This is a genomic window from Arenibacter sp. F26102, assembly GCF_023015865.1.
GTDB lineage: Bacteria > Bacteroidota > Bacteroidia > Flavobacteriales > Flavobacteriaceae > Arenibacter.
Window position 1 is genome coordinate 115,343 of the sequence record NZ_JALKBC010000006.1, and the last position, 57,671, is coordinate 173,013.

General features: G+C 40.1%; 47 protein-coding genes, 2 tRNA genes and 1 pseudogene. 18 read left to right on the plus strand and 32 right to left on the minus strand.

The genetic code is table 11. The features are described from left to right. The first annotated feature begins 40 nt into the window (after positions 1–40). From MWU78_RS10340 to MWU78_RS10355, 4 genes are all read left to right on the plus strand, one after another. Positions 41–2,443, plus strand: coding sequence for an MMPL family transporter (locus MWU78_RS10340; protein WP_246997617.1), 2,403 nt, complete (start codon positions 41–43; stop codon positions 2,441–2,443). A 101-nt stretch (positions 2,444–2,544) separates the two neighbouring features. Beyond that, positions 2,545–3,978 (plus strand): asparagine--tRNA ligase, encoded by a 1,434-nt coding sequence (asnS, locus tag MWU78_RS10345; protein ID WP_246997619.1) that lies wholly within the window; start codon positions 2,545–2,547, stop codon positions 3,976–3,978. Positions 3,979–4,018: 40 nt separating this feature from the next. Beyond that, the gene (gene rpoN, locus MWU78_RS10350; RefSeq protein WP_246997622.1) at positions 4,019–5,476 is read left to right on the plus strand and encodes an RNA polymerase factor sigma-54; all 1,458 of its coding nucleotides are present in this window, start codon (positions 4,019–4,021) and stop codon (positions 5,474–5,476) included. Next, positions 5,476–6,081 (plus strand): hypothetical protein, encoded by a 606-nt coding sequence (locus MWU78_RS10355; protein ID WP_246997623.1) that lies wholly within the window; start codon positions 5,476–5,478, stop codon positions 6,079–6,081. Before rpoN ends, MWU78_RS10355 begins: the two co-directional genes overlap by 1 nt. On the opposite strand, the gene MWU78_RS10360 is transcribed toward MWU78_RS10355, so the two are convergent. The 8 genes from MWU78_RS10360 to MWU78_RS10395 all read right to left on the minus strand — a co-directional run bounded on the left by MWU78_RS10360 (position 6,076) and on the right by MWU78_RS10395 (position 11,358). After that, positions 6,076–6,768, minus strand: a complete 693-nt coding sequence (locus MWU78_RS10360; protein ID WP_246997625.1) for a porin family protein — start codon at positions 6,766–6,768, stop codon at positions 6,076–6,078. The two genes, MWU78_RS10355 and MWU78_RS10360, sit on opposite strands and share 6 nt — an antisense overlap. Positions 6,769–6,856: 88 nt before the next feature. Then, entirely contained in the window at positions 6,857–7,339 is a 483-nt protein-coding gene (locus MWU78_RS10365) for a biopolymer transporter ExbD (protein ID WP_246997628.1), read from the minus strand. Between the two features lie 25 nt (positions 7,340–7,364). Continuing rightward, positions 7,365–7,985 carry a biopolymer transporter ExbD gene (locus tag MWU78_RS10370; RefSeq protein ID WP_246997630.1) on the minus strand — a complete coding sequence of 207 codons (621 nt, stop codon included), beginning with the start codon at positions 7,983–7,985 and terminating at the stop codon, positions 7,365–7,367. 14 nt (positions 7,986–7,999) lie between these two features. Beyond that, the gene (locus MWU78_RS10375) at positions 8,000–8,443 is read right to left on the minus strand and encodes a hypothetical protein (protein WP_246997632.1); all 444 of its coding nucleotides are present in this window, start codon (positions 8,441–8,443) and stop codon (positions 8,000–8,002) included. 26 nt (positions 8,444–8,469) lie between these two features. Further along, entirely contained in the window at positions 8,470–9,219 is a 750-nt protein-coding gene (locus tag MWU78_RS10380) for a MotA/TolQ/ExbB proton channel family protein (protein ID WP_103441715.1), read from the minus strand. A gap of 79 nt (positions 9,220–9,298) precedes the next feature. Continuing rightward, positions 9,299–9,386 (minus strand) — tRNA-Ser (locus tag MWU78_RS10385). Between the two features lie 66 nt (positions 9,387–9,452). Continuing rightward, a complete protein-coding gene (locus MWU78_RS10390; RefSeq protein WP_281503823.1) occupies positions 9,453–10,499 on the minus strand; it encodes an asparaginase in 1,047 nt (348 codons plus the stop codon). 91 nt (positions 10,500–10,590) lie between these two features. Next, positions 10,591–11,358: a TatD family hydrolase gene (locus MWU78_RS10395; RefSeq protein ID WP_246997634.1), complete on the minus strand. Its 768-nt coding sequence runs from the start codon at positions 11,356–11,358 to the stop codon at positions 10,591–10,593. Between the two features lie 38 nt (positions 11,359–11,396). Between MWU78_RS10395 and MWU78_RS10400 the strand changes: the two genes are divergently transcribed. Further along, the gene (locus MWU78_RS10400; protein ID WP_192877679.1) at positions 11,397–11,837 is read left to right on the plus strand and encodes a retropepsin-like aspartic protease; all 441 of its coding nucleotides are present in this window, start codon (positions 11,397–11,399) and stop codon (positions 11,835–11,837) included. Between the two features lie 108 nt (positions 11,838–11,945). On the opposite strand, the gene odhB is transcribed toward MWU78_RS10400, so the two are convergent. Both odhB and MWU78_RS10410 read right to left on the minus strand, forming a co-directional pair. Further along, complete coding sequence (gene odhB, locus MWU78_RS10405; RefSeq protein WP_246997637.1) at positions 11,946–13,166, minus strand: 2-oxoglutarate dehydrogenase complex dihydrolipoyllysine-residue succinyltransferase; 1,221 nt, start codon at positions 13,164–13,166, stop codon at positions 11,946–11,948. Between the two features lie 115 nt (positions 13,167–13,281). Then, positions 13,282–16,095, minus strand: coding sequence for a 2-oxoglutarate dehydrogenase E1 component (locus tag MWU78_RS10410; RefSeq protein WP_246997639.1), 2,814 nt, complete (start codon positions 16,093–16,095; stop codon positions 13,282–13,284). 104 nt (positions 16,096–16,199) lie between these two features. Between MWU78_RS10410 and MWU78_RS10415 the strand changes: the two genes are divergently transcribed. Continuing rightward, complete coding sequence (locus tag MWU78_RS10415; RefSeq protein ID WP_246997641.1) at positions 16,200–16,730, plus strand: alpha-ketoglutarate decarboxylase; 531 nt, start codon at positions 16,200–16,202, stop codon at positions 16,728–16,730. A gap of 1 nt (position 16,731) precedes the next feature. Here MWU78_RS10415 and MWU78_RS10420 read toward each other — a convergent pair whose 3' ends face one another. From MWU78_RS10420 to MWU78_RS10435, 4 genes are all read right to left on the minus strand, one after another. Then, positions 16,732–17,088 (minus strand): hypothetical protein, encoded by a 357-nt coding sequence (locus MWU78_RS10420; protein ID WP_246997643.1) that lies wholly within the window; start codon positions 17,086–17,088, stop codon positions 16,732–16,734. A 184-nt stretch (positions 17,089–17,272) separates the two neighbouring features. Next, positions 17,273–17,701, minus strand: a complete 429-nt coding sequence (locus MWU78_RS10425) for a hypothetical protein (protein WP_246997646.1) — start codon at positions 17,699–17,701, stop codon at positions 17,273–17,275. 165 nt (positions 17,702–17,866) lie between these two features. Next, complete coding sequence (galE, locus tag MWU78_RS10430) at positions 17,867–18,883, minus strand: UDP-glucose 4-epimerase GalE (protein ID WP_246997648.1); 1,017 nt, start codon at positions 18,881–18,883, stop codon at positions 17,867–17,869. A 71-nt stretch (positions 18,884–18,954) separates the two neighbouring features. Continuing rightward, positions 18,955–20,109 (minus strand): DegT/DnrJ/EryC1/StrS family aminotransferase, encoded by a 1,155-nt coding sequence (locus MWU78_RS10435; RefSeq protein ID WP_246997650.1) that lies wholly within the window; start codon positions 20,107–20,109, stop codon positions 18,955–18,957. 115 nt (positions 20,110–20,224) lie between these two features. On the opposite strand from MWU78_RS10435, the gene MWU78_RS10440 reads away from it, so the two are divergent. The 4 genes from MWU78_RS10440 (at position 20,225) to MWU78_RS22405 (ending at position 23,371) form a co-directional block, all read left to right on the plus strand. Further along, a complete protein-coding gene (locus MWU78_RS10440) occupies positions 20,225–21,460 on the plus strand; it encodes a glycosyltransferase N-terminal domain-containing protein (protein WP_246997652.1) in 1,236 nt (411 codons plus the stop codon). Positions 21,461–21,476: 16 nt separating this feature from the next. Further along, positions 21,477–21,713, plus strand: a complete 237-nt coding sequence (locus tag MWU78_RS10445; RefSeq protein WP_246997654.1) for a hypothetical protein — start codon at positions 21,477–21,479, stop codon at positions 21,711–21,713. Between the two features lie 27 nt (positions 21,714–21,740). Beyond that, positions 21,741–23,108: a sugar porter family MFS transporter gene (locus MWU78_RS10450; RefSeq protein WP_281503824.1), complete on the plus strand. Its 1,368-nt coding sequence runs from the start codon at positions 21,741–21,743 to the stop codon at positions 23,106–23,108. A 134-nt stretch (positions 23,109–23,242) separates the two neighbouring features. Continuing rightward, complete coding sequence (locus tag MWU78_RS22405) at positions 23,243–23,371, plus strand: hypothetical protein (protein ID WP_262509684.1); 129 nt, start codon at positions 23,243–23,245, stop codon at positions 23,369–23,371. Positions 23,372–23,510: 139 nt separating this feature from the next. On the opposite strand, the gene MWU78_RS10455 is transcribed toward MWU78_RS22405, so the two are convergent. From MWU78_RS10455 to MWU78_RS10465, 3 genes are all read right to left on the minus strand, one after another. Continuing rightward, the gene (locus MWU78_RS10455) at positions 23,511–24,962 is read right to left on the minus strand and encodes a DUF1501 domain-containing protein (RefSeq protein ID WP_246997658.1); all 1,452 of its coding nucleotides are present in this window, start codon (positions 24,960–24,962) and stop codon (positions 23,511–23,513) included. 6 nt (positions 24,963–24,968) lie between these two features. After that, positions 24,969–27,812 (minus strand): DUF1549 domain-containing protein, encoded by a 2,844-nt coding sequence (locus MWU78_RS10460; protein ID WP_246997659.1) that lies wholly within the window; start codon positions 27,810–27,812, stop codon positions 24,969–24,971. Between the two features lie 280 nt (positions 27,813–28,092). Then, positions 28,093–28,377, minus strand: a complete 285-nt coding sequence (locus MWU78_RS10465; RefSeq protein ID WP_246997662.1) for a hypothetical protein — start codon at positions 28,375–28,377, stop codon at positions 28,093–28,095. Between the two features lie 905 nt (positions 28,378–29,282). Here MWU78_RS10465 and MWU78_RS10470 point away from each other — a divergent pair. Continuing rightward, the gene (locus MWU78_RS10470; protein ID WP_246997664.1) at positions 29,283–31,334 is read left to right on the plus strand and encodes a hypothetical protein; all 2,052 of its coding nucleotides are present in this window, start codon (positions 29,283–29,285) and stop codon (positions 31,332–31,334) included. 170 nt (positions 31,335–31,504) lie between these two features. On the opposite strand, the gene MWU78_RS10475 is transcribed toward MWU78_RS10470, so the two are convergent. Beyond that, positions 31,505–33,094 carry an FMN-binding glutamate synthase family protein gene (locus tag MWU78_RS10475; RefSeq protein ID WP_246997666.1) on the minus strand — a complete coding sequence of 530 codons (1,590 nt, stop codon included), beginning with the start codon at positions 33,092–33,094 and terminating at the stop codon, positions 31,505–31,507. Between the two features lie 716 nt (positions 33,095–33,810). On the opposite strand from MWU78_RS10475, the gene MWU78_RS10480 reads away from it, so the two are divergent. The 3 genes from MWU78_RS10480 (at position 33,811) to MWU78_RS10490 (ending at position 39,395) form a co-directional block, all read left to right on the plus strand. Then, the gene (locus MWU78_RS10480) at positions 33,811–36,798 is read left to right on the plus strand and encodes a chemotaxis protein CheB (protein ID WP_246997668.1); all 2,988 of its coding nucleotides are present in this window, start codon (positions 33,811–33,813) and stop codon (positions 36,796–36,798) included. Further along, a complete protein-coding gene (locus MWU78_RS10485; protein ID WP_246997670.1) occupies positions 36,791–38,494 on the plus strand; it encodes a PAS domain-containing sensor histidine kinase in 1,704 nt (567 codons plus the stop codon). The genes MWU78_RS10480 and MWU78_RS10485 overlap by 8 nt, the downstream gene beginning before the upstream one ends. 448 nt (positions 38,495–38,942) lie before the next feature. Next, positions 38,943–39,395 carry a hypothetical protein gene (locus MWU78_RS10490; RefSeq protein ID WP_246997672.1) on the plus strand — a complete coding sequence of 151 codons (453 nt, stop codon included), beginning with the start codon at positions 38,943–38,945 and terminating at the stop codon, positions 39,393–39,395. Positions 39,396–39,640: 245 nt separating this feature from the next. Here the strand turns inward: MWU78_RS10490 and MWU78_RS10495 are convergent. Continuing rightward, positions 39,641–39,722, minus strand: a tRNA-Leu gene (locus MWU78_RS10495). Between the two features lie 189 nt (positions 39,723–39,911). Here MWU78_RS10495 and MWU78_RS10500 point away from each other — a divergent pair. The 3 genes from MWU78_RS10500 to MWU78_RS10510 all read left to right on the plus strand — a co-directional run bounded on the left by MWU78_RS10500 (position 39,912) and on the right by MWU78_RS10510 (position 45,684). Next, positions 39,912–41,300, plus strand: a complete 1,389-nt coding sequence (locus MWU78_RS10500) for a dipeptidase (RefSeq protein ID WP_246997674.1) — start codon at positions 39,912–39,914, stop codon at positions 41,298–41,300. Between the two features lie 1,814 nt (positions 41,301–43,114). After that, complete coding sequence (locus tag MWU78_RS10505) at positions 43,115–43,480, plus strand: BlaI/MecI/CopY family transcriptional regulator (RefSeq protein ID WP_246997676.1); 366 nt, start codon at positions 43,115–43,117, stop codon at positions 43,478–43,480. 2 nt (positions 43,481–43,482) lie between these two features. Continuing rightward, the gene (locus MWU78_RS10510; protein ID WP_246997678.1) at positions 43,483–45,684 is read left to right on the plus strand and encodes a M56 family metallopeptidase; all 2,202 of its coding nucleotides are present in this window, start codon (positions 43,483–43,485) and stop codon (positions 45,682–45,684) included. A 574-nt stretch (positions 45,685–46,258) separates the two neighbouring features. On the opposite strand, the gene MWU78_RS10515 is transcribed toward MWU78_RS10510, so the two are convergent. Next, positions 46,259–46,678, minus strand: a complete 420-nt coding sequence (locus MWU78_RS10515; RefSeq protein WP_246997680.1) for a CBS domain-containing protein — start codon at positions 46,676–46,678, stop codon at positions 46,259–46,261. 347 nt (positions 46,679–47,025) lie between these two features. Here MWU78_RS10515 and MWU78_RS10520 point away from each other — a divergent pair. Beyond that, positions 47,026–47,399 (plus strand): annotated as a pseudogene (locus tag MWU78_RS10520) (DUF4407 domain-containing protein); the annotation flags it as partial. A 192-nt stretch (positions 47,400–47,591) separates the two neighbouring features. Here the strand turns inward: MWU78_RS10520 and MWU78_RS10525 are convergent. The 12 genes from MWU78_RS10525 to MWU78_RS10580 form a co-directional block, all read right to left on the minus strand. After that, positions 47,592–48,593, minus strand: coding sequence for a metal-dependent hydrolase (locus MWU78_RS10525; protein WP_246997682.1), 1,002 nt, complete (start codon positions 48,591–48,593; stop codon positions 47,592–47,594). A gap of 85 nt (positions 48,594–48,678) precedes the next feature. Then, positions 48,679–50,451 (minus strand): DNA mismatch repair protein MutS, encoded by a 1,773-nt coding sequence (locus tag MWU78_RS10530; RefSeq protein WP_246997684.1) that lies wholly within the window; start codon positions 50,449–50,451, stop codon positions 48,679–48,681. Positions 50,452–50,485: 34 nt separating this feature from the next. Next, a complete protein-coding gene (locus MWU78_RS10535) occupies positions 50,486–50,845 on the minus strand; it encodes an MmcQ/YjbR family DNA-binding protein (protein WP_246997686.1) in 360 nt (119 codons plus the stop codon). Between the two features lie 18 nt (positions 50,846–50,863). Beyond that, a complete protein-coding gene (locus MWU78_RS10540; protein WP_246997688.1) occupies positions 50,864–51,391 on the minus strand; it encodes a GNAT family N-acetyltransferase in 528 nt (175 codons plus the stop codon). Between the two features lie 9 nt (positions 51,392–51,400). Next, positions 51,401–51,796 (minus strand): Dabb family protein, encoded by a 396-nt coding sequence (locus tag MWU78_RS10545; protein WP_246997690.1) that lies wholly within the window; start codon positions 51,794–51,796, stop codon positions 51,401–51,403. Positions 51,797–51,905: 109 nt separating this feature from the next. Beyond that, positions 51,906–52,529, minus strand: a complete 624-nt coding sequence (locus MWU78_RS10550; protein ID WP_246997692.1) for a DUF4230 domain-containing protein — start codon at positions 52,527–52,529, stop codon at positions 51,906–51,908. Beyond that, positions 52,522–52,881 (minus strand): DUF4260 domain-containing protein, encoded by a 360-nt coding sequence (locus MWU78_RS10555; RefSeq protein WP_246997852.1) that lies wholly within the window; start codon positions 52,879–52,881, stop codon positions 52,522–52,524. Before MWU78_RS10555 ends, MWU78_RS10550 begins: the two co-directional genes overlap by 8 nt. A gap of 11 nt (positions 52,882–52,892) precedes the next feature. Continuing rightward, a complete protein-coding gene (locus MWU78_RS10560; RefSeq protein WP_246997694.1) occupies positions 52,893–53,642 on the minus strand; it encodes a cyclase family protein in 750 nt (249 codons plus the stop codon). A gap of 24 nt (positions 53,643–53,666) precedes the next feature. Further along, positions 53,667–54,800, minus strand: coding sequence for a radical SAM family heme chaperone HemW (gene hemW, locus MWU78_RS10565; protein ID WP_246997696.1), 1,134 nt, complete (start codon positions 54,798–54,800; stop codon positions 53,667–53,669). Between the two features lie 32 nt (positions 54,801–54,832). Next, entirely contained in the window at positions 54,833–55,198 is a 366-nt protein-coding gene (locus MWU78_RS10570; protein WP_246997698.1) for a four helix bundle protein, read from the minus strand. 186 nt (positions 55,199–55,384) lie between these two features. Next, positions 55,385–55,942 (minus strand): crossover junction endodeoxyribonuclease RuvC, encoded by a 558-nt coding sequence (ruvC, locus tag MWU78_RS10575; protein WP_111623759.1) that lies wholly within the window; start codon positions 55,940–55,942, stop codon positions 55,385–55,387. A gap of 32 nt (positions 55,943–55,974) precedes the next feature. Further along, positions 55,975–56,451, minus strand: a complete 477-nt coding sequence (locus MWU78_RS10580; RefSeq protein WP_246997700.1) for a hypothetical protein — start codon at positions 56,449–56,451, stop codon at positions 55,975–55,977. Between the last annotated feature and the right edge of the window lie 1,220 nt (positions 56,452–57,671).

A 57,671-nucleotide genomic window follows, 5' to 3' on the forward strand; every position in this document is an offset into this window, starting at 1 on the left:
CTTGCCCAAAAAGGCATTTTAAAATAAGACGTTTCACTAGATGGTTGCAAAGTTAACGCGAGGATTTTGGGCAAAAATAGCAAGGATAATACTCAGGAACAGAATTCTAATTCTAGTCCTTTTAGCCATCATGACTATCTTCATGTCCATGCAATGGGACAAAATGAGGTTTTCCAATTCACAGGCCAATCTCTTACCGGACCATCATCCTGTTAATCTGGAATACCTTTCTTTTTTAGAACAATTTGGAGAGGAAGGCAATGTAGTTGTTATAGCGGTTAGGGACAGTTCACTATTTACCCCTGAAAAATTTAATCGCTGGAACAAGCTTAGCAAACAATTGGGGGCATTTCCTGAGGTAGACTTTGTATTGTCCACGGATAACCTGCAAGAGCTCATAAAGGACACTGTAAAGCAAGAATTTGTTATGCGGCCTTTTTTAAAGCAAGCTCCTAAAACCAAAAAGGAGGTAGATAGTTTAACCAATCACCTTTTTAACAACCTACCCTTTTATGACAATCTTATCTACAACAAAAAAACACACACCATACGTAGTGTAATATATTTGGATAAAGATATCGTTAACACCTCTGTACGTAAAGACTTTATTCTGGAAGACCTTTCCACTTTGGTCAAAAATTTTGAAAAGGAGACCCAACTGGATGTGCATATTTCCGGAATGCCCTACATAAGGACCATGAACTCCCAAAACATCATTGATGAAATAGGGAAATTTATTCTTGCTGCACTTGGGGTTACCTCTTTAATTTTCTTTTTCTTTTTTAGAAGTTTTAGGGCGACGATTATTTCCATGTTCGTGGTGATTATTGGGGTCATGTGGGCGTTTGGAATTTTAGGTCTGTTACAGTATGAAATTACAGTACTAACTGCCCTTATTCCACCATTAATTATTGTTATCGGTATTCCCAACTGTATCTTCCTTATAAACAAATACCAACAAGAAGTAAAGAAACACGGCAACCAGGCATTATCATTACAGCGTGTAATATCAAAAATTGGCAATGCTACCTTAATGACCAATGTTACCACTGCTTCCGGTTTTGCCACATTTATTATAACTGACAGTAAATTACTTAAGGAGTTCGGCATTGTAGCCTCTATAAATATAATTGGAATATTTGTGCTTTCCCTTTTGATAATTCCTATTATCTATAGCTTTATGTCGCTTCCAAAAGACAAACATCTGAAGCACTTAAACACCAAGTGGATAGAAACTTTTGTAAGCTGGATGGAAAGCATTGTTAGGGATAGGAGGATTACGGTTTATATTGTTTCTATTGCCCTTTTGGTAGCCAGCATTATTGGCATTTATCAAATAGATATTTCGGGAAGTCCTATAGAAGATATGCCAAAAAAAGCTGAATTTTTTCAGGACATACGATTTTTTGAACAAGAGTTTGATGGAATAATGCCGGTAGAAATAGTGGTGGATACCAAAAGACCCAAAGGCGTCCTAAAACCGTCCACTCTAAAAAAAATGGATGAATTAGGAACGGTGATTCATGAGATTCCTGAACTATCCAGAGCGGTTTCCGTAGTAGACCTTGTTAAATATTCCAAACAGGCCTTTTACAATGGCATCCCAAAATATTATCAACTCCCTACTTCCCAGGAGAATACTTTTATCATGGATGTGGCAAGAAAATCTGCGGATAACGGCAATCTCCTAAGTAGTTTTGTGGATAGTACAGGACAAGTAGCTCGGATGACCACCTACATGAGGGACGTAAAAACATCCCGAATGGAAATTATCGAGGCAAAACTAAGGGAGAATATTGATAAAATATTTCCCTCGGACAGGTACAAGGTTACCATGACTGGAAGTGCCCTCCTATTTTTAAAGGGGACCAAATATTTGGTGAAAAACCTGATCATGTCCTTGGCTTTGGCCATAGGCCTAATTGCCCTCTTTATGGCCTATTTGTTTAGATCGTTTAGAATGATCGTAATTTCCTTAATACCAAACTTATTACCTCTGGTAGTAACGGCAGGTGTCATGGGGTTCGTGGGTGTACCCATAAAGCCCTCTACCATACTGGTGTTTAGTATCGCGTTTGGAATTTCTGTAGATGACACCATACATTTCTTGGCAAAATACAGGCAGGAACTCATAGCCAACCATTGGAGAATAAAGAAATCGGTCTATGCCGCGTTGAGAGAAACCGGAGTAAGTATGTTTTACACCTCCATTGTCCTGTTCTTTGGATTTTCGGTATTTGTTATTTCAAGTTTTGGAGGAACGGTAGCTCTAGGGGCATTAGTTTCCGCCACCTTATTGTTCGCTATGCTGGCCAACCTTATCCTATTGCCCTCACTACTGCTTTCCCTGGAAAGAAGCATTGCCAACAAACAGGTGCTGAAAAAACCACAAATAGACATTCTCCCCAAGGAGGAATTAAATATCCCGGACAAGGAAGAATAATCTATTTATTAAAATATTTTTACCTGGAATATACAGGTATATACTCAATTTATATTTTTGCAAAAAGGCTATCTTTGCCACTTAATTTAGAAGGAATTCAAATGAATACAATTAGCGTAAAAGAGCTATTATCTGCCGATCATTTAAACCAAGAGGTCAATGTTAATGGTTGGGTAAAAACCTACAGAAGCAATAGATTTATTGCCTTGAACGATGGGTCTACCATAAACAATATACAGTGTGTAGTAAATTTTGAGGAATTTGATGAAAATATACTTAAACAAATAAATACAGGAGCAGCACTTGGAATAACTGGTACATTGGTGGAGAGTCAAGGTAAAGGACAATCCCTGGAGATACAGGTTAAGGAAATAAAGGTACACGGGGGAGCGGATCCAGAAATCTATCCAATTCAACCTAAAAAGCACTCCTTGGAGTTTTTAAGGGAGAAGGCACATCTTCGGGTACGAACAAATACCTTTGCGGCCATTATGAGGGTACGCTCGTCACTCTCTTTTGCAGTACATCAATATTTTCAGAAAAATGGATTCTTTTACGTCCATACCCCAATAATTACAGGTTCGGATGCGGAGGGAGCCGGAGAAATGTTCAGAGTATCTACCTTGGACAACAAAAAACCTCCCTTGACGGAAAAGGGAGAAATAGATTATAAGGAAGATTTCTTTGGAAAAGAAACCAATTTAACGGTATCGGGACAATTGGAAGCAGAAACTTACGCCATGGGATTGGGAAAAGTTTACACCTTTGGCCCTACCTTTAGGGCAGAAAACTCCAATACATCCAGACATTTGGCCGAATTTTGGATGATCGAACCTGAAGTAGCCTTTAATGACCTGGATGCCAACATGGATTTGGCAGAAGATTTTATTAAGGAAGTAATTAAGTACGCCTTGGAAAATTGTTTGGAGGACCTACAATTCTTGGAACAGCGATTATTGGACGAAGAAAAAAGCAAACCACAGGCAGAACGTAGTGAGATGCCTTTGATCGAAAAACTAAAGTTTGTGTCGGACAACACCTTTAAGCGTGTAACCTACACGGAAGCCATAGATATATTAAGAAACTGCAAGCCGAACAAAAAGAAACAATTTAAGTATCTTATCGACGAATGGGGAGCAGATCTCCAAAGCGAACATGAGCGCTATTTAGTGGAGAAACATTTTAAATGTCCTGTAATACTATTTGATTATCCTGCAAAAATAAAGGCCTTTTATATGCGTTTAAATGAGGATGGCAAAACGGTTAGGGCCATGGATATACTTTTCCCTGGAATTGGAGAAATAGTAGGAGGATCGCAACGTGAAGAGCGTTTGGACATCTTATTGGAGAAGATACAGGCACTAGGCATTGACGAAAAGGAACTTTGGTGGTATTTGGACCTTAGGAAATATGGATCAGCCGTACATAGTGGCTTTGGACTTGGTTTTGAAAGGTTGGTATTGTTTGCAACGGGAATGGGGAATATTAGGGATGTAATACCATTCCCAAGAACGCCTCAAAATGCCGAATTCTAATCATTATTCTTTAACTTTATAGGAAAGATTATCAATTTATATGCTGAAACAACACCTACAGTTTAAATTATCGCAGAAATTATCTCCACAACAAATACAGTTGATGAAGTTGATTCAGTTGCCTACGCAAGCGTTTGAACAACGACTAAAACAAGAACTGGAGGAAAACCCTGCCTTGGAAACTGGAAAAGAAGAAGGTGAAACTCAGGAAGATGAATTTGATGATCTTTACGATAACGAAACTGATAGCGAAAACATCAGTGCCGAAGATATCAATATAGATGATTATTTAAGTGATGACGAAGTTCCGGATTACCGCACACAAGCCAATAACTATAGTGCAGATGACGAAGAGAAAAGTGTACCTTATGCCGCCGGAATTTCTTTTAATCAATACCTAATAAATCAATTAAATACTATTTATTTATCCGATGAAGAATGGTCTATTGCCGAATTCTTGGTAGGTAGTGTGGATGAGAGTGGATATATAAGAAGGCCGCTTACGGACATAATGGACGATTTGGCATTTACCCAAAATATATACACAGACGAAAAGACCATTGAAAAAGTGTTGCACATAGTTCAAGATCTTGACCCCGCGGGTGTAGGCGCTAGAACTTTGGAAGAGTGCCTTCTTATTCAATTAAAGAGAAAAGAAGTAACTCCCAGTATTGAATTGGCGATAGTATTATTGGAAAAGTCCTTTGAACAATTCACCAAAAAGCACTATCAAAAACTAATTCAGAAACACAATATAACAGAGGAACAGTTGAAGGGTGCCATTACCGAGATTGAGCGCTTAAACCCCAAACCAGGTGGTTCATATTCCGGAAACAACAGAACTGTGGAGCACGTGGTCCCCGATTTCACCATTCGTATCGTAGATGGGGAATTAGAGCTTACCCTAAATGGAAGAAATGCTCCTGAACTTCATGTTTCAAGGGAGTACAACAACATGCTGGAAGGGTACAAAAATTCCAAGGAAAAATCCAAGGCCCAGAAGGACACCGTAATGTTTATTAAGCAAAAGCTGGATTCGGCCAAATGGTTTATTGATGCCATAAGACAGCGCCAACAAACACTTTACATTACCATGAACGAAATCATGGAATATCAAAAAGAGTATTTCCTTACTGGAGATGAGCGTAAACTGCGACCTATGATCTTAAAGGACATAGCTGATGGAATCCACATGGACGTATCCACAGTATCCAGAGTAGCAAATAGCAAATACGTTGACACTCCCTATGGAACAAAATTGATCAAGGACTATTTTTCAGAATCCATGAAAAATGATCAAGGCGAGGATGTTTCCACAAAAGAAATAAAAAAGATATTGGAGACTGTCATTGGCGAAGAAACCAAGAAAAAACCGCTAACAGATGACAAGTTAGCGGCCATACTAAAAGAAAAAGGTTACCCCATTGCCAGAAGAACCGTAGCAAAATATAGAGAACAATTGGATATCCCTGTAGCTAGGTTGAGAAAACAGATTTAATGCGACTATTCCTAAAGATCACATCTTACCTACTACACCCGCTTTTTGTACCATTTGCAGGCACCATAGCCTATTTTTTGATTACTCCCAAATACAGTCCGCTGGAAGTGCAGAGCGGCAATATATTGCCCATATTTATATTGACCATTATTATTCCAATAATTTTTTATTTCATCTTACGAAACTTGGGAATCGTCAGTTCCATTTTCATGCCAAACCTCCGAGAAAGGAAATACCCACTTTACATTAGCCTAGGACTGCTTTTAATGGTCCTGTTGAAAGTTATTCCCAACAACTTCACCATAGAGTTGCATTACTATTTTTTAGGCCTTATAGCGGCCTTATTTAGCGCCCTTGTACTACTATTTCTAAACTTTAAGTGCAGTATGCACCTTTTAGGCATGGGAAGCCTGTTAATGTTCTTAATAAATCTAAGCATCCACTTTGAGATCAACATCACCATTGCCATTAGTATAGTGACTTTACTTTGCGGCCTAGCAGCCACCTCCAGACTTTATTTGAACGCCCACACCAAAGCAGAAGTCCTAATTGGTTTTGCCATCGGCCTGTTTACCCAATTATTTACCGTTAAATTTTGGCTATAAAATAAAGAAAATAAGCCCCACTTTAAGTGGCTTAAACTCAATAAGATCCCCCGAATTTCCCGTTATCCCATCATTGAACAAGGAACTAAGCGCATAATAGATATGAATATTGAAGGTATTGTACCCTACATTTAAGGTTAATCCGTATTGAAAGTCCCTTATATCCTTATTTACAAAGACTATTTTCTCTGAGCTTGAAACGAATTTGGACCTACCATCAAAAACATAGCCCATCTTAATTCCCGTATATATCCTCCAAAACTTATACTCCTCCGGAGTTGAATTGCGCCACCTAAACTGAAAGGGGACCTCCAAGACATGGGTTGCAATTTTGTTTCTCTTGAAATCGGCATCACTATCCAACACCGAATACACAACATCTGATCCTTGTTGGGTAGCCAACAAATTGGTATAATAGGAATTGATACCATACCCCAAACCAATAGCGATACCCATATTCCTTTGATAACTTAAGGGAACATCCTTAATAAAACCGGCCTGCAGGCCATAAGAAAGGTTTCTTTGGGAAACATCGGCCGGAAGATTGGTGGCAAAATTATAGGTAAGCCCTAAATAAAACTGATCTTCCAAATATTTCCTATCCCCCTCCGTATTGGTTACCAAAGCCTGTCCGAAAACAAAAGCACCGGAAAACAAAAGTATTATGAATATAAAGGGGCGTCTCATAGACTTCTAAAGGTAATTAATTAAACATAAAAAAAACGCTTCAAATATGTGCATTTGAAGCGTTTTGATTCTCTTATCCTTTTATTAACTATTGCAAATTCCTGAAAGCATCACCCTCATAAGTAGTGTAATTAACCTTCAAAGCATTTACCTTTCTAAGTTCTTGTTTAATATCGGAAATAATACCCATATTGGCATTCTTGTCCACCTTAAGTGCAGTTGTCAATACATTTTGTAATTCTTGAGGCTTTTTGGCCCTTTCCATCAAAATATAATCTCCTACGTCTGATGCTGAAGCAAATTTATCATTCAACTGAATCTTGGACTCGGTCCCGAAGACTTTCTCATATTCACGGGTTGGTTTCCCAACATAAATATAAATGACTCGATCCTTTTTCTCCAGTTTTTTAATTTCTGTAGCATTTGGCAGAACGTTCTCCACCTTAAGGGTACTATCTTTCATCACCGTAACCGTCATAAAAAAGAACAAAAGCATAAAAACGATATCTGGCAATGATGCTGTATTCACCGCAGGTAAAGCCGCATCTTTTTTCTTATTAAATTTTGACATAGTATCTAGTTTTTAACTTCTGAATTTAATTTGACGATGTTTCAGCCTCTGAAAGTTTTTGTGGAAACAAATCCTGAACCCTCTTTACCTTTTCCTTCAATTCTTCACGAACATTGTCCGGAGTTTCTGGATTAAGATATTCGGCTTCCATATCCGTAAAGTCCTTCTTGAACAAACGTTGTGCCTCTCTGTTCCTAAGATCATTATAAGCACCAACCAATTCGTTCTGAACGGTTATATAAGTACCGTACTTGGTCTCCCTATCATTCTTAAGTGAAATAATAGCTTTTGCCGGGCTATCGGATGAAGACGCATCCCTTTTCCCTTTACAATAACTACAATAATCTGCAGATCCCGAAGGGGCACCACCATTGTCTAAAAAAGCAATGGCTTTAGCTCTTAAATCCTTGATATTTGTTAATTCCTCATCAGCCAATAATTGTCCGTCACGGTTAATACTGACCTGAAAAATATTCTTTTGCTTAATGATCACATCGGTATCCGGCGGCTCTATTGGTGGCAACATACGATCTAAACCTGCATCTGTCTCAATAGTGGTAGTCACTAGGAAAAAGATAAGCAATAAGAACGCTATGTCTGCCATAGAACCCGCATTTACCTCTGGTGGTGCTCCTCTTTTTGGCATAATATTATATTTTATTATTTACTAATCATTTTCTTAACTCCAGACCACAACATGGCAGCTACTGCTATTATTGTAAGTATGAAAAATACATTCAATCCCATTCCTATGGTCTTAACTGTACTCTCAGTAGTAGGAACTCCTTTTCTGGCCATTTCGTCCAAATTAACGTCAGTTCCATTGGCTAGTGCGTAAGCAATAACAACTACGACCAATAGACCACCTACACCAAACAAGGTTTTCTTTAAGGCCCCTTTGGATGTCAATAAATTCATCAATCCAAAAAGAACCGAGGCCGCTATCGCAATCCCCAACAATAAATAAGTGATAATAAACATAAAGTTCATAGACCCATTATTTATGGCTTCCGTTGCGGGAACGTCTGCACTAGGAAGTTGGAACCAAAGTATGGCCCCGATAACCCCGAGTACAACTAATATTATTTTAACTATTTTATGCATGATACTTTAAGTATTTAGTGTCCGACTTATTTTTTGTGATCTGCCAACATATCAATCAAAGCGATTGATGAATCTTCCATATCATTTACAATACTGTCGATTTTTGCAATGATATAATTGTAGAAGATTTGAAGGATAATCGCAGTAATAAGACCAAATACCGTTGTTAATAACGCCACCTGGATATCACCTGCAATAAGCGAAGCACTTAAGTTACCAACCGCTGCAATTTTCTGGAAGGCCTGAATCATACCGATTACCGTACCCATGAACCCAAGCATCGGAGCTACCGCGATAAACAAAGACAACCAAGAAACGTTTTTCTCCAATTGACCCATTTGCACACCTCCATAGGCTACAACTGCCTTTTCTGCAGACTCGATACTGTCACCAGCTCTTTCCAAACCTTGATAATAGATAGAAGCAACCGGACCTTTTGTATTTCTACAAACTTCCTTAGCAGCTTCAACACCACCTGAAGCCAAAGCATCTTCTACTTGTTGCTTTAGTTTTGTTGTGTTCGTAGTTGCAAGATTTAAATAAATAATTCTTTCGATTGCAACTGCAAGTCCAAGAATCAAACATAAAAGAACAATACCCATAAATCCGGCACCACCCTGTATAAATTGCTCCTTAAGCACTTGGGTAAATCCTTTTTCTGCCGCTGGAGCCGCATCTTGCAAAATAGCTGCTGCTGCAACAACTTTTGCACTTACTGTATTTGTACCTGCCACAAATAACCCAGCCGTTGCCAGGATAGAGAATAATCTTTTCATTTCTTTGAAACTTAAATTTAGTTAGTTAATAGGGTTAAAGATAAAAAAAATTCGCAATATAAAAATTAAAACTTAACAGCAGAGAGGAAGGGATTCGAACCCTCGATACCCTTGTGGGGTATACACACTTTCCAGGCGTGCGCCTTCGACCACTCGGCCACCTCTCTAGTACTCGTTAACGGGCAGCCAAATAACAAAAAAAATATTAGTTAAAGAAATTTAGACTGTTATTTTTATTGCATTTCACCCCTGAGAGATGTTTCATATATGGTTTTGAACAACTTTGGGGAAATATTATTACCAAGTAAATACATTAACTTGGTAATAGCCGCCTCAGTTGTAATATCCTTACCATTAATTACTTGTAGTTTTTGAAGGTGCTTACTGGTTTCATAATGCCCCATAAGAACACTGCCTCCTGAACACTGTGTTACATTAATAATAAAAATTCCTCTTTCCATGGCTTTTTTTAATTCCAAGCCAAACCATTCGTTCGTTGGGGCATTTCCTGAGCCATATGTCTCCAAAACCACTGCCTTTAAGTTAGGGGAATTTAGGACACTGTGCAACACAGATTGGTTAAAACCAGGAAATAATTTAAAAATGAATACATTTTGATCCATTTCTTTATGCACTTTTAGTCTTTTAGCCGAGTTCGGTCTATATAAATACTCCTCATTTACTTTTAAATGTACCCCAGATTCTATTAATGCAGGATAATTTAAGGAGGCAAAAGCCTCAAAATGCTCTGCATTTATCTTGGTAGTCCTATTTGCCCTATATAATTTATATTCAAAATATAGACCAACTTCCTGCACTACGGGCTTGTTGTTTTTCCACAATGCGGCAATCTGAATCGAAGTAATTAGATTCTCCTTGGCGTCTGTCCTTAAATCACCAATAGGCAACTGGGAACCCGTAAAAATCACTGGTTTCTGTAAATTCTCCAACATATAGCTCAAGGCTGAAGAAGTATAGCTCATAGTATCGCTTCCATGGAGCACTACAAAACCATCATGAGTATCATAATGATCCTCAATAATCGCAGCGATATTGACCCAATGCCCCACATCCATATTGGACGAATCTATGGGCTCCTCAAATGAAACACTCTCTATGCTGCAGTCCAATTGATTGAGCTCTGGAATATTTTTAAGCAATTTGTTAAAATTAAAAGCTTTTAAGGCTCCGGACTCATAATCTTTAACCATACCTATGGTCCCTCCCGTATAAATAAGGAGAATCTTCGTTTTTTTGGCTACTGAAGTTCTATTATTCAATTTTAGTCTTTATTTAGGATACACAATGGCAAATGCCAAGCTATTTAATTAGAGATAAATCCCATTTATTGGTCAATAGTTTCGACTATTTTTAAATTCCAAAAACCTCCTTGGAATTGGCAGTGGTTATAGCTGCAATTTCACCCTTATCCACCCCATATATGAGCGACATCTTTTCCAGAACATTTACCAAATAAGCACTCTCATTGCGCTTTCCACGAAAGGGAACCGGGGCCAGATAAGGAGAATCTGTTTCCAATACCACATGTTTCAAGTCAATTTCCCTTAAAAAAGTATCAATTTTGCCATTTTTAAAGGTAGCCACTCCTCCTATACCCAATTTCATATTATAGGAAATAGCCTTAAGCGCCTGTTCAAAAGTGCCGGTAAAACAATGAAAAATACCAAATAGCTCCTCACTTTTTTCTTCCTCCAAAATTTGGAATATTTCATCGAAACCATCCCTACAATGTATTACAATGGGGTAAGCATATTTCTTGGCCCATTGAATTTGTTGTTTAAAGGCAATCTGCTGTTCCTTAAGAAAAGTTTTGTCCCAATACAGATCAATCCCCGTCTCCCCTACAGCATAAAATTTTCTTGAGGCCAACATCTCCTCAACGTGGGCCAGTTCATCCCTGTAATTCTCCTTTACATGTGTTGGATGCAACCCTGTCATAAGAAATATATTATCTGGAAAGGATTTTTCCAAATCCAGCATTGCCTTGGTATAAGATGAATCAATTGCCGGTATAAAAAAGCGTTTTACGCCCAAATCCATGGCCCTTTCTATGACCAAATTGCGATCATCATCAAAAGCTTCACTATATAAATGGGTATGCGTATCTGTTAATATCATAGAACAAAAATAGGATTATCTTTGACAAAAAATTATAAATGTCCAGTCTTAAAGATTTTCTTTACAAAAAAAAATATATAGCCATTCCCTTGGTCCTAACGGCAACAAATCATTTTGAAGTTACCGCAACCATCAATGGAGTTAAAGGCAGATTTATTCTGGACACCGGAGCATCAAACACTTGTATTGGCTTGGACAAAATAGATTTCTTCAAATTAAATTCCAAAGATTCCAAAATAAAGGCAGCGGGTGCCGGGGCTACAGAAATGTTCACAAAACTATCGACTAAAAATAGGATAGAAATGGGGAGTTGGTTCAAGAAAAAACATAAAATTGTCCTGTTCGACCTAGTTCATGTAAACGAAGCCTTGACCTCCCATAAGGCTATGCCAGTAGACGGTATTATTGGGGCTGATATCCTAAAAAAAGGTAGGGCCATTATTGATTACAAAAAAACCCGCCTTTACCTAAAACAATAAGAAGGAATAAGGTGGGTAAAAAATAAGACCTGCCAAGTTTTTAAAACTTGGCAGGTCCGTTCTATTTTCATTCCAATACATGTGGGGCCATGCCCTTTGAGTATTACATTAAAGCTCTAAAGCTTTTTTTACATTATTATCCATCAACAACTCTTCCGGACTCTCCAATGCTTCTTTGATCGCCACAAGGAACCCAACAGACTCCTTACCGTCGATAATTCTGTGGTCATAGGACAGCGCAACATACATTATTGGCGCAATTGCTATGGCCCCATCACGGGCAATAGGTCTTTCCACTATATTGTGCATTCCTAAAATTGCACTTTGAGGTGGATTGATAATTGGAGTGGACAACATGGAACCAAAAACCCCTCCATTGGTAATGGTAAAGGTACCCCCTGTCATTTCATCTACTGTGATCTCACCCTCACGAGCTCTTATCGCCAACCTTTTAACTTCGGATTCCACACCCCTAAAGCTTAAATTTTCTGCATTGCGTATTACTGGCACCATTAGTCCTTTTGGTCCTGAAACCGCAATACTTATATCACAGAAATCAAAGGAAATCATTTCCTTGCCATCTATCATGGAGTTAACCGAAGGATACATTTGCAAGGCCCTAATTACAGCTTTGGTAAAAAAGGACATAAATCCTAAACCTACATTATGCTTGTTCTTAAAGTCTTCTTTGAATTGATTTCTCAATTTAAAAACAGCCGACATATCCACTTCGTTAAAGGTGGTCAACATAGCCGTCTCATTCTTGGCCGACACCAATCGCTCCGCCACTTTACGGCGTAACATAGATAACTTGGTACGACTTTCACCTCTAGGTCCGCCAGTAGGTGTACCCATGGATGGAACCGCTTTTACAGCATCTTCCTTGGTAATCCTACCGTCCTTGCCTGTACCTTTAATATTAGCCGCATCCAAGTCTTTCTCAGCTAGGATTTTCTTGGCAGCAGGAGAAGCTGAACCGGACGCATAAGAAGTTTTTTCCGGTTTTGCCTCAATTTTCTTTTCAGCCACCTCTTTTACCTCAGGTTTTTTATCCGCTGGCTTTTCTTCACTTTTGGCCCCTTCAGGTTTGGAAGCGCTGGTGTCTATTAAACACACAACAGCACCTACGGCAACTGCATCACCTACTTCAGCCTTTAAAGTAATAATTCCACTCTCCTCTGCCGGCAATTCAAGGGTAGCCTTATCGGAATCCACTTCTGCTATTGCCTGATCTTTCTCAACATAATCGCCATCATTTACCAACCATTCCGCTATCTCTACTTCCGTAATGGATTCCCCTGGAGAAGGGACTTTCATTTCTAAAATCATGTTTTATAATTTTAATTTGTGTTTTGTCTGAACTCTTATTGTAATGTGTTTTTCATAAAATACCCTCTACCCGATTTAAAACAGATCCGATCCATTTTAGCCTTTGGACATTTTATTACTTATTATTTGTGGCATCTGGATTTAAACCCATATTGTTCTTGTTTATATCAAAAACATAATCAATTACTTGTTGATGACGGCGTTTGGAGCGCACTGCACTACCTGCCGCTGGAGAGGCATAAAATCTCCTAGAGACCACCCTCAATTTATGGGCCTCGCTAAAATGCATTGTTAAATGTCCCCAAGCCCCCATATTCCTGGGTTCTTCCTGAGCCCAAACCTTATCGTCGGCATTCGTATACTTCTCCATAATCGCCTTCATTTGCTTTGCGGGTACTGGAAACAATTGCTCCACCCTAACCAAGGCAACATCCTCCCTTTTATTTTCTTCCCTAAAAGCCAAGAGGTCATAATAAAATTTACCGGTACAGAATACCAAACTCTTTATTTTGGATACCTCAGCAGTAGCATCGTCTATTACCTCCTGGAATCCACCATTGGCAAATTCCTCAACCGTTGATACAGCTTTGGGATGCCTCAATAAACTTTTAGGCGTAAAAACGATCAATGGCTTCCTATAGTTCACCTTCATTTGCCGTCTTAACAAATGAAACATATTTGCCGGTGTAGATACATCAGCAATAAACATATTATCCCTGGCGCACAACTGCAAATAGCGCTCCATACGGGCCGAGGAATGTTCTGCTCCCTGGCCTTCGTATCCATGTGGCAACAACATTACCAATCCATTCTGCAATTTCCATTTGTCCTCTGCTGCGGATATGTACTGATCGATCATTATTTGGGCACCATTGCTAAAATCACCAAATTGAGCTTCCCAGATGGTAAGGGTATTAGGACTAGCCATGGCATAACCATAATCAAAACCAACCACTCCGTATTCCGACAAAAGGGAATTATATATTTGAAAAATACCTTGTTTATCGGATATATGGTTCAGGAGCATTACTTCCTCCTCGCTTTCTTCAACTTTCATAACTGCATGACGATGCGAAAAAGTACCCCTTTCCACATCTTGCCCGGACATTCGCACTCCATAGCCTTCCTCCAGGAGGGTACCATAAGCCAACAGCTCTCCCATTGCCCAATCCAAAGTGTCATTTTCAAAAAACATGGCCTTACGGTCCTTTACCAATTTCTCAACTTTACGTAAAAACTTCTTATTCTTAGGCAGTTCTGTTAATACCTTGGCTATTGCGGTAAGTTTCTTTTTATCGTATTTTGTATCTACCGGATCCATCATTTCCCATTCACGAACATGGGTATACCCACTCCATTCATCGGCCATAAATGGGGTTATTACGGTCTTATCCTCTTTTCTGGAATCTTCCAGCTCCTCTTCCAGAGTTGCTTTATATTGTTCTTCGAGCTCCCGAACATAACTATCCCCAATGATACCTTCGTTTATTAGTGCCTCGGCATAAATATCCCTGGAATTTTTATGCTTGGCAATTGCTTTGTATAATTTGGGTTGGGTAAAACGAGGCTCGTCCCCTTCATTATGACCATATTTCCTATACCCTAAAAGATCTAGGAATACATCCCTTTGAAAACGCATACGGAATTCCAAGGCAAAAAGCGAGGCATGAACCACAGCCTCGGGATCGTCCGAATTAACATGTAGGACAGGACTCAAGGTCACCTTGGCCACGTCCGTACAGTATGTAGAACTTCGTGCATCCAGATAATTGGTAGTAAAGCCTATTTGATTATTTACAACAATGTGAATGGTACCATTGGTTTTATAACCATCCAAATTGGCCATTTGCACCAATTCATAAACCAATCCCTGACCTGCTATTGCTGCGTCTCCATGTACAACTATAGGCAAAACCTTGGAGAAGTCGTCACTGTAGCGCGAATCTTGCTTTGCTCTTGCAATACCTTCAACAACAGCACCTACAGTTTCCAAATGGGAAGGGTTCGGCGCAATGTTCATAATAATCTTCTTCCCGTTGTTTGCTTTTCGCTCAGAGGTCCACCCTAAATGATATTTTACATCCCCATCAAAGATTTCCTGCTCATAATCCTTCCCATCGAATTCACTAAAGATATCTTTTGCCTTCTTTCCGAAGATATTTGTCAATACATTTAATCGGCCTCTATGGGCCATTCCCATAACAAATTGCTCAACCCCCATTTCGGCAGCCTTTTCCACTACGGCATCCAAAGCGGGAATCAACGACTCATTACCTTCCAATGAAAACCTCTTTTGCCCAACATATTTAGTATGCAAAAACCCTTCAAAGGAAACCGCTTCATTTAATTTTTTAAGAATATGTTTTTTCCGATCCGCATCATATTTAGGATGATTGTCATTGACATTCAACCAATTCTGGATCCATTCTACCCGCTCAGGGTTTCTTATATACATATATTCCACACCTATTGCATCGCAATAAATCTTCGTAAGGTGCTCTATAATTTGGCGCAAGCTACTGGGGCCTATACCTAAAATTTCCCCTGCGGTAAAAGTGGTATCCAGATCACTAGGTGTCAATCCAAAATTACCAATTTCCAAGGTAGGAAAATACTGTCTTCTTTCCCTTACAGGGTTTGTTTTGGTAAACAAATGTCCTCTTGTTCTATACCCATCTATAAGTCGCACCACCTGAAACTCCTTCTGAAGCTTCTCCGGCACCTCAACCTCATGACCCCCCGCAACCGACAATGTCGCCATTTGCAATTCATCGTTAAAACCTTCCATGGAATTTTCCATGCCAAAATCGAATCCTTGGAAAAAGGCCCTCCAACTGGGCTCTACACTGTCTGGATTTGTTAGGTACTTATCGTATAATTCTGCGAAGTAAGAAGTATGCGCAGCGTTTAAAAAGGAATATTTATCCATGAAAAAGTCTCTCTGTCTTTTGAACAAAATTTATTCAAAAATACAACATTTAGCATATCTAAGCTTAACTTAGTACTTAATAATGGAAAAATATTACAATAATTATGATAAATCGTTATTCCTTAAAAAAAAAGTTGATTTTATGTGTTTTTTTCACTGCTTTATGCGGCTTGGGCTATTCACAACTGACTCCACGGCATTCTGATTTTTGGAACAATGTACATTTTGGAGGTAATTTAGGCTTTGGATTTGGCAATAATTCCTTCAACGCATCTATTTCTCCAAGTGCCATTTATCAGGCCACCGAACAATTGGGTTTGGGCGCAGGACTCAATTTTAACTATGCCAAATTTCGTGATGCAAAATTAGTGGCCTATGGTGGAAGTGTAATATCCCTATTCAATCCAATTCCTGCATTGCATCTTTCGGCAGAACTGGAACAGCTAAGGGTAAATCGTCAACTTGAATTGGATGGCGGCAATTTGGAAGAAGATTATTGGTCACCCGCCTTATTTCTTGGAATAGGCTATGGCAATAGAAATGTGACCATAGGTATACGATACGATGTTTTATACGACTCTCAAAAAAGCATATACGCCAGTGCCTTAATGCCTTTTGTTAGAGTATATTTTTAAACTAGGAACCGTACTCGTTTCTAAACCAAACTTTTTGCCATTCCCTTTTTAATATTTCAAAGGTCACCTGCTCCGAAATTTCAACCACATCGGTTGCTTCAATGCCTTTGACCACTTTCTCTGGAACATCAATAATGTAAAGCAAGTTTAAATAATCCGTGAATTTTTCCATGATCAAATAATACACTTTCTCATGTATCAAAGTCTTCAAATCCCCTGGTGGCACCTCGTCGGGCAAGTCTATAAATACATTGGCAAACACAAAATCCTTTTGCAGTTGCAAAACTAGATTTTGATAGAGACTCTTGTCCTCTGCATGCTCTAGAAGTGCCGAAATAGTGGGAAAATTTACAACCATATGCTATTTACGAAATTTTACTTTAAATGGTTTTTAAGAAATGCAATAAAGCCATTTTTTTTTCAAAAACTCCCAGTCCCAACCTTAAAAATTGTTTGAAAATTTATCCTATGGCCCCTGAAGGAACAACACCTCATTAATTTGGAACATCTACCTAACCAAAATAATATATGGTTTAATAGAATCAAAGATTATTGATAACTACATCCGTTTCCCCTTCAAAAAGTAAAACATGACAGCAATCTGCACCCACTGTATAATCCGAATCAACCACAAGTCTGTCTTCAACATATCCTTTGAAATTTATTTCAATTTTTTTGTCCCTATATTCCATTGAATACTTATCACTAATCAAAGGGTAGACTCCATTTATTGTCATCCACTCATAATCGCCACTTGCGGTATCCGGGGTAATATCAGCACCCTTTGGCAGGACAACTACTTCAAATTCATCCAAAACCACAACCTTACCCTTCTGATCTTTGACACTTATTGTAATGGTCCTATATTCTTCGGTACAGGCTACATTTAAACAATCCAAAGCATCATCTTCACTTTTATTATTACAGTTTAGAATTATCAGTAATGTTATTAATCCAACAAAGCCTTTCATTACCTTTATTTTTTAGAAGGATACAAAATCTTCGCACGGGTTGCTTTATTCCAGGAAAATTACTTAATCCTTATATGTTAACCCCCAAAATAGACTGTCGTTCAATTATTGACACCTATCGTGTGTGCCAAAACTTATCATAAAATCCAAGTAAGCTTTCAAAATTTATTTTCTGACCTTTTGTTCCCAAAGCCAGGCCGATTTCATAGCCTCATCCAGAGTGGATTCTGCCTTCCAACCTAAAACTTTATTGGCCTTGGTCGTATCAGCATAGGCAGAAGTAATATCCCCAGGTCTTCTATCCACAATTTTATAGTTTAATTTTTTTCCGGACACCCTTTCAAAACTCTTAATGACCTCCAAAACGGTACTACCTGTTCCCGTGCCCACATTGAAAACCTCATAGTTCTCCGAGTTCTTACCGTTCAGTAGTCTTTCCAACGCCACTACATGTGCCTTTGCCAGATCCACCACATGAATATAATCCCTAATACAAGTACCATCTGTGGTAGGATAATCCCCGCCAAAAACCGAAAGCTGCTCTCTAAGACCAATACCTGTCTGGGTAATAAACGGCACCAAATTCTGTGGTACACCAATGGGCAATTCTCCTATTTCAGCACTTGGATGTGCCCCCATTGGATTAAAGTATCTAAGCGCAATGGCATTTATTCCTGGCGTTACCTTACAGGTATCACGAATTATTTCCTCTCCCATTTGCTTGGTATTCCCATAAGGTGATTCTGCTGCTTTTACGGGCGCACTCTCGGTAATGGGCATTTTATCCGCTTGGCCGTAAACGGTACAGGATGAACTAAAAATAAAACTGGAATTATTTTTTTGGGAAAGCTCCTTAAGCAAGTACACCAAAGTACCTATATTGTTCTCGTAGTACAGCAAGGGCTTTTCCACACTTTCACCAACCGCTTTGGAAGCCGCGAAGTGAATAACGCCAACTATATCCTGATGTCTTTTAAAAAAATCCTCAACTTTTGATTTTTCTTTAAGATCTAATTTCTCAAAAGTGGGTCTTTTCCCCGTAATGGCCACAATACCATCCAAAACCTTTTCCGTTGAATTGGATAAATCGTCAATAATAATTACTTCATAGCCCTTATTCTGTAATTCTACCGTGGTATGGGAACCGATAAATCCCAAACCTCCCGTTACTAGTATCTTCATGTAATGATTTTTATTTTAAATTTTTGTTTTCAGTTTAATCTGCAACAAGGGCAGTCCGAAATTACCTTCAATTATTTATCTATAAACTGAATAATGGTTTCGGTAATAAACGCGATTTGCTCATCGTCCAGCTCGGTATGCATTGGCAAAGAAATAACCTCGTTGACCAATTGATTGGTTATCGGAAAATCTTTCTCCTTATAACGCTCATCCAAATAAGCTTTTTGCCTATGTAAAGGAATTGGGTAATACACTCCGCAAGGAATTTGCTTTTCAGATAAATGTTTTACCAGAGCATCCCGTTGACCGTTCAAAATTCTCAAAGTATATTGATGGAACACATGACAATCACATTTATCACATATCTCCTTACAGCCATTCGCCATTTGTGGGACAACAATATTTTTATTGCCATTAAAGGCCTTTGAATATTTTTTTGCTGCTGCCCTCCTACTGGCATTATAACCATCCAATCGTGATAGCTTTGATCGTAGCACGGCTGCCTGTATTGAGTCCAATCTTGAGTTCACCCCCACAACATCGTGATGATAACGTTCGTACATACCATGGTTCACAATACCCCTTAAGGTATGCGCCAAAGCATCATCGTTGGTAAATATAGCACCACCATCACCGTAACATCCCAAGTTCTTGGACGGAAAAAATGAGGTTGCCGCCACATGGCCCATAGTACCGGCTTTCTGCTTTTCGCCATTATTAAAGGTATAATCCGCGCCAATGGCCTGGGCATTGTCCTCTATAACATATAGATTATACTTTTCGGCAATTTCCAAAACGGCGTCCATATTGGCACATTGACCAAAAAGATGTACAGGCACTATGGCCTTTGTTTTAGGAGTAATGGCCTTTTCCAAGGCTATTGGATCTATATTAAAACTGTCCTGTTCCACGTCTGCCAAAACTGGAGTTAGTTGCAAAAGGGCAATTACCTCTACCGTTGCTGCAAAAGTAAAGTCTGCGGTTATCACCTCATCACCGGGCTTTAAACCAAGTCCCATCATGGCTATTTGTAGCGCATCTGTACCATTGGCACATGGAATTACATGCTTAACACCCAAATAGTTTTCCAACTCTTTTTGAAAGGCATGTACCTCGGGACCGTTAATAAATGCAGCTGTTTCCAGAACATTGGAGATGGAGGCGTTTACTTCCTCCTTTATGACCTCGTATTGACCATTTAGGTCAACCATTTGTATTTTCCTCATTGAATAAAACTTAGATTCGCAACTTGGTTTGGAGCAAACAATATTACAAAAATAAGGATTGGCAGCCAATGGAATTTCTTTAAAGAAGCGTATTTTAGCCACAAACTAAGATTCAGTGTTTACTATATATAATTTTGCCGTACAATTATCCGCTCTTTTCCTGGAATTGATAGCGCTGTTCCATCCAAAAATCAAACTTTTCGTAAACGGTCGTAAAGGAGTGCTGTCCTACCTACAAAAGAACATTGCAAAGGGTGATCAAATAATTTGGATACACACTGCCTCTTTGGGAGAATTTGAACAAGGCCTTCCCATAATAGAACAATTAAAAAAAGATTATCCAGCTTATAGAATATTGGTTACTTTCTTTTCCCCTTCGGGCTATGAGGTCAAAAAAAATACGGCTGCGGCCGATATGGTTACCTACCTACCTATGGACACCCCAAAAAACGCCAAAAAATTCCTGGACATCGTTGATCCCAAGCTGGTGATTTTTGTTAAGTACGAAATTTGGCCCAATTATTTAAAAACATTGGGGCACCAGAAAATACCAACTATCCTTATCTCCGCTCTTTTCAAGGACAATCAAATTTATTTCAAAGGTCTTGGGGGATTTATGCGTAAGGCCTTGGGCAATTTCACCCATATTTTTGTTCAGGATTCCAAATCCATTGCATTATTGAGCGGGATTGGCATCAAAAATACAGATATCAGCGGAGATACCAGATTTGATAGGGTAATTGAAATTCTCCATCGGGACAACAGTTTAAAGTTCATGGAAGAATTTAAGAACAATACCCAAACTTTGGTAGCTGGCAGCACTTGGCCGGAAGACGAGGCAATTTTGGTGCCGTATATAAATTCTAGCGAATTCCCTTTAAAATTTGTTCTTGCCCCGCACAACATTAAATTGGAACATATCAACAAATTAAGGGCATCCATAAATAAAAAAACAGTGCTTTTTTCCGAGATTGAAAATAAAGATCTAACAGACTATGAAGTTCTTATAGTAGACACCATTGGGCTGCTGACTAAAATTTATAGTTATGCGGACATTTCCTATGTAGGAGGTGGATTTGCCACTGGATTACACAACACATTGGAACCTGCCGTACACGGTATCCCTGTAATAATTGGACCAAACTTTAAGGGATTTAAGGAAGCCGAAGACTTGGTAATCAAAGGTGGAATATTGGTTGTTAAATCCAAAATGGAATTCAACACCTTAATAAATGAGCTTTTAGCGGACTTAAAGTATCTATCAAAAACTGGAAACATCAACGGAACTTATGTCTCTGAAAATAAGGGAGCAAGCGTCCAAATCATGACCTATATACGTACATTACTATGAACACCTATGTACGACTATGCAATATTCCCGAATTTTCACCTTGGTTGCTGTAACCTATTTAGTGCTTTCCTGTTTTTCATGTAGGGGACCTATGGGAGAACAACAAGGCACCACACCACCTGAAAAAGAAGCTCCATCTCCAAAAAAGGAGGATATTCAGAAACCACAACCTAAAAAAGAGGCCCCCAAAACAAAAAATGGACATAAGTCCAAATCAAGGGATACCCTTAACCCAAAAATTGCCCTATCTTAAATAGTCTATACATTTGGTTTACTTTTTTTGTTAGCTTTACAAAAATCAACAAACCAGATTATGAATTCCAAAATTCTTCGCATCTCCCTTATTGCCGCTTTGGCCGGATTTTTATTTGGCTTTGACACTGTAGTTATTTCAGGCGCAGAAAAAAAATTACAACTTTTATGGAACTCCTCGGAAGCCTTTCATGGAACGGTAGTAATAGGTATGGCTTTGTTTGGAACCGTTATCGGGGCAATTTTAGGTGGAATTCCCACTAATAAAATTGGCAGAAAAAATACCCTTATTTGGATAGGTATCCTTTATTCCATCTCCGCCATAGGTTCTGCTTTTGCCAATGACCCCGTTACCTTCGGAATATTCAGATTTATTGGCGGTTTGGGTGTTGGTGCATCAACAGTGGCGGCCCCAGCATATATTTCTGAAATTGCTCCAGCAAAAGATCGTGGAAGATTGGTTGGCCTATACCAATTTATGCTTGTATTTGGAATCCTTGTGGCCTTCATGTCCAATTATGCCCTCAGTAATGTGGGTGAAAACGATTGGCGTTGGATGGTGGGCGTTGAAGCTTTCCCTGCTGTAATTTATACCTTATTTGTTCTTACCGTTCCTAAAAGTCCAAGATGGCTTTTGACCAAAAACAGAACTGAAGAGGCCAAAAAAATTCTGTATTCCATAAATCCAGATCTGTCATTGGAAGAATTGGAAGCTGAAATTGCCTACGGAGAAGAAGGTGCTGCTGCCTCCGAAAGTATTTTTATGAAAAAATATCGATTCCCCTTGACTCTGGCTTTTCTAATCGCATTTTTTAATCAGTTCTCTGGAATCAACGCTTTCTTATACTACGCTCCCAGAATATTTGAGGCTGCGGGATTAGGTGAAAGTACAGCCCTGCTCAGTAGTATAGGAATCGGTATCACCAACCTTATCTTTACCCTATTGGGTATATTTCTGATTGACCGCCTAGGTCGAAAGCAATTAATGTATTTTGGCTCTATTGGCTATATAATTTCATTATCACTGGTAGCAGCTGCTTTTATTTTAAACTGGGAAAGCATGGCAGTTCCTATTTTTCTGTTCCTATTTATTGCATCCCACGCCATAGGTCAAGGTGCGGTAATTTGGGTATTTATTTCGGAAGTATTCCCCAATCACCTAAGAGGAACCGGTCAGGCTTTTGGCAGTTCCGTACATTGGGTACTGGCCTGGCTAATACCCTCCTCTATCCCCGCACTTTTTGCTTGGGTAGGTCCAGGACCTGTTTTCGGATTTTTCGCCTTTATGATGGTGTTGCAATTGCTCTTTGTGATGTTTATGATGCCGGAAACCAAGGGAATTACCCTGGAGGAACTCGGCAAAAAACTGAGTAGATCTAAAAATAATATCGATTGATTTCCAGTAGTTTATCGAAAATTTTAACAATACAACGGATTAGTATACTATTTCAAAGTCATTTAGCGGATTTGACTCTGAAACCCATCATAATTTAAGGATAATTCATTAAATTGTATTAAATTCTTAATATTATGGAAGATGTTACTTTTGGCACTAGGGTGCTCAATGGATTCCTTAGCCTTATGGTAGTAGTATTGGTCGCCATTCTATTAGCTGTGGTAGTCTGTCTGATTTTAGCAGCTTTTGGTTTCTTTAATTGAAACTGGACCCTACTGTTCTAGACCTATACAATTCCGAGTTATATTATTCCCCAAAATATAGCATGGCTATTTATTTATATTATTTCAGTTTCGCCTAATTGGGCTATATCACTTCACTTGCATTAACGCTGGAAGGCATTTAGGTCACTATCCTCTCGCCAAACAAGTCCAATATTGGTTTACCTTGTCCATCCGGAGTAGTATAAAACGGTCTACCTTCAATAGTATAATTTGTTTCCGGATCCATACCCAAGGCATGATATATGGATTGATGAACCTGATCGATCACCACTGGATTATCAATTGAAGAGCAGGGTCGTTCATCAGCTGTTTTACCATACACCAAACCTTTCTCGACTCCACCGCCCCACATGAGTATGGAGCTACCATCAGTAAAATGCCTATGCATACCATAGAATTTCTCGTCTTCGATGATGTCCGGTTGATTTACCTGGTCCTGCACGGGCACTCCTGGTCGGCCTTCCATAATAGCATCCCTGCTAAATTCACTGGCCAGAATTATAAGCGTTCTATCCAAATGCCCTGATTCATCCAAGTCTTTTATGAGTTGTGCTATTGGCCGGTCTATTAGCTCTTTCATTTTTGCCGCACGGGTATGGCCATTTTCGTGGGTATCCCATCCAAGAAATGGTTCATATTCTGTGGAAACACTGATGAACCTTCCTCCGTTCATGGCCAATCTTTTTGCCAGAAGGCACCCTAACCCAAACCTCCCAGTATTATAGGTGTCATAAACCTCTTTGGGTTCCTGTGATAGATCGAAAACCTTGGCCTCAGGAGAATTTAACAACCGATAGGATTGTTCCATGGAACGCATCAGGGATTCCCTTTGATAATCGCTGCCACCCTCCATAATCTTGCTCTTATTTGCCAATTCCTTATAAAGTTTATAGCGGGCTTCAAATCTTTTAAGCGACATCCCTTGAGGTGGCCTTACACTATCCAAACCTGTAGAAGGGTCCGGTATTAGGAACGGACCGTATTCACTCCCCAAGAATCCAGCGGAATGAAATGCCTTCAATTCCTCTGCCTCCCCAACCGTAAATCGTTGTCCCATGGCTATGAATGGAGGAATAACCGGGTTTACAGGTCCCATTTCCTTGGCAATCCAGGCACCTATATGTGGAGCTTGCACAGACTGGGGTGGCTCATAACATGTATGCCAATGGTATTGATGACGCGTATGTAGTATATGACCAAGATCTGCGGATTTATAAGAACGGATTATAGCACCTTTATCCATTACACCGCCTATCCCTTCAAGTCCCTCCGAAAAATGTAATCCATCCACAATTGTGGGTACCTTAGGAAAGGTGCTTAAAACTCTCTTGCTTTCCACTCCCTTGGTGTAGGGTACGAATGCCTTGGGGTCAAATGTTTCCGTATGGGCCATACCCCCTGCCATCCACAATAAAATAACGGTATCGGCTTTGGAAGTTATAGCTGGAACTGAATTGCAGGAACTTAAAAAACTGGCCATCGGAATACTGGTAGAAGCTGCCGCAAGACTAGCTGCCCCCATCTTTTTAACAAAATCCCTTCTCGCACTACTATGTAAATCCTTATTCATTTTTTGTTAGTATATAAATTGAAATTCTGGCGAAATGAACATCGACCAAAAAAGATCTTGCAATGCCTCTTCCTTTGAACCGGTCTGCAGTGCATTGAGCATTATACCCCTTTCCTTATCCGTTGGGTTTCTACCCAATGTTTTTCGGTATAGGTTTAGCACTATTTGTTCATCCTTATCTCCATACTTCTTCAGCCATGTCTCTGCCCCTTCCTTAAGTACGCCATTAAAATACTCCCCATTGGTCAACTCCAGAGCCTGTAATAAGGTAGCCTGCTCATCTCGTGTGGTTGCTACATTTTCCCTAGTAGGCCTACCCATAACCTTCATAAATGGATGTTGCTTTACAAGGCTGGCCCTAGCAAATTCCCGTTCCGTATTTTCAAAAGTGAAATTCACCAACTTGTCCCAGTTACTTGACCCATAATTACGGACTCCTTGCCAACTACCATCATCAAATATTACGCTTACCCATTCGCCTTCCGGTTGTTTATCAGTGCTTTTCCATTTATCATTGGAGGTAACCAGCATTCCAGTTCCATCTTCAAATTGGATTTTCATGGTGAACAGGATACCCGCTGGATTGGCAATGCTTCCCTCATTATTTCCTTCTAGAGCTAATATATTTTCACCTTCAATAAGCTTATCCCCGACCTCTAACCTATCCACTTTTCTCCAATCCGTTCCCTCCGATATTATTTTACCATTTAGATACAATGTATAGGAATGATCAACGGAAATAAGTGCCTCTGCGGCCTGAATTTTTTTCCCCTTTAAATTGAAGCCATGTCTAAAATATCTCGTCCCTGGCTCGGGCAGTACATCACGATCAAACTTAACTTCCCTATGCCAAACCCTATTATAGGGCAAACCTTCGTTATTGGGGTCATATGCCGCTGCATAATACATGGGGGCAACCACCTGGCTAACGGCATCCGAAAATTGCTCTGCACTTAATCGCCTTAGGATTGGTCCCTTAAATACATAACCTTTTTTTAAATCCTCCTGATCCTCCAAACGGGTAGACTCCAATTGGTAAGCCTTGGAGGTCATTATCATTTTCAGTAAATATTTTATATCATAACCAGAGTCCACAAAATTGGTGGCCAACCAATCCAACAAATCGGAATTCCAAGGTTCATTGTCCATTTCGTCTACGGGCTCAATGATTCCCCGTCCCATAAACCTTTTCCAAAATCTATTTGTGATGGTTCTGTACAGCCTACCATTCTCGGGCTTAACCATGACCTCTGAAAGCAATAGCAATCGTTCCTTTACACTTTCCGCCTCTACAGAGCCTAGTTCCGGATATAGAAAATTTACCTCGGCCATTTTCCCAATTGGCATATCACATCTATTTAATTCCATAATGGAATCTGCAAAAATAGAGGCAAAACCATAGGATTGCTCCAAAGTAAGATTGCTTACAAAACTGTTATGGCAGGATGCGCACTTTACATTGACTCCCATTAAAGATTGACCAATATTTTGGGCAGCCTGCATCTCGGTTCGTTGACTGGCATTGACCAAACCCCGCCATTTAATCCCATTGATAAACCCCTCCGATTCTTCACTTGGATTTATCAATTCCTTGACCATTATATTATAGGGTTTGTTATCCATTAGAGAATGGTACAACCAATCTGTAATCTGTTTACGTCCGCCAGTTATAAAACCGGGACCACTATAATCATTTCTGAGTATATCATTCCAAAAACTCAACCAATGCTGGGTGTAATTATGCTTATCTCCCAACAATTCATCTATAAGTTTTTCTCTCTTCCCCTTATCGCCGCTATTTACAAATTGATCTATTTTAGCTGGCTCGGGAAGCAGACCAAGAATATCAAGTGAGGCACGTCTAATAAATGTTCTGTCATCCACCTCCTTGGGCCATTTCAATCTCTTTTCCTTAAAATAGACATCCATAAACTTATCTATGGGATGTTTTTCATTACTAGTCTTGGGAAGATCGGGCATTGACAAGGCCAACTCGGCTTCGGGAAAAATCTTAAGCGCCCCATCGGACCATTTTGCCCCTTTTTTAATCCATAATTCGATCAATTTTATTTCATTGCTCTTCAAAACCTTTCCCTTCTTGGGCATTACTTCATCATGATCCGGCGGAAGACTTATTCTTCGGAACATCTCACTCTCCTCCGGCCTACCTTCTACAATGATTGGGCCCGACTTTCCTCCTTGGTAAACCCCGCGTTTATTGTCCAGTACCAGTTCCCCTTTTTGTTTATTTTCACTGTGGCATTGATAACAATTATGTGCTATAATTGCCCTTACACCCAGATTAAGATCTTCTTGTTGAGCTTCGGACAGTGAATCCAACCCATTTAATTCCGCCAAAAGTACCGTGGCTTTTCCATCGTCATAAGAATCTTGATTATGAGGCAAGACGCTGGTTAAATAATCTTCCCCATGGGTAAGACTCGCCCCCAAATGACCAGCAACAACCAGCAACAATACGGTTGCGACAAGACCAAAACGATAATAGCCATAATGTTCAAGCTTTCCATTTAATGTATTTCGCAACAAGAACCAGGTAATAGTGGCAAAAACTGCTGTTGCAATCCCCACATTCTGATGAAACTGGACCAAATCACCAACATAATCGTCATGGGTACGAAGCAACCAGCCCAAAACTGCAGATAGTACCGCAGACGCAGCTCCCAAAGCGACCATCCAATTAATACCTTCCCTAAGGCTTTGCCTTCTTCCCCCAAGTGTCAAAAATTCTAAAAAAATTGCCACCACCAACAAGCCTATCGGAAAATGTACTACCATAGGATGAAAGCGTCCTAACAACTGAAATATCCAGTCCCACGAATTACTGTCCATAACTGCAATTTAATGTTTTTTTTGTACGCTAACATTATCAAAATGTGAGGCATACTATATGGGACATTAGGCAACCGCTGTCAACGATTATGTTTTGAAGTAGTAATCGGCATTAAAAATGGCATATCCTGTCCGCACCAATTACCCCCAAATCTAATCGACCTCCTCGGATACAAAAAAAGCAACCCCTTAAGGTTGCCTTTACCAATTATCCCATTCCTTGAGCCATAACAATGTCCCAATTATAAATATTACATGGAACCTAATTACGTTGTTAATTCTATTTTTTCGCTTTTTTCATACTATCAACTTCCTTCCTAAACCTCAATATCATGAGACTATCCAATTGCCCGCCAATACTGTCCCTCATGGAAGACCAATTCTGGGAATTCATATCACCGGCATACCGCATTATCTTGTTAAATCTAGCCACATTAAACCGATTCGCTTTCCAAGCGGCCTCGGTACTTTCCTTATGTTTTAAATCCTGCAAGTAAATACCAACTCCAAAGCCAACTAAGATAATTCCCAGTACCAATAACCACCGTGCGGTTGTTTTAGACATTATTCTGAATTTAGATTAAAACAATAAAATAATTCATAGGACACTATGGTATTTACGTAAAAAATAGTGCCTACGGACTGTTTTTTAGAAATATTTTACGACCTAAACTCCTTAGCTAGCAGTTAAATTATATAAACTTAGAAATTACCATGAGCAATACAATAACTGCAAAGGCACCACTAAAAGTCAACACAAGGTCGATAAAAATAAATTTCCTTTTCATTACTTTAATTTAATATTAATTGTTTTCCTCTGCGATCCATCACCATAAGGTCGGAAAGCCTAAAAGTTTGATTGGGTTCTTCCTAGGTTTAAATTCTAAATGTGCTTATTTCAAGACATCTTACTAATTCTAAAGTTAGTCTGGAATGATTGAATATAAAAATATCAACGTTCAACGCTTAAAAACCTTGGATAAAATGTAGAATTACCTCACCACCCACTAATAATCAATGTAATTTGGTACCATTAGAAAATGAAGGTCGACTTTGTTTTTTTAGAGAAAATTGTTTCGAACTTTAATATTGAGGCAATTGACTAATCATCATAAGGAAGTGCAAATTTTAGAAAACTACTAACCACTTAGATCTTGTAAGAGACCAAATATATGTAAGTACTGAAATGGCGCGAATGTTCTCCTTATAGATCATGGCCAATGTCCAAAATCTGATTGACTATTAATTAAACAAATTGTTCTAAATTTCCGTACCCAAGGATTTACCGGTTTTTTCTTAATGTTTTACCATTTTTCAAACATCTTATTCTAATATATTTGATAGTAAATTTTTATATAATGTAAGTAAAGTGTTTCGGAATAAAAAGTTAGAAAAACTAGTAAGTAGCAGAAATCTTGCATCTAGAGTTGTTGGATGCACCAGTTTAGGTAAAAAAGTAAACCCGATTAAATGAAAAGGCAATCTATTATTATCCTTCTGTCCACATTTTGTTCAATGTTGACCTTCCCTCAATCTTTTGAGCTTACGGTTGATGCGAACTTTGATCAACCAAATAACATTCGTCAACATTTGTGTAAGATGGCCAGTAATATTACCCGTAATTTCCTAAAAGATATTAAAAATTTGGAGGACTGGGAGGCTGTTCGCGAGGAACGGCACCAACAATTTCTTGAAATGTTGGGGCTACAGGGAAAGCCCCTTAAAGGACAAAGAGCTCCCCTAAATGTCACCAAAACAGGTAGCATTCAAAAAAAGGGATACCGTATCGAAAAGCTATATTACGAATCTTTGCCCGGGCTTTATGTGCCTGCCAACCTCTATATTCCCGATGGAATCAAAACACCAGTGCCCGCGATCTTGTACGTTAGTGGCCATGCCCATTCCCAAAAATACAACTATCAAGCACATGCCAAGAATTTCGCCCAAAACGGCTTTGTGTGCCTAATTATCGAAACCATTCAACGAGGAGAAGTAAAAGGAGAGCATTTAGGGCAAGAATCCAATGGATGGTTCCATTGGTACAGTAGAGGCTACAATCCTGCCGGAGTGGAGGTATGGAATGGAATACGAGGCTTAGTTCTTTTGTCCGCAATGCCAGAAGTAGATATAAATAATCTTGGCGTAACCGGCATTTCTGGTGGCGGTTCCCAAAGCTGGTATCTGCCGGTGGCCGATTCAAGAATCAAGGCAGCAGCTGCTGTAGCTGGCGCAGGTTCGTTGGAAGGTCAAATAGTACAAAAAACAATCGATGACCATTGCGACTGTATGATGCCGATCAATACCTATGGTATCGACTTTACCGACATCGGTGCATTGATCGCGCCACGACCATTTATGATTGCACAACCAAATCGCGATCTATATTATTCCATTGAAGCAGTCCATACGCTGTACAATAAGATAAAACCCATCTATTCCTTCTACGGAAAACCAGATAATTTGACCATGAAAGATGCTACTGGAGGGCACAGCTATGGGTCGAAGGAAGAACTGCGCCCAGAAATTCTATCGTTCTTTTTAAAGGCGTTAAAGGGTAAAAATATACCACCGGATAAATTGGGGAAAATTGACACATCGTTGGAACTGTCGGAGGAAGAATTAAAAGTCTATATAAATGGCGTACCTAGTGACGACAGAACGAAATATATTCAGGATTCGTTCGTAGACTTGGCCACAGCGCCAGAAATTAAAACGGTAGAACAACTTAATTCCTATAGAAACGAGGTAAAGGCTTTTTTGAAAGAAAAAACGTTTGGTGCATTTCCCGACGAACCCGGACCGTTGGACATGCGATTGGATTTCATATCATCGAGCAAATCGGGAAATGAAAGAAAAGACTACAGCTTTGTTTCAGAGGAAGGATGGCGATTGAAGGTTTCAATGCAATTAGGGCAGCCGACTGATAAGGATCAACCGCTTCTTTTGGTTTTGAAAAACCCCAATGAGGAACGTTATGAATCGGACGCTTTGGTCAGTGGTCTGAGAGGGAAAGTAATCATTGCCTATTTTGAGGCACGTGGAATCGGCGATACCGGTTGGTCCGCATCACAACAATGGCATATCCGGAGGGCAGCAGCCTGGACGGGAAGAACCATCGCCTCCATGCGTGTCTATGATGTACTACGCTGTTTGGAAGCCTTGCGGAGCATCCCAGGTGTGGATACCGACAACATTAGCATTCTAGCACAGGGCGAAATGGCGGCCATAGCCCCTTATGCAACTCTATTGGATGGCAATGTAAAAACCCTACTACTGAAAGATCCGCCTGCGACCCAAAATGCACCAAGTGACCCAACGGGTAAAGGCGAGGCCATTGAAATGCTGAATTGTTTGAGAGTAACCGATCTACCGCAAGTGGCAGGTTTGCATTATCCCAATGAACTCCTTATTATGGGCAATGAGCCAAAAACATATGAGTGGACCCAAGACCTTTATGAAAATTTGGATAGGCCTGATGGCTACAAAAAAGTTCAAAAAGCATCACAGTGGCTGGATGATTAATTTTAGGAATACATTCCACAGACATTTTAAAAAATGAATTCAAATAACTAACCAGTCCCTTAAATAAGACCTACTAACTAATAGAAGTTACCCTTATGGATGAAAAACCGTAACCGTTAACGGTAAATAATGGAGCCCTTGATATTATGTCATGGAACACAAATAAGACATTACTTCATTATTCTTGTCAATTGAAAATATCTCTGATAGTTTTCTGGGATGTCCGCAATATCCAATAGGCAACCTTCCTCCATATAAGGATAAATTTCATCATATGTCTTTACAATGTACATGCCCACCCTCTTGCTGATATGTTCGCGCCTTAAATCTGCAGGACCATCCAATCCGGCTGCTGCAATCAATTCCAAAAAACTATGGATAGTGGCTTCGTGGTAATTTTTCGCCCTTGGTGCTTTGTCGTCCACCACTAGACCTTTAACAAGCGACCTGTTCTGTGTGGCAATCCCCGTAGGGCAAGTATTCATGTTGCATTGCAAGGCCTGGATACACCCGATGGACAACATCATGGCACGGGCACTGTTGCAACCATCGGCTCCCAGTGCCAATGCCCGTGCCATATGAAATCCGGTTATGATTTTTCCTGCCACGATTACTTTTATATCCTTTTTCAATCCGAAACCTACCAAGGTATCGTGTACAAAAATCAACCCTTCGCGCAATGGCATGCCCATCGTATTCGAAAATTCCACCGGAGCGGCTCCAGTGCCGCCTTCTCCGCCATCAACAGTAATAAAATCGGGAGTTATGCCTGTAAAGATCATGGCCTCGCAGAAATCCATAAATTCCTGTTTCCTACCAATGCACAACTTGAACCCGATCGGTTTTCCATCGGACAGGTCGCGCAGTTTTTTAATAAAATACATGAATTGAATAGGGTCCTCAAAAGCCGAATGTGATGGAGGGGAATGAACGGCAATGCCAGGTTTGATATGCCTGATCTTTGCGATTTCCTCTGTATTCTTTATGGCAGGCAATATTCCCCCATGACCGGGTTTTGCCCCTTGCGACAGTTTAATCTCTATCATTTTTACCGATGGTCGCAGGGCATTTTCACGAAACGTTCTTTCATTAAAAGTGCCATCATCGTTTCTACAGCCGAAATACCCGGTACCAATCTGCCAAATAAGGTCGCCCCCGTATTTCAGATGATGATCGCTGATACCCCCTTCGCCAGTGTTGTGAGCAAAATTCCCCATTTTGGCACCCTTATTTAAGGCCATAACGGCATTGTTGCTCAAAGAGCCGAAACTCATGGCCGAAATATTCAATAGACTTGAAGAATAAGGCTGTTTACAATCCTTGCCTCCAATCAGCAATCTGGGAAACTCCCCAATATTCTTTGGATTGTGCTTTGCGTACATCGAATGTTCCATCCATTCATATCCCGAGTGGTAAAGATCCATCTGCGTACCAAAAGGTTCGGTATCTGTCTCGCCCTTCGCCCTTCGGTAGATCACTGACCTTAAAATACGGTTCAACGGCCTTCCCTCTGTATCCGTCTCAACAAAATATTGCATTATCTCCGGCCTTATGGATTCCAATACATAACGAAACCGACCAATCAACGGAAAGTTGCGTCTTATTGTATGTCGTTTTTGAAAGATATCAAAGACGCCCATCAAAACTAATGGCCCTACCAATATGAAACTCCATAAAATAAGAGGCCGGAAAAGGGCAATGCAGATGATGGTGATGACAACTACGGTTGAGATAAGAATAAAACGTTCACGGACTTTCATAGAATGGCATGTTTGGTTAACAACATAAACAAGAAATAGAACTCTATTGCTGTAAGCTAATATATATCGTTTATAATTAGAAATCAAACCTTCTATAAAGACGGATTTGAAGAATAGATAAGCACTTAAACATCAGCATTTTGGTAAATTTAGAGCGAATTTTAGTAATATGAATCAGTAATTGGCATCAGTTATCAGGGAACATATAAAACAAATATGGCGTTTAATAGATCAGTTAAGTGCGCTTAGAGGAAAATTGATCATTTTATGAGCCATATTTAATTATGGTTTAAGTGAAAATAATATTCTTGACTGCCTAAAATATAGCGCAAATTAGATTTTTACAAGATGAAATTTAAAATTACCCAAAAATCCCTTTGGAATTTTTTGAGATTGAAACATTTTTTTACCAACTAGGTATGGCCATTTTTACTAGCTGGTATTTCATCCTGGAAGATATGGGTGAAGGAGGATATCGCAATCCGGCTTGGATCTTGGGAGGAGTTGAAAAAGACGGCCAAATTGAATGGGTGCAACTGGAAGTTTTGCTTTACCACCCCTACTTTTTACTCCAGGCACGCAGATTTTTCGAAACAATCCACACCTTATTCTTCCAATTATCTTATCGGGGACAAAATCGAAATTTTATTCAATTTTTGGAATAATTTGCGTACCTTATGGAAAGGTAATTTGTTTAAAGTCCAAATTGTCCTGCCATGGAAAAAAGAAAGACAATGGCCACGGAAACCACTGGCCAAAAACCTTATTCGGAGAGCTATCTGGACCAAAAGACTGTGAAGTTTTGGGATGATAAATTTTTCATTGTAGGCATAGGCGCTTCCGCAGGAGGTTTAGAGGCTTTTAAAGAATTTTTTACCGCTATGCCCAGTACCCCCGATATGGCATTTGTTCTCATACAACATTTAGATCCTAATCACAAAAGCCTGATGGTCCAACTTTTGAAGAACCACACTCAAATGACGGTGACCGAAGTGGAGGACAACACAAAAGTGGTTCCTGACCATGTGTATATTATACCCCCGAACAAGAACATGGCAATCTTTAACGGAGTGCTGCATCTTATAGAACCCTCTGAGTCGCGGGGGTTTTGGAAACCGATCGATTTTTTTCTGAGCTCCCTTGCTGAGGATCAACGGGAAAGGTCTGTTGGGATAATATTGTCAGGTACGGGAACCGAGGGAACCCTTAGTCTAAAGAAAATCAAAGGACATGGCGGGCTGGCCGTTGTTCAGGATCCCAAAACGGCCAAATACGATGAGATGCCGCGGAGCGCCATATCGGCAGGGGCGGAAGATTTTGTACTACCCGTCCATGAAATGCCCAATTTCCTTATTACATATCGCAAAAATCGAAAAATTGTTTCTCAGAATAAACTTCTCCCTACTTCGGGGTCCTCAGAACTTTTGGATAAAATTTTTACACTGCTACGCAATGAAACAGGGTGTGATTTTTGCGAATACAAAGAGGTTACACTAATGCGTCAGATCGAAAAGCGCATGGCCATTAACCAAATGGACAAATTGGAAGATTATATTAAATACCTTCAGACCGCCAGGGGTGAGGTGGTTAAATTGTTTCAAGAACTTCTAATAGGGGTTACGTGTTTTTTTAGGGATAAGGAGGCCTTCCGAGTATTGCAAGAAATAATAATCCCCAGGATTATTCGGGATAAAAAAGACGGGGACGACATCCGCATCTGGGTTCCTGGCTGCTCTACAGGGGAAGAGGCCTATTCCCTTGCCATACTATTTAATGAGGCCATATGCCAACAATCCAAAAAAATAAAAGTCCAGATTTTTGCATCGGACCTAGACGAAAATGCCATTAATTGTGCCCGTAAGGGGGTTTATCTTGAAACCATCGCCTTGGATATGCCGCCCGAAATCCTGACCCGCTACTTTCAGCCCGAGACCGTCAATTTTCGCATACGGAAGGAAATCCGTGACCAAGTCATTTTTTCTGGACACAACCTCCTTAAAGACCCTCCCTTCTCCAAACAGGATCTGGTGAGCTGCAGAAACCTGTTGATCTATCTAAAGCCTGAAGCCCAGAGAAAGGTTGTGGACGTATTTCATTATGCCCTGAAACCCCATGGTATTCTGTTTATTGGAAGTTCCGAATCCCTTGGGAACAATTCCTATCTTTTTGAGGTACTGGATCAGAAAAACAAACTTTACAGACACAAAAAGGTAGACCAGGATGAAATACCCAATATCGGGCATCTATTCCGGGTGCCAATTCCCATAATTAATGCAAAGAACCGAATACGTAAAAAGGACAATGGCCAAAGCCTCGCAAGCATTACAGAGCAACTACTGCTGGCGGACTATGCCCCTGCCTGCACAATAATAAACCATAAAGGGGTCTGTGTTTACTTTTCAGGAAACACGGGCAGTTATCTACAACCTTTACAGGGCGAGGCACAATTGAATATATTGAATATGGCCACAGGGGGACTAAGAACAGAACTGTGCATCCTAATCAACAAAGTTCGTAAAACCCTTAAAATGAAAGAGCGAAAGGGGATAACTATTGAAATGGACGGCAGAACTCGGAAAATAGATCTGCGTATAAGGCCTATGAACCACTTAGAACCAATTGGCGATTACTTGATGGTAACGTTCCATGACAGGGAAGAATACCAGGAAAAAATCACAGGAACAAAGGTGGTAAAATCGGAGGAAGTTTTTGAATTGCACGCCTTGGAACAGGAATTGGCCGAAACCAAGGAATATTTACGTTCCACGATCGAACAACTCGAGGTTTCCAACGTGGAACTTAAATACTCCAACGAGGAACTCCAATCCAGCAATGAGGAATTGCAATGTACCAATGAGGAGATGGAAACCTCCAAAGAGGAATTACAGAGCATAAACGAGGAGTTGATTACCGTAAACACAGAGCTGCAAGCCAAAATGGACGAGCTTGCCAATACCAACGACGATTTGGATAACCTCCTTGCCAGTACGGAAATAGGGACTCTATTTCTAGATTCAGAATTGATTATAAAGCGTTTTACGCCTTCCATGTCCCAAATCTTCAACCTTATTCCAAGTGATGTCAACAGGTCGGTGAGGGATTTGTCCTCGAACCTTATAAATAATAGGTTACTGGACGAGCTAGAAAAAGTCCTAACTACTCTTGTGCCATTGAAAACTACCGTCAAGAGCAAAGATGGTACGTGGTATCAAATGCGGGCTATTCCTTACCAGAATTCAGAGAATGTCATAAAAGGGTTGACGGTGACGTTTGTAGATACCACCCAAGAGACTTTGGTTACTGAAGAGTTAAAGGATATCAAGGAGCGATACGAACAGTTATTGTCTATCACAAAAACAATGGTCTATACCCAAGATAATAATCTGGTATACACCAGTCTCTCGGACAAACATCCCGATTTTGAGTTCAGGAACATAGTAGGTAAAACAGACCAGGAGCTCTTTTCTGGCCACGAAGCCAAAGTATTGAATACCATAAAGAAAAAAGTGCTCCGAACAGGGGAACCGGCCAAGGAATCGGTTCAATTAAAATTGGGAGGTCGAACACGATTTTACGACCTTGTGGTCCGGCCGGTGTTGGAGAATAATAAAATCATCGGAATTGACTGTACTTCAATGGATATAACTGAATTTGCCATGGCGGAGAGAGATCTAAAGGTTCTTAAAAAGGATGAAAATGGATAGTTCTAAGCGCATAGGGAACGAACTTCGAACCAAAGCCGAGGCCCGGGCCAAAAGGACTCGCCTTTTCAATAAGGATTTTTCAATGGAGAAGGCAAGAACTTTGCTGTACGAACTGGAGGTACACCAGATAGAATTGGAGATGCAGAATACTGAGTTGCGCGAAACCCAAGCCCATTTGGAGAAAGTAAAGGACGAATATACCGATCTTTTCGACTTTGCCCCAGTAGGTTACTTGATCTTGGACGAAAAGGGAACTATCCTCAACATCAATCTTACGGGTTGCAATCTCCTGGGACAAAATCGAGCCCGTATAAAAGGAAAACCTTTTTCTGCTTATTTATCAAGGGAGGAATCCAATGCGTTTTATCTGAGGTTAAAAGAAGCATTTAAAACCGGCACCCTGCCGGCGTTCGACCTCCAATTGAACCATAAGACCAGTGTCACAGCGCTTAGCGTACTTGTGCAAGGTGTGGTGACCACAAATGAACATAGTGAATGCTCACAGTGCCGAGTATCCCTACAGGATGTTACAGATCTACGAAAAGCTGAGAAACTGCTAGAGGAAAAGGCACGTATCCAGCGATATTTAGATATGGCCCCCATTGTTTTTCTTTTATTGGATCCTGGGCACAATGTAAAAATGATCAATCAGAAAGGCTGCGATCTCTTGGGCTATAATCGGCTGCACGTACAAGGAAAGAACTGGTTCCAAAACTTTAGCCCCCCATTGGACGAAAAAGGGATTACTACAAATGCCGATTTACACTACAAAAAATTGCTTTTAGAACCTTATTGTGAATATTACATTGTCCGTAAGAACGGGGAACGGCGATTGATCGCATGGAGCAATTCCAGCTTGCTGGACAAGAAAGGCAACATCATAGGAACCATAATTGCAGGAGATGACATCACTAGTCGCAAAAAAGTGGATGATGGCAAACAAGCGTATCTGATGGAACTGGAAAAAACGGTCAAACTTCGCACCAAAGCCTGGAAAACACTAAAGGCAGAGAAAAAGACCTACCAGATGAACAGCCGTTTTGTTTTACGGGCCTCTCGGGAACTCCACAGAGAGCTTACCTCTCTGACGGCCTCCGTAAACTTGGTAGAGAAATATTATGGTCCAGGTCAGCACACAAAACAATTACCGTATATTTTCAAGGTACGATCAGGCGTTATTAGGCTTGGTTTGATGTTCGACAACTTTCTTTTAATGGATAGGCTGGAACGTGGAAAGGTAAAGGTCCATATGACGGTTTTTGATCTTGAAAAGTTCGTAAATGGTATCAATAAGAAATTGGAGGGCCTCCTACAAAATGACCTGGAAATAAACTATCGGCATCATGGCAATGTCAAGGTATTAAGTGACAAGAAGATCCTGGAGAAAGTATTTACAAATCTCATTGACAATGCCATTAAATTTTCCGATTTGGATATTAACGTGAAAACTATGGCCAATAATGGTCTTTTGATTGCTAGCTTTAAGGATAGGGGGATCGGAATACCAAAAGAGGAACAACAATATGTCTTCAACAAATACTACAAGGCCAAGAATACTGACAAAACTAAGGGAACTGGTTTAGGTCTTGCTGTTGCCAAGCAATGTGTGGAATTGTTGAATGGTACCTTAGAATTTGCTAGCAATCTTAAAACTGGAAGTACTTTTACGGTGGTGCTGCCGCAGGTCCGACCTTGAGCTCTAGAGACCTGCCCATAAAGAGAGATTCAAAAAAAAGCCGTCAATAATCCACCTTTCAGCTCACCCCATTTTCCTTTCCTGACCATAAGGTCTTTGGTAGAATCCATCACTCACTGGCCTGAAATGGCACAGAATTACATCCCTACAAGCTATTTATGAATCCAATATCTTAAGGCCATTAAGAATACTATTTCTTTATGCCTTGGATAAGGTATTGACCATCGCTCTTTTTCCGCCGAAAAATTAACGATAAGAGAATGAAATAAATATATTCAGGAAGGTCAAATAACCGGTCATATTTAAATAATTACCATTTATACTGATTTTCCCACCATACATACAGAACAAGAGCTTGATTTGGGATTTCCGCTAAATTTAGCGTAATTTCTGACGACCTACTTTAGATTATTGCCAACTTGATTATAAACCCAAAATTTACCGCACCATGGAAGTCACAGTTAATCGGCGTAGGCATAATATTAAAAGGGCGAACCGGAACATTATTGGGAGACAGGACTCATATGGTTCTCGAAGGCCTGGCAACATAAAAACAACACCAAAACGGACAACGCCAATTAATGACCCTTCTATTGGAATTAAATTAATAGTGCGCCTGGAGCGGAACAACCAAACACTTTTAATATTAAGAAATGAGCTGGACTCATATGTCTATGAGCCCAGAACTCCTGAATTGTTTGAACGCATAGAATATTTGAAAGATCAAATAGAAATTACAAGAATAAAAAATTCGAAAATAATAGGTTTCTTGATGCATCATAAACATGTCGTTTGGGATTATTTGGATTACATAAAGTACGCCATCAGCAAATTTTATGACCTAAAAGGTAGAATAGAGGCATATATGTACGACGCATGCAATGACCGACAAGAGTATTAGAGCTGAAATAAGTTGAATGTCAACTCAAAAATAGGATTGACTCTGACATTTCACTTTGTCAAAAATATTTAAAGGACCACCCTTTTAAACACCCCCTTGGATACAGCTTGTACTGAGCGTAATCGAAATGCTCAGGACAAACTCCGAGACTTCCAGCCCTTGGCGGGACAGGCTTCTCGCCTCTCCGATTACAAAACTATCGACTACAAAAAAAGCCCCTCATTTCTGAAGAGCTTTCTACTAAGTACAGGCGGAGAGACTCGAACTCTCACACCTTGCGGCACTAGATCCTAAGTCTAGCGTGTCTACCAATTCCACCACGCCTGCATTTCAATATTTACATGAGGCACTAGATTCAACCCTAGTTGGCTGCCTCCCGATAGCTATCTGGACCAGCATGCCTACATTTAACCCGATTATTATCGGGATGCAAATATAAAGTAATTTTTCAATTTTAAAATACTTAGCCAATAAAAAGTTCTTTTTTGTAAATTTAGCCTTCAATTAAACCAAAACATGCAAGACATTTCGGAGTACCTAGTCAAAAACAAAGAACGTTTTATCAATGAGTTGATACACCTCCTAAAGATACCCTCAGTGAGCGCCGACCCAGCGTATTCCCAGGATGTCATCAATGCTTCCGAAGCCGTTAAGGCCTCATTGTTGGAGGCCGGTTGCGATAACGCTGAAATATGTGAAACCAATGGATACCCTATCGTCTACGGTGAAAAAATAATAAATCCGGAATTGCCCACCGTTCTGGTTTACGGGCATTATGACGTTCAACCCGCAGATCCAATAGACCTTTGGAACTCGCCTCCTTTTGAGCCCGTAATAAAATCCACCGATATCCACCCCGAAGGGGCCATCTTTGCTAGGGGTGCCTGCGATGACAAGGGACAAATGTATATGCATGTAAAGGCTCTGGAGTTCATGGTGAAAACCAACCAATTGCCCTGCAACGTGAAATTTATGATCGAAGGGGAAGAAGAAGTAGGAAGCGAGAATTTGGGCACTTTCGTAGCCGAGAACAAAGAAAAATTGGCCAATGACATTATCCTAATTTCAGATACCGGTATGATTGCCAACAATGTGCCTTCCATAACCACAGGTTTGCGTGGACTTAGCTATGTGGAAGTAGAGGTTACAGGCCCTAACAGGGACCTGCATTCAGGCTTATACGGTGGTGCCGTGGCCAATCCTATCAACGTATTGACCAAAATGATTGCCTCACTTCACGATGAAAACAACCATATCACCATCCCGGGTTTCTATGATAAAGTGGAAGAACTTTCCAAGGAAGAACGTGCTGAAATGGCCAAGGCACCTTTTAGCTTGGAGAACTACAAAAAAGCCTTGGATATAAAGGCCGTTTATGGAGAAAAAGGTTATACCACCAACGAACGCAACTCCATTAGACCCACCTTGGACGTTAACGGAATTTGGGGCGGATATATAGGTGCGGGAGCAAAAACCGTAATTGCCAGTAAGGCCTATGCAAAAATCTCCATGCGCTTGGTACCCCATCAGGATTGGAAAGAAATAACGGAGTTGTTCAAGACCCATTTCGAAAGTCTGGCACCGGAGGGAGTTACGGTTAAGGTTACCCCGCACCATGGTGGCCAAGGTTATGTAACGCCAATAGACAACAATGCTTATAAAGCGGCTTCAAAAGCTTATGAAACTACCTTTGGAAAGACCCCAATACCTCAGCGTAGTGGAGGCAGCATCCCCATTGTTTCCCTTTTCGAAAAGGAATTGAATAGCAAGACCATCCTTATGGGATTCGGTCTGGACAGTGATGCCATTCATTCTCCCAACGAGCATTTTGGCGTTTGGAACTACCTAAAAGGTATAGAGACCATTCCGTATTTCTATCAATACTTTACGGAATTATCCAAATAAGGTAGAATTTTATTTATGGGCGTTCCCCTTGCGGGTCGCTCTTTCCGCTGTATCTTTTTTGGCAGCTGTCATGTCCTGCAAGGTTTTCAAAACCTTGTAGGACTAAAACCATCGTCCAACTAAGATACCTACAAGGTTTGACAAACCTTGTAGGAGTAAGGCCAAAAAAGGATGCCGCTGCAATAGCTAACGCAAAATCAATTAACGTTGATGCCGGGGTTTTACAATATAATGCTCCCCACCCTGGACAGGGAGGGATGGATTCTTTACCGACAAAGAGTCGGGAAAGAAGACGGGGCGGGTAGAAAGACCGTAAAAATAGAGATTGCACCAATAGCCACATCATAATTGCCCAAGGATGCAAGCTATCCCTTCCGTCATCCCGACAAAAAGGTCGGGATGCCACCTTCCCTTGCACACCATTGGCTAGTCCTGCAAGGTTTTGGAAACCTTGTAGGACTCAAGCACCTAGCTTACCAAAACTCCCAGATAAATTAAAACGCTCTTACTCCATACCTACAAGGTTAAAAATAAACCTTGCAGGATTAGGGACAGGCCGACAAAAAGTTAAAAAAAGTGGCTCCCCACCCTGGACAGGGAGGGGTGGATTCTTTACCGATACCGGGTCGGGAAAGAAGACGGGGCGGGTAGAAAGACCGTAAACCAGAGATCGCACCAATAGCCACATCACATTAACACAAGGATGTGCTCTACCCCTTCCTTCATCCCGACAAAAAAAAGTCGGGATGCCACCTTCACATACGCCTCATTAGGTTGTCCTGCAAGGTTTTCAAAACCTTGTAGGACTCAAGCACCTAGCTTAACAAGACTTCCAGACAAATAAAAACGCTCTTACACCATACCTACAAGGTTAAAAAAACCTTGCATGATTAGAAACAGGCCGACAAAAAGTTAAAAAAATTGGCTCCCCACCCTGGACAGGGCGGGGTGGATTCTTTACCGACAAAGAGTCGGGCAAGAAGACGGGGCGGGTGGAAAGCCCTTAGCAATAGAGATTGCACCAATAGCCACATCATAATTGCCCAAGGATGCAAGCTATCCCTTCCGTCATCCCGACAAAAAGGTCGGGATGCCACCTTCCCCTGCACACCATTGGCTAGTCCTGCAAGGTTTTGAAAACCTTGTAGGACTCAAGCACCTAGCTTACCAAAACTCCCAGATAAATTAAAACGCTCTTACTCCATACCTACAAGGTTAAAAATAAACCTTGCAGGATTAGGGACAGGCCGACAAAAAGTTAAAAAAAGCTGCTCCCTACCCTGGACAGGGAGAGGTGGATTCTTTTCCGACTTCGAGTCGGGAAAGCAGAAGGGGCTGGTAGAAAGACCGTAAAAATAGAGATTGCACCAATAGCCACATCGCAACAGCCTATGGATGCAAACTACCCCTTCTGCCATCCCCTGCACACCATTGGTGTAGTCCTACAAGGTTAAAAAAAAACCTTGCAGGATTGGAAGCTGGCCTAACAGGAAAAGCCAGGTTAACCATCATGCACTTGCACTAAAACTACAAGGCTAAAGCGAACCTTGCAGGATTCAAGCCAAAAAAGGATGCCGCTGCAATAGCTAACGCAAAATCAATATACAATAAACAAGGTAAGTCTATTGTTTCCCAACCTGTTAATTTCCGGTCAATAAACAATCTTATGGATCAATCCCTAAACCCGTTGTCATAGTCAAGCTTTTTACTTAACCCGAAATCAATATTCATCCCTCCCAGCAAGAAAAACTACTCTACATTTGTAGAATTAAAATATTTGCTCTATGTTTGTAGAACAAATAATCATTTTACAAATGAAACTATCAAAAACAGAAGAAGAATTAATGAACCACCTCTGGAAGCTCAACAAAGCTTTTATGAAAGATCTGTTGGAGGTCTATCCGGAACCCAAACCGGCCACCACTACCGTGGCTACCTTGCTAAAACGGATGACGGACAAAGGCTTTGTTGGGTATAAATTGCTTGTCAACGCCAGACAATACTACCCTTTGGTAAAGAAAAAAGACTATTTCTCCAAACACTTGGACGGACTCATAAAAACCTTTTTTAACGATAGTGCTTCCCAGTTTGCTTCCTTCTTTGCCCAAGAAACCGATTTGAGCAAGGAAGAACTGGAAGAATTAAGAAACTTGATCGATACCGAAATTAAAAACAAATAATCATGTGGATCTATCTTTTAAAATTTAGTGCGTGTTTAGCCATACTCCTGCTATTTTACAAGTTAGCGCTGGAGAAGGTCCATATTCATCATTTTAAAAGATATTATCTGCTATCTGCCTTTCTCATTTCCCTAAGTATTCCCTTAATCACCTTTACCCAATATGTTACCGTAACCTTAGAGCCGTCACTGATTGAAACGTACATTGACCAAATCCCTAGTAACCCCATAGAAAACAAAACCAACAACGAGCCATTATTACCCATTATTCTATGGTGCATTTACGTTTTAGGGGTATTCATTTTCGCACTAAAGTTTTTTGGGAACCTCAGGGTGTTGATCAAAAATATTACGTATAATCCCAAATTAAAATCGGGACGTATTCATCACGTGTTGCTTCAAGAATTGATTGCTCCGCACACCTTTTTTAGCTATATTTTTTTTAACAGAACCAATTACGAATCCCAGAAAATTCCGCAAGAAGTTTTTTGGCATGAGGAAACCCATGCCTTACAAAAACACAGCTTGGATATCTTACTGTTGGAGCTGATTCAAATTCTCTTATGGTTTCACCCATTGATTTACTGGGCAAAGCATTTGGCAAAACTGAACCACGAATTTTTAGCGGACCAGGCCGTTTTAAAAAGAGGGACTAGTGTTCCCAACTATCAAAACTTGGTATTGGCATTCTCATCAATTGCCGTAACATCCCCTTTGGCAAACACTTTTCATTATTCATCAATCAAAAAACGAATCGTCATCATGAAAACACAAACATCAAAAAAAGCCATTTGGCTTAAAGGTTTATTGTTAATTCCATTAATGGCCCTCCTACTCTACGGTTTTAGCACCAAAGAAGTTCTTGAAGTTCAAAAAATCGAGACCGTTACTATTGAGCAGGACTACCAACAAGAAACAATAATAGAGGATATTGAACAGGAAAAAATTAATGATTCAAGAAATCAAAATATTCCAACACAGGAAATTTCTATAGCCATTAATAAAAAAGGACAGTTGTTGGTCAATGTTGATTTGGTTAAAATCGAAGACCTAAAATCGCACCTACTTAAATACAACCAAAACCTAACAAAAGAACAAAGGGAGCAAAGCGTTAGGGCCGTTATTAGTGTAGAGAAAGAAACTCCAGACAATATCATTAAACAAGTAGATGCCATTTTAATGGACTATGGCGTAGCCTCCATAGACATTAAAGGACCAACAAGATTCCCAACCCAAGTCGGGGCCACCAATACGGAAATACAGGAATTCAACATCCTCGCCAAAAAATACAATGCACAACCCCAAGAAACAAGGGTTATTCCGTTAAAGGACCTAAAGAAATTAGAAACTATTTACGGACGTATGAGCAATCAGCAAAAACAGCAGGCTCTGCCCTTTCCTGAATGCCCACCAGTTCCACCAGCCCCTGATCCTGCTCCTGCTCCAAAGCTGGTTCCAACCATAAAAAAAAGTGAATCAAGTCCTATTCCACCAGTTCCAACACCGCCAAAGACAGAAACAAACGTTGACCATGAAGAAGCGTTAGGAAACGATAATCATATCTCAAGAAAAGTGGTGTCGAAAGCGAAAATAGTACCCGTTGTTAGCTCCGATTTCCCACCACCTCCTCCAACCATAGCATACCATCGCTCTACCGAAAATTATTCCAAAAAAGTAAAAAATGCCATGGAAAGCTATTTAAAAAAAGCTAAAATCTATAGGACTGAAGTCTCCAATTACCATTACGAGAACAAGGGCAGTATTGATGAACTGAAAAAAACCTATTATGAAGTTATGAAATTATACTCGGAATATAAAAATATTGCTTTGGAGGAAAATGTTTATGTGCATCCGGTCCCTTTATATTCTGACACTAAGGGAGAGTTTGGAAATCCAGATTCCACACTAAATAAGGAAGAAGATAATATTCCAGCACCAAATTTAAAAAGTAGCGAAAATCAAAAACTAAAGGCCATAAAAGAGCCTTCCGTATATTATGGAAAATTGCACACCGTACCTCAGCCGCCACCTCAGCCTAACCCTAATCCAGTGATTTATATAAAGGAATTGGCCGAAAAAGGAGCGACCTTTTATATAGGCCCTCATCAATATAAGACGACTGAAGCAATGGAATTGGTTCGAAAGAGTAAAGATCCAAGCATTGATGTAAGCGATTACCCCATCGTGAGACTGGGTGGTTGTTGATGTTCTCATTCCAAACAAAACTTAAAACAGTCCTGCAAGGTTTTGAAAACCTTTTAGGACTCAAGCACCAAGCTTACCAAGACTTCCAGATAAATTAAAACGCTCTTACTCCATACCTACAAGGTTCAAAAAAAACCTTGCAGGAATGGAAGAATGCCTAAACGGGAAAACCAGATAAGCAATGATGTCCAAACACCATACCTACAAGGTTTTGAAAACCTTGCAGGATTAGGGACAGGCCGAGAAAAAGTTAAAAAAAGTGGCTCCCCACCCTGGACAGGGAGGGGTGGATTCTTTACCGACTTCGAGTCGGGAAAGCATACGGGGCGGGTGGAAAGCCCTTAGCAATAGAGATTGCACCAATAGCCACATCATAATTGCCCAAGGATGCAAACTATCCCTTCCGCCATCCCGACAAAAAAGTCGGAATGCCACGTTCCCCTGCACACCATTGGGTAGTCCTACAAGGTTTAAAAAAACCTTGCTGGATTAGGAACAGGACACAAAAAAGCCAAGAGACCCAAATATCCTAAGAATAAGAATTAAGGTCTCTTGGCTACAAACTATACTAATACTAATATTGTTCCAATAAGTAATTCAACAAATCGGTAGTAGTAACAATCCCTACCAAGTCTCCATTCTCAACCACCGGCAAAGCATGAAATTCCTTTTTGGCCAAAATTTCCGCTACCTCTTTAATGGTCAATGCGGGGGCAATGTGTACTGGATCTTTGACCATTACCTGTTCTATGCTCAACATATTATAGACCGCCGTGTCTACTTGGGACTCATCCTCTCCATAATTATCAACAAAATTAATTCGCAATAAATCCGTTAAACTCAGAATTCCAATAATCTTTTTATTGTTCACAACTGGAATGTGACGAATCTTATGCTTTTCGAACAATTTTTCGGCATCCAATAGACTGTTAGTGTGATTTATTGTAACTAAATCGGTTGTCATAATTTTTGATACTGGCTCTCTTTTTTTCATACTTAATTAAATTTTGAAATTGTTCAATATTTGGTGGGTTTAAAATCGGAGCACCAATACTCAGATGGCAGGAACTCGTCATTAAACCAAAAGGTCCGTTCTGCCCGTTTAAACCAACACACTAAAGGTCGCCAACATTCCTTACTTAAAACATGATATAAGTCAGCCCAAACAAAGATCCAGTAATAATTAGGGGCATAAAAACTTGCAGTTTGAAAGCCCCAAGATAAGATTGATACCTACAAGGTTGTGAAAACCTTGCAGGACTGGAGCCATAATCTATCCGTTATACCTACAAGGTTTTTTAAACCTTGCAGGATTGGAAGCAGGCCGATCAAATAACAACTACACAACCCATCATTGTTGGTTTCGACGGACTCATGGCTAGAATAAATGCCCTGAATAAATTGCCATGGTTGCCCTCTTTTTTTATTTTTCTTTTGTTCCTGGCCATAGAAACATCACCCATAATCGCAAAATTATTATCGCCAAAAGGCGCATACGATTATAAATTGGAAGACGAGGAAAGTGCCGTTAGGACCTGGGTTACCAAAAAAGTTAGTCAACGGGATAAAGTATTGGAACAGATACTCTGTTAAACAACAAAATTTACGGTGAAATAGCTGAGGAGGAAGAAATTTACAATTATAAAAAACAAAAGTCTGAGGAATTGCTGAAGTTACAGGCCAATGCCTTTCATGAGGTACAAGTAAAGAGTTAATAGAGCCATTAAACGCATGCCTAAATCTATAATACATTGAGGCCATTATCACTTTGACTGTCCGGTTGAGCGCAGTCGAAACCTATAAGACAGCAATTGCATGATTTCTGTAAAACAAAAAAATGAATGGCAACCTACCAATCTGTCCACTAACTCGAGAGATGCATCCCCGAGGTCAAGGGCAATCCCTCGTTAATTCCCCCACATCCTTGCCCAAAGGGCAGTCATGAGTTTTTTGGCATCACGCTTTAATTTAGGGGTCTCCTCTACCAACAGTTCACCGCCCGTGGCAACCAACTTATAATTGAAAGCAAATTGCTGCTCATTGGGATCCAAACTCATCAATCCAAATCGCAGGTCATTAAAAAACAACTGACCGTTCTTCTCATTTATAGTAAACCATCCTTCGGTAATTTTCTTGAGCCGCAAAACCTTGTCATTCCCAGCCAAGCTGCCCAATAATTCATGGTTTTTAGGATACCTACTAAATTCCACAGGCTTATCATCAAAAAAAGAGTAGTTCCCTATTAGGTAAGCATCACCTGCATCCACATTCGCAGACCAAAGAATAGTATTAAACGGAGACGGTCTAATATCCATCTCGTGATAAGCTATCCCTTGCTCATCCAGACTATCCGTAATCTTTTTAAAGGCAATTCCCTTGAGCACCAAAGTCAGTCCTAAATAGGCACTGCTAACTGTCAATCCAAGGGTATTATAACGCCCACGCATAGGCGAGTCGCGCTTTTGTCGCAGGGCCATTATAAGAAACGCTAAAAAGGGCAGGGTATATAAAGGATCAATGACAAATATATTCTGAAAAGCCAACCTCAAGTCAAATGGCCAAAATAGTTGGGTTCCCCAAGTGGTAAAAGCATCCAATATGGGATGTGTAAAGAGTCCCCAAAACATTAACCAGGACCAGTCTTTCCATGTGGCAGGTCCATTTCTCTCCAACTTATAAATCAGCCACCCGAAAATTGGAGCAAATATTACCGAAAAGAAAATAGAGTGACTAACTCCTCTGTGCAATTCTATAGCCGTAACACTATCCGTAACATAATTGGCCAAAACGTCGAGGTCTGGAATGGTGCCCGCAATGGCTCCATACAGCATAGCCTTATTACCGACTTTATTGCCTAAAACCGCTTCTCCTACCGCGGCACCCAATACTATCTGTGTTAGAGAATCCATTGTTGTTTTTTATTCAAAAAGCCTCAGCCAGAATTAACTAAGGGTTAAGGAAATATCCTCATCCCCAGCAATCCTCCCACGTAGACTATTCCACTATTTCCATCTTCTTCAACAAGAAAGAGGCATTCATATTTTTACAAACCCCAGTTTTGAAGGTATAATCAAAATGAAGTTCGTTGTCTATAATTTCAGCATCAAAATAATAATTTTTGATCTGTGGCAAGTCTTCAGAAGCCTCACACAAACTCAGATCATGGGTAGCAATGATTCCGGTGGATTTTGAGGCCACCAACTTTTCAACAAACTTCCGAGAGCCAATGGCCTTATCCATGCTGTTGGTCCCTTTTAGAATTTCATCCAAAACAATAAAATATTTGTCGTTCTGAATTTCATCAACGATAAATTTCAACCGCTTCAATTCCGAAAAGAAATAAGATTCATCATCCGTAAGGGAATCCGTGGTACGCATGCTGGTAATTAATTTAATCGGGGAATACTCGGCTGCAGATGCACATACCGGAAGTCCAACATTAGCCATAACAATCTGAAGGGAAACCGTTCTTAAAAAGGTACTTTTTCCCGCCATATTGGCCCCTGTTACAATAAAAAACTGTTCCTTAAGGATGTTGATATCATTTGGCACTGCCTTCTTGGGGTCTAACAAAGGATGTGATGCCCTCTCCGACCTCAGCACTATCTCGTTTTCCACCAAATTAGGATAAGTATAGGATGGATGGTTATGGGCAAAATTGCCTAAACTATTGTAGGCATCAAAAATGGCGATGGTATGAAACCAATTTTCCACTTTTAATCCATGTTTGCCAATCCACTGCTCTACCCTATATGCTTGACGCAAATCCCAAAGAAAAAATCCATTACCTAGCAAAGCAAAAAACATATTGTTTCGTTGATCCAATGCACTGAGTATTTCCGAGAATTCCTTTAACACCCTTGATGCCAACTGTTCCTTGGAAACAACACTATTCCTTTTCTCTTTTAAAAGGTCAGAAGTAAATTCCTCTTCTTCTATTTTCAGAATTAACTTTTGATATTGTTGAAAGGTGCTTTGTAACTTATTGGCATCTGAGGCCAAAATTGAAGTTTTTTTAAGGTAAAAACCACTGATCAACAAACCGAGCAAAAGAATAATAAAAATGGGAAAACCCGGTGAAATTCCCAACAAGTAGCCCCCGATTAAAATCACGGAAACCAGGGAAAATAGATTGGGCAGAAAACGCATTGCCTTGGGAACATAGGCCTTGTACCCTTTGAGCCATGAAACTATGGTCTTGGTGGTCGTATCCGTTTTAACCAAGATAGCAATAGCTGAAAATTGCTGCCTCCAATCGGACATTTTTGCAAGCTCCTCCACTGCTTTTTGTTTGGACTCAATACCATCGATATTATTGGACAAGAGCATTTCCACCAACATATCACTGCCTTGGTTCAAGGCGGTGCGATTGCTATACTGATAAAACGAACCTTTTCCAAACAGATCAATATCCTGGGCAAAATAGTGTGTAGGCTTCTTGTAGTCAGAACCGTCGGGAAGATGATAAAAATTGCGTTCCAGCACCTGAATCTCAGTTTCGTTAATTTTTATCAACGCCAATAACATATCCCGTTCGTACTGTAAGTCCGTATGCTTGGAAACCAGATATAGGAATATGCCGATGGTAACGATAATTATCCCAAGGACCAATTTTGTTTCACCAAAAACAAGGTAGACCAAGGTAATGACAACAACAAAAAGAATCAATCGAACCGTACTTGATAGGGCTAGTCGCTGTTTTACCTTGCCTAATAGCTCCCGGTGAGCTTCAACTCTTTTTTTATAAAATACTTTTAAGTCTTCCATTTAGGAATTTAAAATGTGAATAATTTAAATATTATCAATCCAATGCCCTAAGTTCGACTTGCACTTTCTTTGTTAGCCCGGCAACTACCAATTCATAGGAATGGTCTATTAATTCAAGGACCAAAGTCGGAGCTAGCCCTTCCAAATAAAGAGTGTTCCAATGTACCTTACTCATGTGGTATCCAGGAATGATTTTACCGTCATAGGTTTCACGCAGCTCAATGGCTCTTTCAGGATCGCATTTTAAATTAGCCTGGGACGGAATCCTTTCCAAGGGTACAAGGGCAAACATTTTACCCATCACCTTGAATACCAAGGTTGAGGCATCAAATGGAAACTCTTCCGTAACTCCCTTTTTATTGATACAATGCTCCCTAAATTCCTCTATATTCATAGTATCGGTTCTATGGAATCACCAACGGGCCAGCTCTTTTAAACTATCCCATGTTACCCTACATTTAAGCACCTCCTGATCACCGATGTCATTTCCTGCCACGGTTTCAAAATTAACTCCTCCCAAACGCTCATAAAAGGCCATAGCGCTGGTATTGTTCTTTAGCACCCATAAATACAATTTCCCTTTGGGTTTCTTCTTCAGTGCTTCTTGGGCCACCATGCCCATCAAATGTCTGCCAATTCCCTTTCCCTTGACCGTCGCCAACACATGCAAGTTGTCCAATAAGGTACCGTGTTCAGCATCATCCTCAAGAAAGGCACAAGCAAATCCGCAGATTTCCCCATCCCGTTCAGCTACCAAAACGACTTGATTAGGAGAGGGATTGCTTAGTCTATCTTTCCAAACCTCTTCTCTCTCCAGTTCAGCTTCCACATCCAAAAAATGATCACTAAAATCACCTCTGTAATGCTGTTGCCAATTTTTTACGTGCAATTTGGCAATTTCTAAATAATCACTGGCCTTGGCCTGCCTATACGTCAACATAACAAAAGATTAAATTCCTAGGGAATCGTACACTATTACCTTGGTCCATAAACTACTGGATTCCGCTACAAATAGGTTATGGGCTTCTTCGGTCTGATATTTTGCCTGTGCATCTGCAGATTCAAAAGAAACCACCAAGGAATAAGTAAAGGATCCGTCTACAACATCGCGCGTTGCTTTAGGGGGTACACCTACAAAGTTGGTCTTGGCATATTTGGAATCTCGCATAAACTTCAAGATAGATGTCTCAAAAGCCTTTCTATCCTCCACACTATCTGGGTTCTTTAACCAAAAATAAACGGTGTGCACATAATTGGAATCAAAGTTCTTCATGTTTTCTTTGTTTTGACCATAGCTGTATACGGTCATTGTTAAAAATATTACAGTATAAATTATAGTTTTCATAATTAGGATTGTTTTTAATAGTGCCCCAAGTCTGCACCAATAAGATTGGTTCTTAAACTGCTAAAATAAAAAACAATTATCCAATTTGGACCCTTTGGACAAAAGGAAATTACTGATCTAAAACCTGCTTTTTGCGCTGGCTCATTTCCAAGGCAGAATAGTCTAGTTTCCAACCAATGGTTTCCACAATCTTTTCGATTAACAGTACAGCTTCCAAGGCCTCCTTATTGGCCGTATCCATTAGACCACTTTGGGGAATTTTATCCCTAATATGTTGCTTTGCCTCCATATTTAACGAAGTAAGATCTGTAGGTGTAAAAGTATTGAAAAGTCCGTTCTGTATATCGTAAAATTGTAATTCAGGGGCAATGGATAAAATTTCAGCCTGCGGGAAATTGGTAAGAATAATTTTCTTCTTATCATTATCGGCATGCATTTGTAATTTCTTTAGGTCAAAACCAATATGTGCCTTGGCGTTTATGATGATCAATGCCTTCTTCTTACTGCTTACTAGACTCAGAAAGCGTTCCTTGGTGTTTTCGTACCGATAAATTTCAGCGAAATCACCTTCTACGGTTATTAGTTTACAAACGCTTTTTATCTTATCCAATAGAATGGTCGACTGGTGTTCCGTTAGCTCTTTACTCCTTTTTTTTCGAAAAAAGGAAAACACCCAGTACATTGCAATGGCCCCGAGAATAAGACCCAAAAAAAGTTCCAATATATCACTCATTTGCCTTACCTATTTCTCCTAAATGGGTGTATTTAAACCCCTTGTTATATTTAAGTCCATAACCAAATATCCTGTCCATGGAAGCATGGGAAAAAAGGATAATCCCTATTAACTGACACAAAGGTAATGAAAGATAAATACCGAGAAAATAAATAGCGATGGCCAAGCCTTTATGATGAAATGTATTATATCCTATGGCACCAATCTTATTTCCCATAAGATAGCCAAGCATCCCAATATCTGGTGCCAAAATTAGCCCAACAAACCACCACCAGCTATAAGGCAACATACCAAATAGATAAATTCCCAAAAGAAACATTAGTAATTCTTCTGCTTTTAAAAGTAATTGCATCCCATTGTGCATCACTCCTCTATTAAATATAGAACGGGTCTACTGGGACTGGCATCATTTTCAAACGCCGCCATCTGTAAATTTAGAAAATACTTCCCGTCCGCAATGGTATTGGCCACAAAAACAAACTCGGTTATAGTTGCTTGCAACCGCCGTTTTCCGTGGTAGTTCCAAAAAGTTTTATGTGCCAATAGGGCTCCGTCATCCTTTTCCTTATCCACAGAAGGTAGATCCACCAATAAGTGCTCCACTCCTTTATCTACCAACAATTGGGCGGCGGATTCCAACAAATATGGGGGATTGGTATTGGCATATTGCCTAGTCATTTTGTCCCTAAGGTTAGGGATGGTCCGAATGACCACTGCCTCCCTATTTTTATTGCCCAAGGCATATTGCAATTGCTTTTTGGAGATTACAAAATCCCCATTTATCTTTTCTGGGGCTATGGTAATGACCTCGGTCATAAAAAAGAATTTGGAAAGGCTTTTATTTACGGAATAGAACTCTTCCGTTATATGACCAATGCATTCCGTATGGGTGCCATGGGCATGAGGATTAAAACTAATATCGTTGAAATTGGTCGAGGCACCTTCGGAGACCTTCCCAATAAATTCCCCTTCGGTATGGGGCTCAATTTTCGGCGGTTCCACATACCATGCATTTACATTGGTACTCTTTCCTGTAATGGGAATAGAGATGTCCAAGGGCTTGGAAAGATCTATTGTATAATTTTTGGTGTTGTGTTTTATAATGGTTTTCATGTATGCTGAACTTCTTAATCGTGCTCAGGACAAGTTAATCAAAAATAAATCGGCTGCAATCCCATCACTTAAAAATTTGCCTTTTTTCGAGACCAATAAACGATCATTCTCTATGTAAAGTAATCCGTCCTCTATTTTTTTTTGGGCCTGTTGCGTCAAATAGGCATAAAATTTCTGGCCAAACTCGGTTTTTATTCGCTCCAGGGATACACCCCAAATGGTCCGTAAACCAGTCATGACATATTCGTTGTAACGATCTGTTTTGGACAGCACCTCAGTTTCCATGGGCAGCTCGTTCTGGGCAATCGCTTTTATATATTTTGCATTGTTATTAATATTCCAACCCCTTCTAATTCCGTCGTACGAATGTGCGGAAGGTCCAATCCCAAGGTATTTTTTTCCTTGCCAATACGCGGTGTTATTGAGGGAGAAATATCCGGGTTTCCCAAAATTTGAAATTTCATAGTTTACGAATCCCGCTGCTGACAATTTCTGGACCAAGATATGGAAATGGGCTTCTGCCAATTCATCATCCAAAGGCGGGACAAGTCCTTTGTCTATAAATGTCTTTAAAGCGGTTTTAGGCTCTACGGTAAGGGCATAGCTGGAAATGTGGGGTACTCCAAAGGCCAATGCCTTTTCTATGTTGGAAATCCATCTTTCATTGGTCATTCCTGGAATGCCATAAATAAGATCGATGGAAATATTGTCAAAATAAACCTGTGCCAGGGCAATACATGCTTCAGCCTCCTGGGCATTATGTGCCCTATTCATCAGTTTCAAATCCTCCTCAAAAAAGGATTGTATACCGATACTTAGCCTATTGATGGACGATTTCTCCAATTCCTCTATTTTATCTTTCGACAGATCATCCGGATTGGCTTCCAAAGTTATTTCAGGATCAGCTACTACGGTACAATTACTATAAACTGCCCCAATTATCCGGTCGATTTCTATGGTATCCAACACCGATGGCGTTCCACCCCCAAAGTAAATGGTCTCTACAACTTCATCCTTAAACTCGTCCTTCCGCAATTCCAACTCCTTTATCAGTGCCAATATCATAGTCTCTTTCTTCCCCATATTAGTGGAAAAATGAAAATCGCAATAGTGACAGGCCTGCTTGCAAAAAGGAATATGTATGTAGATGCCGCTCATTTTTACAGTGGTCAGTGGTCAGTAAAATTAACCTATTTGGAACCAAACTTTTCAGGGTTATTAATCATAAAATAGATTAGCTTCCCGATTTCCTGACTTTCACTTACCATCTCATCGAATATTTCCTTTTTAATATATTGACATTCCATCGCATATTCCATCCATACTTGGGTTTCCAAATTCTCAGCATCGCTATCAGTTAATTTATTGATGAAATATTTCGGATAAAGTCGCTTAGCATAAGATTCAGCAATATTAGCAGAAACACTTCTGGAAGATCTTCTTATTTGATCGGTCAAGGAATATCTTTCTTCTCTAGGAAATGTTTTCGAAATCTCAAAAATCCTCATAGCCAAGGCAAAAGATTTTTTATAAGCCATTAAATCCTGAAATCTCATAACTACTGATTATTGTTCAATACATTAAAAATAATGTCATCAAATTAATTGGCATAGAGGTCTGGCCAATATTTTTACGGTTGGCATTGATCCCACTATTTACTTTTTACTGACTACTGTTCACTATATATCGGCTAAAGGATTACTATCATTACCCATGATATATTATTGACAATTGCTAATTGTTTATTGTTTATTGATTTTGTCTCCGTTTTGTTTAACAAAGGCATCCCAACCGCTATAACTTTTGCCTACTTCTATTCGGCCTTCATTATAAAAATGACAGACGGCCGCTGCCAGGCCATCGGTACTATCCAGATTTTTGGGAAGCGATTTTAAGCCCAAAACGCTCTGTAGCATTTTGGCCACCTGCTCCTTACTGGCGTTACCATTTCCTGTAATGGCCATTTTAATCTTTTTTGGAAGGTATTCCGTTATGGGGATTTGTCGCGATAATCCTGCGGCCATGGCTACTCCCTGGGCCCTGCCGAGTTTGAGCATGGACTGAACGTTCTTTCCAAAAAAAGGTGCCTCAATAGCAATTTCGTCTGGGTGATAAGTATCTATAAGCTCTATGGTGCGTTCAAAAATGAGTTTTAGCTTGGTATAGGGGTCATCGTATTTTTGAAGTAGGAGTTCGTTCATCTGAAGAAACTCCATCTTTTTATTCACCACCTTAATGAGGCCAAAGCCCATGATGGTGGTTCCGGGGTCTATTCCCAATATTATCTTTTCATTTGCCAAGGAAGGAATTGTTTATATTCTAGATTTATATTTCAATTGGAATTCACAATAATAGGAATCCTGAATTTTGAGGAAACCGGGACCCCTCGTTTTAGTGCGGGCGATAATGGGGGCAATCCTTTTAAGCTTTGAGTGATGATAGTGCGAAATTCCGGGATCTGATTTTCAATATCCTGGTTGCGTTGCACTTCCAAAACGGATATTTCACCTTTGTAGTCCACCAAAAAATCCACATATATAGAGGTATTGATATCGGAAACAAATTGAAACTCAAAATCCTCCAACGTCTCCGTATACTGCTCCAATAGTGTATTTTGAAAACACTCCAACTGCCCCTCCTTGTCCAACATTTCATCACAGTTGTCAAATAATGGATAGCGATCAACCTCATTAAAATTTATACTGCGCATTTCCTCGTTTACCAATTCTTGGGTTTTTTCTTCTTTGGAAGTAAACCAGTCGCAAGAGGTAAAAAGACAAAAACAAGCCAAAACCGCAACTTTCCTCATGTATGCCAGATTCTGGGCGGAAATTACAATTTTTTGATCAAATTAAGGGGTGTAGCCTTCAATTTCCTCCTCAATAGTCTAATCCTATGGGCTACAATTTTCAAGAAATAACCTTACCAACAGCACAGTGGCTACCCTATAGAAACAAATAGTAGCGTTTACTTATTGGTAATATGGTATTTCTGTTGTTCCGTAACAACAAGCATAGTAGTGGGCAATACCCCGTCCCTAAATAGAACTCTGTCCAAGTGACTATCTCAGTCATTTTGAGACCTAACATTTTTGAAAAATGCACAAATATGGGATGACGTTGTTATCTTTGTATACACCCTTGCAAAATGGCCGTCGTTCGTGTAGTGCGTTGTTGCCTGTCTTCGAGCATGGCAGGGATAAAGGGAGTCACAAATCATAGTACTTCCCGAATTTGGGAATGTCCGTTCGGTAGCCTTTCGTTGATCGATGTTTTATCCCGCAGGAGCTATGGCTGCGCATCATTCTTTTCATTACACGAAAAGGTCAGCGTTTCTAACCCCTTCCGGCTTCTCCTTTGTCGAACCCACCTTGTCCTCCCGCGGAAAACGCAGGACAGGCCTGATTAGGGGAAGGGGCTTTTTTTTAGCATTACATTGTGTGACAATAAAACTTTGAGTTTAATAATAATAACAATTGGCTCCTTCCCTTGGATAAGGGAAGGTGGATTCTCGGCCAGCAGCCGAGGAGACGGAAGGGATTGTAAGCCCAAGTCCTGGGAAAGCACATAATATTACCAATAGACAACTTAAATTAGGAAAACCCTAAAGCTAGTTAGAGCGTCACACTCGTACTTGAGCCTTCCAATACTGAATACATGTAGGCACGAGCGGGGGCTTCTCTCACGATACGCATCGGGAGTCCCTAAAATGGGACTCTGTCGAAGTGACTGGACCAGTCATTTCGACTGCTAAGGAGAAATCACACAGGTAGCTGTACGAAAATTGTAAATTAAAGGGAAAAAAGTAATATGTCTTAAAACAAAATATTAAATTTTAATAGTTCCGCGCCAATCTTGTGCGACTTCTCGTCATCCACAAAATGGGACTCTGTCTAAGTGACCACTCTGGTCATTTCGACAGAGCGATAGCGACGAGAAATCTCACTTGTAACTAAACCAAAACATCAATTGTGTGAATAAATTTTCAGCATTGAACTATAAACAATATGCATTGATTAAAACCATTGTA

Excerpts from the sequence above, each read along its gene's own strand:
- MWU78_RS10340 (WP_246997617.1), top strand. The coding sequence starts at position 41 with ATGGTTGCAAAGTTAACGCGAGGATTTTGGGCAAAAATAGCAAGGATA.
- asnS (WP_246997619.1), top strand. The coding sequence starts at position 2,545 with ATGAATACAATTAGCGTAAAAGAGCTATTATCTGCCGATCATTTAAAC.
- rpoN (WP_246997622.1), top strand. The coding sequence starts at position 4,019 with ATGCTGAAACAACACCTACAGTTTAAATTATCGCAGAAATTATCTCCA.
- MWU78_RS10355 (WP_246997623.1), top strand. The coding sequence starts at position 5,476 with ATGCGACTATTCCTAAAGATCACATCTTACCTACTACACCCGCTTTTT.
- MWU78_RS10360 (WP_246997625.1), bottom strand. The coding sequence starts at position 6,768 with ATGAGACGCCCCTTTATATTCATAATACTTTTGTTTTCCGGTGCTTTT.
- MWU78_RS10365 (WP_246997628.1), bottom strand. The coding sequence starts at position 7,339 with ATGTCAAAATTTAATAAGAAAAAAGATGCGGCTTTACCTGCGGTGAAT.
- MWU78_RS10370 (WP_246997630.1), bottom strand. The coding sequence starts at position 7,985 with ATGCCAAAAAGAGGAGCACCACCAGAGGTAAATGCGGGTTCTATGGCA.
- MWU78_RS10375 (WP_246997632.1), bottom strand. The coding sequence starts at position 8,443 with ATGCATAAAATAGTTAAAATAATATTAGTTGTACTCGGGGTTATCGGG.
- MWU78_RS10380 (WP_103441715.1), bottom strand. The coding sequence starts at position 9,219 with ATGAAAAGATTATTCTCTATCCTGGCAACGGCTGGGTTATTTGTGGCA.
- MWU78_RS10395 (WP_246997634.1), bottom strand. The coding sequence starts at position 11,358 with ATGATATTAACAGATACGCATACCCATTTATATAGTGAAGCTTTTGAT.
- MWU78_RS10400 (WP_192877679.1), top strand. The coding sequence starts at position 11,397 with ATGTCCAGTCTTAAAGATTTTCTTTACAAAAAAAAATATATAGCCATT.
- odhB (WP_246997637.1), bottom strand. The coding sequence starts at position 13,166 with ATGATTTTAGAAATGAAAGTCCCTTCTCCAGGGGAATCCATTACGGAA.
- MWU78_RS10410 (WP_246997639.1), bottom strand. The coding sequence starts at position 16,095 with ATGGATAAATATTCCTTTTTAAACGCTGCGCATACTTCTTACTTCGCA.
- MWU78_RS10415 (WP_246997641.1), top strand. The coding sequence starts at position 16,200 with ATGATAAATCGTTATTCCTTAAAAAAAAAGTTGATTTTATGTGTTTTT.
- MWU78_RS10420 (WP_246997643.1), bottom strand. The coding sequence starts at position 17,088 with ATGGTTGTAAATTTTCCCACTATTTCGGCACTTCTAGAGCATGCAGAG.
- MWU78_RS10425 (WP_246997646.1), bottom strand. The coding sequence starts at position 17,701 with ATGAAAGGCTTTGTTGGATTAATAACATTACTGATAATTCTAAACTGT.
- galE (WP_246997648.1), bottom strand. The coding sequence starts at position 18,883 with ATGAAGATACTAGTAACGGGAGGTTTGGGATTTATCGGTTCCCATACC.
- MWU78_RS10435 (WP_246997650.1), bottom strand. The coding sequence starts at position 20,109 with ATGAGGAAAATACAAATGGTTGACCTAAATGGTCAATACGAGGTCATA.
- MWU78_RS10445 (WP_246997654.1), top strand. The coding sequence starts at position 21,477 with ATGCAATATTCCCGAATTTTCACCTTGGTTGCTGTAACCTATTTAGTG.
- MWU78_RS22405 (WP_262509684.1), top strand. The coding sequence starts at position 23,243 with ATGGAAGATGTTACTTTTGGCACTAGGGTGCTCAATGGATTCCTTAGC.
- MWU78_RS10455 (WP_246997658.1), bottom strand. The coding sequence starts at position 24,962 with ATGAATAAGGATTTACATAGTAGTGCGAGAAGGGATTTTGTTAAAAAG.
- MWU78_RS10460 (WP_246997659.1), bottom strand. The coding sequence starts at position 27,812 with ATGGACAGTAATTCGTGGGACTGGATATTTCAGTTGTTAGGACGCTTT.
- MWU78_RS10465 (WP_246997662.1), bottom strand. The coding sequence starts at position 28,377 with ATGTCTAAAACAACCGCACGGTGGTTATTGGTACTGGGAATTATCTTA.
- MWU78_RS10470 (WP_246997664.1), top strand. The coding sequence starts at position 29,283 with ATGAAAAGGCAATCTATTATTATCCTTCTGTCCACATTTTGTTCAATG.
- MWU78_RS10475 (WP_246997666.1), bottom strand. The coding sequence starts at position 33,094 with ATGAAAGTCCGTGAACGTTTTATTCTTATCTCAACCGTAGTTGTCATC.
- MWU78_RS10480 (WP_246997668.1), top strand. The coding sequence starts at position 33,811 with ATGGAAAAAAGAAAGACAATGGCCACGGAAACCACTGGCCAAAAACCT.
- MWU78_RS10485 (WP_246997670.1), top strand. The coding sequence starts at position 36,791 with ATGGATAGTTCTAAGCGCATAGGGAACGAACTTCGAACCAAAGCCGAG.
- MWU78_RS10490 (WP_246997672.1), top strand. The coding sequence starts at position 38,943 with ATGGAAGTCACAGTTAATCGGCGTAGGCATAATATTAAAAGGGCGAAC.
- MWU78_RS10500 (WP_246997674.1), top strand. The coding sequence starts at position 39,912 with ATGCAAGACATTTCGGAGTACCTAGTCAAAAACAAAGAACGTTTTATC.
- MWU78_RS10505 (WP_246997676.1), top strand. The coding sequence starts at position 43,115 with ATGAAACTATCAAAAACAGAAGAAGAATTAATGAACCACCTCTGGAAG.
- MWU78_RS10510 (WP_246997678.1), top strand. The coding sequence starts at position 43,483 with ATGTGGATCTATCTTTTAAAATTTAGTGCGTGTTTAGCCATACTCCTG.
- MWU78_RS10515 (WP_246997680.1), bottom strand. The coding sequence starts at position 46,678 with ATGAAAAAAAGAGAGCCAGTATCAAAAATTATGACAACCGATTTAGTT.
- MWU78_RS10525 (WP_246997682.1), bottom strand. The coding sequence starts at position 48,593 with ATGGATTCTCTAACACAGATAGTATTGGGTGCCGCGGTAGGAGAAGCG.
- MWU78_RS10530 (WP_246997684.1), bottom strand. The coding sequence starts at position 50,451 with ATGGAAGACTTAAAAGTATTTTATAAAAAAAGAGTTGAAGCTCACCGG.
- MWU78_RS10535 (WP_246997686.1), bottom strand. The coding sequence starts at position 50,845 with ATGAATATAGAGGAATTTAGGGAGCATTGTATCAATAAAAAGGGAGTT.
- MWU78_RS10540 (WP_246997688.1), bottom strand. The coding sequence starts at position 51,391 with ATGTTGACGTATAGGCAGGCCAAGGCCAGTGATTATTTAGAAATTGCC.
- MWU78_RS10545 (WP_246997690.1), bottom strand. The coding sequence starts at position 51,796 with ATGAAAACTATAATTTATACTGTAATATTTTTAACAATGACCGTATAC.
- MWU78_RS10550 (WP_246997692.1), bottom strand. The coding sequence starts at position 52,529 with ATGAGTGATATATTGGAACTTTTTTTGGGTCTTATTCTCGGGGCCATT.
- MWU78_RS10555 (WP_246997852.1), bottom strand. The coding sequence starts at position 52,881 with ATGCAATTACTTTTAAAAGCAGAAGAATTACTAATGTTTCTTTTGGGA.
- MWU78_RS10560 (WP_246997694.1), bottom strand. The coding sequence starts at position 53,642 with ATGAAAACCATTATAAAACACAACACCAAAAATTATACAATAGATCTT.
- hemW (WP_246997696.1), bottom strand. The coding sequence starts at position 54,800 with ATGAGCGGCATCTACATACATATTCCTTTTTGCAAGCAGGCCTGTCAC.
- MWU78_RS10570 (WP_246997698.1), bottom strand. The coding sequence starts at position 55,198 with ATGAGATTTCAGGATTTAATGGCTTATAAAAAATCTTTTGCCTTGGCT.
- MWU78_RS10580 (WP_246997700.1), bottom strand. The coding sequence starts at position 56,451 with ATGAGGAAAGTTGCGGTTTTGGCTTGTTTTTGTCTTTTTACCTCTTGC.